40 protein-coding genes are annotated in these 49,580 nt (G+C 64.9%); 15 read left to right on the top strand and 25 right to left on the bottom strand.

Annotation, left to right across the window (positions count from 1 at the left end; translation table 11 throughout):
• The 5 genes from AAHM40_RS14005 to AAHM40_RS13985 form a co-directional block, all read left to right on the top strand.
• Nucleotides 1-245: hypothetical protein (locus AAHM40_RS14005; RefSeq protein ID WP_342245191.1), on the top strand; the 245-nt coding region annotated here is incomplete at its 5' end.
• Nucleotides 246-333: 88 nt separating this feature from the next.
• Entirely contained in the window at nucleotides 334-1,575 is a 1,242-nt protein-coding gene (mexE, locus tag AAHM40_RS14000; protein WP_342245190.1) for a multidrug efflux RND transporter periplasmic adaptor subunit MexE, read from the top strand.
• 11 nt (nucleotides 1,576-1,586) lie between these two features.
• Nucleotides 1,587-4,775, top strand: coding sequence for an efflux RND transporter permease subunit (locus AAHM40_RS13995; RefSeq protein WP_342245189.1), 3,189 nt, complete (start codon nucleotides 1,587-1,589; stop codon nucleotides 4,773-4,775).
• Nucleotides 4,772-6,166 carry a TolC family protein gene (locus AAHM40_RS13990; RefSeq protein WP_342245188.1) on the top strand — a complete coding sequence of 465 codons (1,395 nt, stop codon included), beginning with the start codon at nucleotides 4,772-4,774 and terminating at the stop codon, nucleotides 6,164-6,166. The genes AAHM40_RS13995 and AAHM40_RS13990 overlap by 4 nt, the downstream gene beginning before the upstream one ends.
• A 214-nt stretch (nucleotides 6,167-6,380) precedes the next feature.
• Nucleotides 6,381-6,572, top strand: coding sequence for a hypothetical protein (locus tag AAHM40_RS13985; RefSeq protein ID WP_028631250.1), 192 nt, complete (start codon nucleotides 6,381-6,383; stop codon nucleotides 6,570-6,572).
• Between the two features lie 50 nt (nucleotides 6,573-6,622).
• On the opposite strand, the gene AAHM40_RS13980 is transcribed toward AAHM40_RS13985, so the two are convergent.
• Nucleotides 6,623-6,985 (bottom strand): DUF3509 domain-containing protein, encoded by a 363-nt coding sequence (locus AAHM40_RS13980; protein ID WP_342245187.1) that lies wholly within the window; start codon nucleotides 6,983-6,985, stop codon nucleotides 6,623-6,625.
• A gap of 298 nt (nucleotides 6,986-7,283) precedes the next feature.
• Here AAHM40_RS13980 and AAHM40_RS13975 point away from each other — a divergent pair, with 298 nt between their 5' ends.
• The 6 genes from AAHM40_RS13975 (at nucleotide 7,284) to AAHM40_RS13950 (ending at nucleotide 13,575) form a co-directional block, all read left to right on the top strand.
• Nucleotides 7,284-7,625, top strand: coding sequence for an FKBP-type peptidyl-prolyl cis-trans isomerase (locus AAHM40_RS13975; RefSeq protein ID WP_342245186.1), 342 nt, complete (start codon nucleotides 7,284-7,286; stop codon nucleotides 7,623-7,625).
• Between the two features lie 276 nt (nucleotides 7,626-7,901).
• A complete protein-coding gene (locus tag AAHM40_RS13970; protein ID WP_342245185.1) occupies nucleotides 7,902-8,561 on the top strand; it encodes a glutathione S-transferase family protein in 660 nt (219 codons plus the stop codon).
• A gap of 70 nt (nucleotides 8,562-8,631) precedes the next feature.
• Nucleotides 8,632-9,336, top strand: a complete 705-nt coding sequence (locus AAHM40_RS13965) for a glutathione S-transferase N-terminal domain-containing protein (protein ID WP_342245184.1) — start codon at nucleotides 8,632-8,634, stop codon at nucleotides 9,334-9,336.
• Nucleotides 9,337-9,595: 259 nt separating this feature from the next.
• The gene (locus AAHM40_RS13960) at nucleotides 9,596-11,023 is read left to right on the top strand and encodes a mechanosensitive ion channel family protein (protein ID WP_342245183.1); all 1,428 of its coding nucleotides are present in this window, start codon (nucleotides 9,596-9,598) and stop codon (nucleotides 11,021-11,023) included.
• A 179-nt stretch (nucleotides 11,024-11,202) separates the two neighbouring features.
• Nucleotides 11,203-12,780 (top strand): malate:quinone oxidoreductase, encoded by a 1,578-nt coding sequence (locus tag AAHM40_RS13955; protein WP_342245182.1) that lies wholly within the window; start codon nucleotides 11,203-11,205, stop codon nucleotides 12,778-12,780.
• Nucleotides 12,781-13,071: 291 nt separating this feature from the next.
• Nucleotides 13,072-13,575: a sterol desaturase family protein gene (locus tag AAHM40_RS13950; RefSeq protein ID WP_342245181.1), complete on the top strand. Its 504-nt coding sequence runs from the start codon at nucleotides 13,072-13,074 to the stop codon at nucleotides 13,573-13,575.
• 37 nt (nucleotides 13,576-13,612) lie between these two features.
• On the opposite strand, the gene AAHM40_RS13945 is transcribed toward AAHM40_RS13950, so the two are convergent.
• From AAHM40_RS13945 to AAHM40_RS13880, 14 genes are all read right to left on the bottom strand, one after another.
• Complete coding sequence (locus tag AAHM40_RS13945) at nucleotides 13,613-14,542, bottom strand: LysR family transcriptional regulator (protein WP_342245180.1); 930 nt, start codon at nucleotides 14,540-14,542, stop codon at nucleotides 13,613-13,615.
• Between the two features lie 137 nt (nucleotides 14,543-14,679).
• Nucleotides 14,680-15,696 (bottom strand): branched-chain amino acid ABC transporter permease, encoded by a 1,017-nt coding sequence (locus tag AAHM40_RS13940; protein ID WP_342245179.1) that lies wholly within the window; start codon nucleotides 15,694-15,696, stop codon nucleotides 14,680-14,682.
• Entirely contained in the window at nucleotides 15,696-16,559 is an 864-nt protein-coding gene (locus tag AAHM40_RS13935) for a branched-chain amino acid ABC transporter permease (RefSeq protein WP_342245178.1), read from the bottom strand. Before AAHM40_RS13935 ends, AAHM40_RS13940 begins: the two co-directional genes overlap by 1 nt.
• Nucleotides 16,559-17,263 carry an ABC transporter ATP-binding protein gene (locus tag AAHM40_RS13930; protein WP_342245177.1) on the bottom strand — a complete coding sequence of 235 codons (705 nt, stop codon included), beginning with the start codon at nucleotides 17,261-17,263 and terminating at the stop codon, nucleotides 16,559-16,561. The genes AAHM40_RS13935 and AAHM40_RS13930 overlap by 1 nt, the downstream gene beginning before the upstream one ends.
• 4 nt (nucleotides 17,264-17,267) lie before the next feature.
• Nucleotides 17,268-17,990 (bottom strand): ABC transporter ATP-binding protein, encoded by a 723-nt coding sequence (locus AAHM40_RS13925; RefSeq protein WP_342245176.1) that lies wholly within the window; start codon nucleotides 17,988-17,990, stop codon nucleotides 17,268-17,270.
• Between the two features lie 110 nt (nucleotides 17,991-18,100).
• Entirely contained in the window at nucleotides 18,101-19,405 is a 1,305-nt protein-coding gene (locus AAHM40_RS13920; RefSeq protein WP_342245175.1) for an ABC transporter substrate-binding protein, read from the bottom strand.
• 82 nt (nucleotides 19,406-19,487) lie between these two features.
• On the bottom strand, nucleotides 19,488-20,837 hold the full coding sequence (locus AAHM40_RS13915; protein WP_342245174.1) for an outer membrane beta-barrel protein: 1,350 nt from the start codon (nucleotides 20,835-20,837) through the stop codon (nucleotides 19,488-19,490).
• 522 nt (nucleotides 20,838-21,359) lie between these two features.
• Complete coding sequence (locus AAHM40_RS13910) at nucleotides 21,360-21,584, bottom strand: DUF3820 family protein (protein WP_342245173.1); 225 nt, start codon at nucleotides 21,582-21,584, stop codon at nucleotides 21,360-21,362.
• A 49-nt stretch (nucleotides 21,585-21,633) separates the two neighbouring features.
• Nucleotides 21,634-21,960, bottom strand: a complete 327-nt coding sequence (locus AAHM40_RS13905) for a DUF190 domain-containing protein (protein ID WP_342245172.1) — start codon at nucleotides 21,958-21,960, stop codon at nucleotides 21,634-21,636.
• A gap of 16 nt (nucleotides 21,961-21,976) precedes the next feature.
• Nucleotides 21,977-22,720: an SDR family oxidoreductase gene (locus tag AAHM40_RS13900; RefSeq protein WP_280283181.1), complete on the bottom strand. Its 744-nt coding sequence runs from the start codon at nucleotides 22,718-22,720 to the stop codon at nucleotides 21,977-21,979.
• Between the two features lie 125 nt (nucleotides 22,721-22,845).
• Nucleotides 22,846-24,345 (bottom strand): efflux transporter outer membrane subunit, encoded by a 1,500-nt coding sequence (locus AAHM40_RS13895; protein WP_342245171.1) that lies wholly within the window; start codon nucleotides 24,343-24,345, stop codon nucleotides 22,846-22,848.
• The gene (locus tag AAHM40_RS13890; protein ID WP_342245170.1) at nucleotides 24,342-27,449 is read right to left on the bottom strand and encodes a multidrug efflux RND transporter permease subunit; all 3,108 of its coding nucleotides are present in this window, start codon (nucleotides 27,447-27,449) and stop codon (nucleotides 24,342-24,344) included. Before AAHM40_RS13890 ends, AAHM40_RS13895 begins: the two co-directional genes overlap by 4 nt.
• 142 nt (nucleotides 27,450-27,591) lie before the next feature.
• Nucleotides 27,592-30,684 carry an MdtB/MuxB family multidrug efflux RND transporter permease subunit gene (locus AAHM40_RS13885; protein ID WP_342245169.1) on the bottom strand — a complete coding sequence of 1,031 codons (3,093 nt, stop codon included), beginning with the start codon at nucleotides 30,682-30,684 and terminating at the stop codon, nucleotides 27,592-27,594.
• On the bottom strand, nucleotides 30,681-31,949 hold the full coding sequence (locus tag AAHM40_RS13880; RefSeq protein WP_342245168.1) for an MdtA/MuxA family multidrug efflux RND transporter periplasmic adaptor subunit: 1,269 nt from the start codon (nucleotides 31,947-31,949) through the stop codon (nucleotides 30,681-30,683). Before AAHM40_RS13880 ends, AAHM40_RS13885 begins: the two co-directional genes overlap by 4 nt.
• 171 nt (nucleotides 31,950-32,120) lie before the next feature.
• Between AAHM40_RS13880 and AAHM40_RS13875 the strand changes: the two genes are divergently transcribed.
• Together AAHM40_RS13875 and AAHM40_RS13870 are read left to right on the top strand one after the other, a co-directional pair.
• Nucleotides 32,121-33,554 (top strand): TldD/PmbA family protein, encoded by a 1,434-nt coding sequence (locus tag AAHM40_RS13875; protein WP_342245167.1) that lies wholly within the window; start codon nucleotides 32,121-32,123, stop codon nucleotides 33,552-33,554.
• Nucleotides 33,554-34,882 (top strand): TldD/PmbA family protein, encoded by a 1,329-nt coding sequence (locus tag AAHM40_RS13870; protein WP_342245166.1) that lies wholly within the window; start codon nucleotides 33,554-33,556, stop codon nucleotides 34,880-34,882. The genes AAHM40_RS13875 and AAHM40_RS13870 overlap by 1 nt, the downstream gene beginning before the upstream one ends.
• A gap of 196 nt (nucleotides 34,883-35,078) precedes the next feature.
• Here the strand turns inward: AAHM40_RS13870 and tpx are convergent, their stop codons facing one another.
• The 5 genes from tpx to AAHM40_RS13845 form a co-directional block, all read right to left on the bottom strand.
• Complete coding sequence (tpx, locus tag AAHM40_RS13865; RefSeq protein ID WP_342245165.1) at nucleotides 35,079-35,576, bottom strand: thiol peroxidase; 498 nt, start codon at nucleotides 35,574-35,576, stop codon at nucleotides 35,079-35,081.
• Nucleotides 35,577-35,657: 81 nt separating this feature from the next.
• Nucleotides 35,658-37,022 carry an alanine/glycine:cation symporter family protein gene (locus AAHM40_RS13860; RefSeq protein ID WP_342245164.1) on the bottom strand — a complete coding sequence of 455 codons (1,365 nt, stop codon included), beginning with the start codon at nucleotides 37,020-37,022 and terminating at the stop codon, nucleotides 35,658-35,660.
• A gap of 231 nt (nucleotides 37,023-37,253) precedes the next feature.
• A complete protein-coding gene (locus tag AAHM40_RS13855; protein ID WP_446731571.1) occupies nucleotides 37,254-40,901 on the bottom strand; it encodes a translocation/assembly module TamB domain-containing protein in 3,648 nt (1,215 codons plus the stop codon).
• Complete coding sequence (locus AAHM40_RS13850) at nucleotides 40,898-42,628, bottom strand: autotransporter assembly complex protein TamA (RefSeq protein WP_342245163.1); 1,731 nt, start codon at nucleotides 42,626-42,628, stop codon at nucleotides 40,898-40,900. Before AAHM40_RS13850 ends, AAHM40_RS13855 begins: the two co-directional genes overlap by 4 nt.
• Nucleotides 42,629-42,676: 48 nt before the next feature.
• On the bottom strand, nucleotides 42,677-43,330 hold the full coding sequence (locus AAHM40_RS13845) for a GNAT family N-acetyltransferase (protein ID WP_342245162.1): 654 nt from the start codon (nucleotides 43,328-43,330) through the stop codon (nucleotides 42,677-42,679).
• A gap of 133 nt (nucleotides 43,331-43,463) precedes the next feature.
• On the opposite strand from AAHM40_RS13845, the gene xthA reads away from it, so the two are divergent.
• Entirely contained in the window at nucleotides 43,464-44,276 is an 813-nt protein-coding gene (xthA, locus tag AAHM40_RS13840) for an exodeoxyribonuclease III (protein WP_342245161.1), read from the top strand.
• A 105-nt stretch (nucleotides 44,277-44,381) separates the two neighbouring features.
• Here xthA and AAHM40_RS13835 read toward each other — a convergent pair whose 3' ends face one another.
• From AAHM40_RS13835 to AAHM40_RS13815, 5 genes are all read right to left on the bottom strand, one after another.
• Complete coding sequence (locus AAHM40_RS13835; protein WP_342245160.1) at nucleotides 44,382-44,819, bottom strand: GlcG/HbpS family heme-binding protein; 438 nt, start codon at nucleotides 44,817-44,819, stop codon at nucleotides 44,382-44,384.
• 12 nt (nucleotides 44,820-44,831) lie between these two features.
• Nucleotides 44,832-46,193 (bottom strand): metal-dependent hydrolase family protein, encoded by a 1,362-nt coding sequence (locus tag AAHM40_RS13830; protein ID WP_342245159.1) that lies wholly within the window; start codon nucleotides 46,191-46,193, stop codon nucleotides 44,832-44,834.
• Between the two features lie 107 nt (nucleotides 46,194-46,300).
• A complete protein-coding gene (locus tag AAHM40_RS13825) occupies nucleotides 46,301-47,224 on the bottom strand; it encodes a LysR family transcriptional regulator (RefSeq protein ID WP_342245158.1) in 924 nt (307 codons plus the stop codon).
• Nucleotides 47,200-47,580 (bottom strand): Rieske (2Fe-2S) protein, encoded by a 381-nt coding sequence (locus AAHM40_RS13820; protein ID WP_342245157.1) that lies wholly within the window; start codon nucleotides 47,578-47,580, stop codon nucleotides 47,200-47,202. Before AAHM40_RS13820 ends, AAHM40_RS13825 begins: the two co-directional genes overlap by 25 nt.
• Before the next feature lie 111 nt (nucleotides 47,581-47,691).
• On the bottom strand, nucleotides 47,692-48,753 hold the full coding sequence (locus tag AAHM40_RS13815; RefSeq protein WP_342245156.1) for an aromatic ring-hydroxylating dioxygenase subunit alpha: 1,062 nt from the start codon (nucleotides 48,751-48,753) through the stop codon (nucleotides 47,692-47,694).
• Between the two features lie 180 nt (nucleotides 48,754-48,933).
• Here AAHM40_RS13815 and AAHM40_RS13810 point away from each other — a divergent pair, with 180 nt between their 5' ends.
• Nucleotides 48,934-49,542, top strand: a complete 609-nt coding sequence (locus AAHM40_RS13810; protein WP_342245155.1) for a TetR/AcrR family transcriptional regulator — start codon at nucleotides 48,934-48,936, stop codon at nucleotides 49,540-49,542.
• Nucleotides 49,543-49,580 lie beyond the last annotated feature (38 nt).

The following is a 49,580-nucleotide window of genomic DNA, read 5'->3' as shown; positions in this document are numbered from 1 at the left end:
CAGCGAATGGCGGCGTTTCGCTGGCAAGCCAGCTCCTACAAGGCACTTGGCCGGATGGGAAATCTCTCGCAAAAGCTAACGCAGACACAGCGAATTCATTCGCCAAGCAGGCCGAAGGTCTGCCCATCAGTCGCTCAGGGGATGCTCCGCCTCCCTTGGCGATTGAAATCGCCCCTACGATTCCTGATCCACCTCCGGACCATCAACATCTCCATAACCCCACCCTGATCAATCACTTCCAGTAATAGTCACCTTCAGGGTGTTCGATTCGTCTGGTCGAATCTCCGCACGCAGACTCCGCCCATTCATAAAACCAATTGGCGGAGCTGTCCCATGGAAGCAATACAGAAGAACCTCTGGCGTTACCCTCTTACCCTCGCGGCGGCGGTGGTACTGGTAGCCTGCGGCAAGGCACCGGAAGCCACACTCAACCAAGCGGCCCCCAAGGTCAGCGTCGCCGAAGTGATCGAACAGCCCCTCAACGAATGGGACGAATTCACCGGCCGCCTGGAAGCTCCGGAGTCCGTGGAAATCCGCCCGCGCGTCTCCGGCTACATCGACCGGGTGGCTTTCGATGAAGGCAGCCTGGTGAAGAAAGGCGACCTGCTGTTCCAGATCGACCCGCGTCCCTTCGAGGCCGAGGTCAAGCGCCTGGAAGCCCAGCTGCAGCAAGCCCGCGCCAACCAGAACCGTGCCGCCAACGAAGCCCGCCGTGGCGAGCGCCTGCGCCAGAGCAATGCCATTTCCGCCGAACTGGCCGACGCTCGCGCCAGCGCTGCCACCGAAGCCCAGGCCGCGGTCGCCGCCACCCAGGCCGAACTGGACAACGCCAAGCTCAACCTCAGCTTCACCCGCGTGACCGCGCCCATCGACGGTCGCGTCAGCCGTGCCGAAATCACCGAAGGCAACCTGGTCAACGCCAGCCAATCGCTGTTGACCTCGGTGGTCTCCACCGACAAGGTCTACGCCTACTTCGACGCCGACGAACGCGCCTTCCTCAAGTACGTGGAACTGGCCCGCAAGACCGGCTCCGACACCCGCGCCGCCAGCCCGGTGTACATGGGCCTGTCCAGCGAAACCGGCAACCCGCACCTGGGCCAGCTGGACTTCCTCGACAACCAGGTCAACCCGCGCACCGGCACCATCCGTGGCCGCGCCGTGTTCGACAACAAGGACGGCAAGTTCACCCCCGGCCTCTACGCCCGCATCAAGCTGGTGGGCAGCGAGACCTACCCGGCAGCGCTGATCAAGGACGAAGCCATCGGCACCGACCTGGGCAAGAAGTTCGTCCTGGTGCTGGGTGAAGACAACAAGGTGAATTACCGCGCCATCGAACTGGGGCCAAAGCTGGAAGGCCTGCGCATCGTGCGCAACGGCCTGGTCAAGGGCGAAACGATCGTGGTCAACGGCCTGCAGCGCGCCATGCCCGGCGCGCCAGTGGAACCGCAAGCCGTGCCCATGGCCGACGAATCCACCCTCGACCAGTTGGCCCGCCTGCGCCAATCCGTGGAAGGCCGCGACGCCCCACGGGTAGCCGAGCAGAACGCCAAACCTTCCGTCGGCCCGCGCGGCTGAGGTAGCACGCCATGAATTTCTCCCAGTTCTTCATCCTGCGGCCGATCTTCGCCGCCGTGCTGTCGCTGCTGATCCTGATCGGCGGCGCCATCTCGCTGTTCCAGCTGCCCATCAGCGAATACCCGGAAGTGGTACCGCCGACGGTGGTGGTGCGCGCCAACTTCCCCGGCGCCAACCCCAAGGTGATCGGTGAAACCGTCGCCTCGCCGCTGGAGCAAGCCATCGTCGGCGTGGAAGGCATGCTCTACATGTCCTCCCAGGCGACCAACGACGGCAAGCTGACCCTGACCATCACCTTTGCCCTGGGCACCGACCTGGATAACGCCCAGGTGCAGGTGCAGAACCGCGTGACACGCACCATGCCCACCCTGCCAACCGAGGTGCAGCGGCTCGGCGTGACCGTGGACAAGGCCTCTCCGGACCTGACCATGGTGGTGCACCTGACCTCACCGGATAACCGCTACGACATGCTCTACCTGTCCAACTACGCGGCGCTCAATGTCAAGGACGAGCTGGCGCGGCTGGATGGCGTGGGCGACGTGCAGCTGTTCGGCATGGGCAACTACTCCCTGCGTGTCTGGCTCGACCCGAACAAGGTGGCTTCGCGCAACCTGACCGCCACCGATGTGGTCAACGCCATTCGCGAGCAGAACCGCCAGGTCGCCGCAGGCGCCCTCGGCGCGCCACCGTCCGATGCCGGCAACAGCTTCCAGCTGTCGATCAACACCCAGGGCCGCCTGGTCACCGAGGAAGAGTTCGAGAACATCATCATCCGGGCCGGTGACGACGGCGAGATCACGCGTCTGAAGGACATCGCCCGCGTCGAGCTGGGCTCCAACCAGTACGCCCTGCGCTCGCTGCTGAACAATCAGCCAGCCGTGGCGATTCCGGTGTTCCAGCGTCCCGGCTCCAACGCCATCGAAATCTCCGACGCCGTTCGTGAGCGCATGGCCGAACTGAAGCAGAGTTTCCCCCAGGGCATGGACTACGAAATCGTCTATGACCCGACCATCTTCGTGCGCGGCTCCATCGAGGCGGTGGTTCACACCCTGCTCGAAGCCATCGTGCTCGTCGTACTGGTGGTGATCCTGTTCCTGCAGACCTGGCGCGCCTCGATCATCCCGCTGGCCGCCGTGCCGGTGTCGCTGATCGGCACCTTCGCGGTGATGCACCTGTTCGGCTTCTCGCTCAACGCCCTGTCGCTGTTCGGCCTGGTGCTGGCCATCGGCATCGTGGTCGACGACGCCATCGTCGTCGTGGAAAACGTCGAGCGGAACATCGGACTCGGCAAGTCACCGGTGGAAGCCACCCGCCAGGCCATGAAGGAAGTGACCGGCCCGATCATCGCCACTGCACTCGTGCTGTGCGCCGTGTTCGTGCCCACTGCCTTCATCTCCGGCCTCACCGGGCAGTTCTACCAGCAGTTCGCCCTGACCATCGCCATTTCCACGGTGATCTCGGCCTTCAACTCGCTGACCCTGTCCCCGGCCCTGGCCGCCGTGCTGCTGAAAGACCACCACGCACCGAAGGACCGCTTCTCCCGCGTGCTCGATACGCTGTTCGGCCGCTGGTTGTTCAACCCGTTCAACCGCATGTTCGAACGCGCTGGCGGCGGCTACGTCCGTACCGTGCGCCGCGTCCTGCGGGGCAGCAGCATCGCCATGTTCATCTATGCCGGCCTGCTGGGACTCGGCTACCTGGGCTTCTCCAGCACCCCGGCCGGCTTCGTGCCGCAACAGGACAAGCAGTACCTGGTCGCCTTCGCGCAACTGCCGGATGCCGCCACCCTGGATCGCACCGAAGCGGTGATCAAGCGCATGTCCGAGATCGCCTCCAAGCACCCGGGCGTGGAAAACACCGTGGCCTTCCCGGGCCTGTCCATCAACGGTTTCACCAACAGCCCGAACAGCGGCATCGTGTTCACCCCGCTCAAGCCCTTCGATGAGCGCAAGGACCCCTCCATGTCGGCTGGCGCCATCGCCGCCGAGCTGAACAAGCAGTTCGCGGATATCCAGGACGCCTACATCGCCATCTTCCCGCCGCCCCCGGTACAGGGTCTGGGCACCATCGGCGGCTTCCGCCTGCAGGTGGAGGACCGTGGCAACCTGGGCTACGAGGAGCTGTACAAGCAGACCCAGAACATCATCGCCAAGGCACGCCAACTGCCGGAACTGAACCCGATGTCGGTGTTCACCAGCTACCAGGTCAACGTGCCCCAGGTGGATGCCGCCATCGACCGCGAGAAAGCCAAGACCCACGGCGTGGCCATCAGCGACATCTTCGACACCATGCAGGTGTACCTGGGTTCGCTGTACGCCAACGACTTCAACCGCTTCGGCCGTACCTACCAGGTCAACGTCCAGGCCGACCAGCAGTTCCGCCTGGAGCCCGAGCAGATCGGCCAGCTGAAGGTGCGCAACAACCGTGGCGAGATGATCCCGCTGTCCACCTTCGTCAAGGTGGAGAACAGCGCAGGGCCTGATCGCGTGATGCACTACAACGGCTTCATCACCGCCGAGATCAACGGCGCAGCCGCGCCCGGCTACAGCTCCGGCCAGGCCGAGGCGGCGATCGCCAAGCTGCTGGACGAAGAGCTGCCCAACGGCATGACCTACGAGTGGACGGACCTGACCTACCAGCAGATCCTCGCCGGCAACACCGCGATCTTCATCTTCCCGCTCTGCGTGCTGCTGGCCTTCCTGGTGCTGGCCGCCCAGTACGAGAGCTGGAGCCTGCCGCTGGCGGTGATCCTGATCGTGCCGACCGTGCTGTTCTCCGCCATCACCGGGGTGATCCTGGCCGGTAGCGACAACAACATCTTCACGCAGATCGGCTTGATCGTTCTGGTGGGCCTGGCGTGCAAGAACGCCATCCTCATCGTCGAGTTCGCCAAGGAGAAACAGGAAGAAGGCCTGGACCGCGTCGCTGCCGTCCTGGAAGCCTGCCGCCTGCGTCTGCGCCCGATCCTGATGACCTCCATCGCCTTCATCATGGGCGTGGTGCCCCTGGTGCTGTCTTCCGGTGCCGGCGCCGAAATGCGCCATGCCATGGGCGTCGCGGTGTTCAGCGGGATGATCGGCGTGACCTTCTTCGGCCTGCTGCTGACCCCGGTGTTCTATGTCCTGATCCGCGGATTCGTCGAAAAGCGCGAAGCGCGCAAGGCCGCCCGCGCCCCGCAACTGAAGGAAGCACACGCATGATGCACAAGGCTTTCGCCCCCGCCCTGCTGGCACTGGCCCTTTCCGCCTGTGCCGTGGGCCCGGACTACAAGGCCCCCGACACCGAGCCCGCGCGGCTCGCCTCGGCGGATGCCGTGAAGGCCGATCGCGGTCGTTTCGAGAGCGTCTGGTGGCAGCAGTTCGACGACCCGACCCTGAACCAACTGGTGCAGCAGTCGCTCAAGGAAAACCGTGAACTGCGCGTGGCTTTCGCCCGCCTGAAAGCCGCCCGCGCCATCCGCGACGACGTCGGCAACGACCAGTTGCCGGTGGTCACCGCCGGCGCCAGCGCCGAGATCGGCAAGGGCCAGCAGCCCGGCGTCACCGAGGAGCGGGTCAATGCCGAACGCTACGACCTGGGCCTGGACATGGCCTGGGAGCTCGACCTGTTCGGCCGCATCCAGCGCCAGATCGAAGCCAGCGATGCCGAGATAGGCGTGGCCGAGGCCGACCTGCAACAGCTGCAGGTCAGCCTGATCGCCGAACTGGTGGACGCCTACGGCAACCTGCGCGGTGCCCAGCTGCGCGAACGCATCGCCCGCGAGAACCTGGAGAATCAGCGCGAATCCCGTGGCCTCACCGAGCAACTGCGCGACGCCGGTGTCGGCAGCGAGCTCGACGTGCTGCGCGCCGACGGCCGCCTGGCCGCCACCGAAGCCAGCCTGCCGCAGCTCCAGGCCGAGGAAGTGCGCGCCCGCAACCGCATCGCCACCCTCCTTGGCCAACGGCCGGAACAGCTTGCCGTTGACCTCTCGGCCAAGCCGCTGCCGGTGATCGGCAAGGCCCTGCCCATCGGCGACCCGGCCGAACTGCTGCGCCGCCGCCCCGACGTGCGCTCCGCCGAGCGTCAGTTGGCTGCCGCCACCGCCGGTGTGGGCGTGGCCACGGCTGACCTGTTCCCGCGCGTGAGCCTGTCGGGCTTCCTCGGCTTCACCGCCGGACGCGGCTCGCAGATCGGCTCCTCCGCCGCGCGGGCCTGGGCGGTGGCACCGACCATCTCCTGGGCCGCCTTCGACCTCGGCAGCGTCCGGGCGCAGATCCGCGCCTCCGAGGCCGATGCCGAGGGCGCCCTGGCCAACTATGAGCAGCAGGTCCTGCTGGCCCTGGAAGAGTCCGAGAACGCCTTCAGCGACTACGGCAAGCGCCAGCAGCGCCTGGTTTCCCTGGTGCGCCAGTCGGAAGCCACCCGCGCCGCCGCCGAACAGGCCGCAACCCGCTATCGCGAAGGCACTGTGGACTTCCTCGTGTTGCTGGACGCCGAACGCGAGCGCCTGGCCGCCGAAGACGCCCAGGCCCAGGCCGAAGTCGAGGTCTATCGCGGCATCGTCGCCATCTACAAGGCCCTTGGCGGCGGCTGGCAGCCCCAGGCGTGACCCTCTCCTCCCTTGCCCGGCCTGCCCCGGCCGGCAGTTTTCCCCGCGGGTCAGAGCTCCTCGCCGCGGGGCTTTTATTCAGGTCCGCAGGGCTCCATGGATGCTTGGCAAGAGCCGACGACCAGGAAGCCTGCTGACCGCGTCAAGGATGGCAGTACCGCATTCGGAGAAAGCTCTGGATACCCCAACCCTTGATCTCAACAGGAGACATTCCATGAAAAAGCTCATCACTTCCGCAACCTTGCTGGCCGTCGCCCTTTCCGCTGGTTCGGCCATGGCATCCGGCGGCGGCGACCGCACCATCTCCCGCTACGAGAAGCGCCTTGCGCAGATCGAGAAACAGCAACACGAGGCAAACGAAGCGGTCGCCCAGAAGGAACTCGCCGAAAAAGCAAAGCGTGGCTAAGCCACAAAAAAGGAGCGGGTCGCACCGCTCCTTTCATCCGCCGGAGTTGTTTAGGCTACGGGGGTTCGACGAGCCTGTTGCCTGGGCTCCAGCTTGCGCCGCGCCACCAGCGTCTTGGCCGCCGTCATGTGAATGGGCCCGCCCTGATAGGTAGGCAGATCGAGCGACACCCAGTCGATGCCCTTGTCGTGCCAGTGCACCTCGCCCGCGTCCAGCTTCATGTCCCGCTGCAGTTCCCGGATCACCTGGCGCACGCGCGCGTCGCTGTAGAAGGCTTCATTGTCGACGGCCTTGCAGAGCGATTCGCCGTCCTGTCCGGTCAGCGTGAGCAACAAGGACCCGTCTGGCCGGGGCTTCACAACTACATGGTGCTGCGGAAAGGCATCATAAAAGGCAGTGAATGGCAGCTTCATTCGGAAACTCCTGTCGGGTGTTGGGTTTTCGGACCTTGTCCCCTGCAGTCGTCGTGCCCGTTTGCTGCTTCAGGTAATGTCCTTGCGAATCAGGCATATGGAACGCACGCGCCCGACCGTCTGCGGGTGACTTGCACGATTCTCCGTCCAACTCTCATGCAAATTGCACGAAGCCCCCATGAAGCCGGGCTTTTCTGTCGTCGACGAATCACGCCGTGGCTTGACCGGCGCACCCGATCCTGCGAAAAGGCTGCGCGCAAATGGCCGGACCCGACCGACGAACCAAGGAGCACATCCCATGAGTGACGAACTGCAGATAACCGATATCCAGCTGGGCAACGGCAAGGAAGTGGTCAAGGGCGCCCTGATCACTACCCAGTACCGCGGCACCCTGGAAGACGGCACCGAGTTCGATTCGTCCTACAGCCGCGGCAAGCCCTTCCAGTGCGTGATCGGTACCGGGCGTGTCATCAAGGGCTGGGACATCGGCCTGATGGGCATGAAGGTCGGTGGCAAGCGCAAGCTGTTCGTTCCGGCGCACCTGGCCTATGGCGAGCGCGAAGTCGGCGCCCATATCAAGCCGAACTCCAACCTGCTGTTCGAGATCGAATTGCTGGAAGTGCTGACGCGGGACGATTGATTCGCCCCGGGCCTGCACAGCGACAGGCCGCAGGCTTGTGGCCTGGGCCGCCGCTGGAACCACGCAATAGAGGAGAGATAACACCCGGCAATCGTGTCACCGGCGACAGGCAAGATACCGGACGACTCTTTCATCAAGCTGACAGCGCTCCCTCGGTACCATAGGTGCCTACCCTTTGCAGGGACAACGTTGTCTTTCTACAACAGCCGGAACCTGTCGATTTCCTCGAATGGCAATCGACCAGCTAGCGAATCCCAACTTCAACAGGAGTCGCCCATGTCCCTGCAACTGTTCGCCCATCCCTTCTCGTCCTACTGCCAGAAGGTCCTGATTGCGCTCTACGAGAACGACACTCCCTTCCGCATGCGCTTGATGTCACCGGATGACGCGACTACCGCCGACGAATTCCAACGCCTCTGGCCGCTCCGGCGGTTTCCGTTGCTGCTGGACGGCGAGCGGCCGGTGATGGAGTCGAGCATCATCATCGAGTACCTGCAGCAGCATCATGGCGGGTCGGTGACGCTGATCCCCGCGGGGCCGGAAGCCGCGCTTGAGGTGCGGATGCTGGATCGCTTCTTCGACCTGTATGTGATGACGCCGATGCAGAAGCCGGTGTTCGATAGCCTGCGCCCGGCAGAGCAGCGCGACGCGCTTGGCGTAGCGGAAGCGAAGGGTCTGCTGGAGCGCAGTTACGCCTGGCTGGAAGAGAAGCTTGCAGGGCGAACCTGGGCGGCAGGCGAAACGTTCAGCCTCGCCGACTGCGCAGCGGCGCCGGCGCTGTTCTATGCAGACTGGGTACACCCCATTGCTGGGTCGTTCGGCAACGTCCGGGCCTATCGGCAGCGCTTGCTGACTCGCCCCTCGTTCGCCCGCGTGGTGGACGAAGCGCGCATGTATCGACCGCTGTTCCCGCTGGGGGCGCCGGATCGCGATTGAGCCTTCCACTCTTCGGCAATCGACAGGTAAGGTTGCCCATTCGCCCTTAAATCTCGAACAGGAAGTCCCCATGCGTGAATTGTCGGCTTTCCCCATCGCTCGCAAGTGGCCCGCGACCCAGCCGGACCGGCTGCAGCTTTACTCCCTGCCGACGCCCAATGGCGTCAAGGTCTCCATCATGCTGGAGGAGACCGGCCTACCCTACGAGCCGCACCTGGTGAGTTTCGAGCGCAATGACCAGATGTCGCCGGAGTTCCTCTCCCTCAATCCGAACAACAAGATTCCCGCCATCATCGACCCCAACGGCCCGGATGGCCGTCCGCTGCCGCTGTTCGAGTCTGGCGCCATCCTCATCTACCTGGCCGACAAGACCGGCCAGTTGATTCCAGAGGACGCTGCCGGGCGTTATGAATGCATCCAATGGCTGATGTTCCAGATGGGTGGCATCGGCCCGATGTTCGGCCAGGTGGGTTTCTTCAACAAGTTCGCCGGCAAGGACTACGAGGACAAGCGCCCCCTCGACCGCTATGTGCAAGAGTCGGCGCGGTTGCTGGCGGTGCTCGACCAGCGCCTCGAAGGCCGGGACTGGATCATGGGCGGTCAGTACAGCATTGCGGATATCGCCACCTTCCCCTGGGTGCGCAACCTGATCGGCTTCTACGAGGCAGGCGAACTGGTGCAGTTCGAGCGGTTTGCCAACGTCAAGCGCGTGCTCGATGCCTTCCTCGCGCGACCGGCAGTGGTGCGCGGCCTGGGCATTCCGAAGCGGGATTGAACGGGCACATTGCTTTCGCGAATGAATTCGCTATGCCTGCGTGAGCGGTTGCGAGAGATTTACCATCGGGCCAAGAGCCTTGTAGGAGCTGGCTTGCCAGCGAAACGCCGCCATTCGCTAGCACGCCAGCTCCTACAAGGGATTCCAGGACCTTCAACGCATAACGCAGACACAGCTAATTCAATCGTCCCCACAGGATAATTCAGCCTGATGGCGAGCTCTGCTAACGTGATGCGCACTCACTCGCGGAAGGGAATTCATGCTCGCATTCATTCAGAACCACCCGCTGGTTTTCGGCGTCGCCCTGTTGCTGCTCGACCTGCTGGTCTGGCGCATCATTCCCATCGAGCAACGCACCTGGCGGGTGCTCTGCCGCTCCGTGCTCTTCCTGCTGTTCAGCGCCCTGATCATCGATGCCGGGTTGAACCCACTGCAGCCGCCGCCCTGGACGGACACCACACTCAACCTGATGGCCACTGCCCTGGAAATCGTCTGGTGGCTGTACGGCGCCCGCACCCTGACCGTGGTGCTGGGCCTGCTGATGCCGCGCATCGGCCATGCCGGGCGCCTGCTGCAGGACTTGCTGGGCGCGGTGATCTTCCTCGTGGCGGTGGTGGCGGCGGCGGCCTATGTGATGCAGTTGCCGGTGAAAGGCCTGCTGGCCACCTCCGGGGTCATGGCCATCGTCATCGGCCTGGCCCTGCAGAGCACCCTGAGCGATGTGTTCTCCGGCATCGTCCTGAACACCACCAAGCCTTACCAGCTGGATGACTGGATTTCCATCGACGGTACCGAAGGCAAAGTGGTGGAAATCGACTGGCGCGCCACCCACCTGCTCACCAGCCAGGGCAGCACGGTGGTGATTCCGAACTCGGTTGCGGCCAAGACCAAAGTCCACAACTTCAGCCGCCCCTATGAGCTGACGGGCGTGTCCATAAGCCTCAGGGTCCCCACCCAGGTGCGACCTCGCCGGGTGCTGGATGCCCTGGAAAAAACGGTGCAGGGCATCAGTGCGCTGCTCACCAACCCCAAGCCCAAGGTAGCGATCAAGAGCTCGGACCTGGAGTCCGTGGAGTACGAAGCCAGCGGCTTCATCCGCACCGGCGAGAACAAGACCGAAGTCCGTAACCTGATGTACGACCTGGCGCACCGCCATCTCGAAGCCACCGGCATAACCTTCAGCAGCGATAGCGTGCCCCAGCCCTGGTCGCGGCCGCGCCTTCTGCTGGAAGACGTGAAGATTTTCCGCGCCTTGAGCAGCGAGGAGAAGGACGAACTCAGCCAGGTCATGGCGCCCCTGGCCTTCTCCGCCGGCCAGGTGGTGCTGGATGTCGGCGAGGTTTCCGATGGCCTGCTGGTGATAGGCACCGGCGTCATCTCGGCGGCGGTGCCGGACGGGGCTGGCATGATCGAGGCCGGTCGCATGGGGCCAGGCGAAATCCTCGGTGAAGAAGGCATCGCCAACGATGCACCGTCCCAGGCGCGATTCACCGCGCTCACCTCCTGCATGCTCTACCGCATCGAGCGGGACGCAATCCGTAGCTGCCTGGAGGAACGCATCGAAATCCGCGCTGCCCTCACCCGCCTACGCGCCTTCCGCGAGCAGGCCAGTCGCAACCTGCTGCTGCAGAAACCCCAGGCAATCAGGAAAGGCGGCTTTCTCAGTTGGCTGCATAAGAAGGGCTGAGGGCGGAAAATCGCCCTTTCGGCACCCTCACCGATCGGTAAAGGGCGGATTCCCGCCACGTTCGCGTGCTTCCAGGCCCTTGCATCCCGCCAAGTGAAACGATTCAGGGCTATTCCCCGTTTCCGGCACGACACTTGCCTGCGCACCGCCCCTTTCGAGAAACAGAAAGGGACAGTCCCATGAAAAAACTCCTCCTAGGACTCCTGTGCATCACGGTGCTCGGCTGTGCCAAGCAACCCGAGCCGGAGAAGTCCGTCGACGTGCTGCTGATCGGCGCCGGCATCATGAGTGCCAGCCTCGGCACCTATCTCCACGAACTGGAGCCGGGCTGGACCATCGATATCTACGAGCGCCTGGACCAGGTCGCGGCGGAAAGCTCCAACCCCTGGAACAACGCGGGCACCGGCCACTCCGCCTTCTGCGAGCTGAACTACACGCCGGAAACCGCAGACGGCGGCATCGACATCAGCAAGGCCGTGGCGATCAACGAATCCTTCGAGATTTCCAAACAGTTCTGGGCCTACCAGGTCGAGCGCAACGTGCTGAGCAACCCGAAGTCCTTCATTAACGGCGTGCCGCACATGAGCTTCGTCTGGGGTGATGACAACATCGCCTTCCTCAAGAAGCGCCACGCCGCCCTGCAGCACAGCTCGCTGTTCCGTGGCATGGAGTACTCCGAGGACTTCGATCAGATCAAACAGTGGGTACCCCTGGCGATGGAAGGCCGCCCGGCCGAGCAGAAGGTCGCCGCCACCCGCATGGCCATCGGCACCGACGTGAACTTCGGCGAGATCACCCGCCAGCTGATCGGCTCCCTGACCCAAAGCGACAAGGTCAAGCTGAACCTCAAGCACGAAGTGCGCGACATCAAGCGCAACGATGACGGCACCTGGACCGTTACCGTGGCCGACCTCGGCAACAACGAGGCACAAACCAGCGTCAAGGCCAGATTCGTCTTCATCGGCGCCGGCGGTGGCGCCCTCAAGCTGCTGCAGAAGTCCGGCATCCCGGAAGCCGAAGGCTATGCCGGCTTCCCGGTGGGCGGCCAGTTCCTGGTCACCCGAAACCCCGAGGTCGTCGCCCAGCACCAGGCCAAGCTCTATGGCAAGGCCTCGGTCGGCTCGCCGCCCATGTCCGTGCCGCACCTGGACACCCGCGTGATCGATGGCCAGAAAGTGCTGCTGTTCGGGCCCTTCGCCACCTTCTCCACCAAGTTCCTGAAGAACGGCTCGCTGCTGGACATGTTCAGCGCCCTGACCACCGACAACATCGGTCCGATGACCAATGCCGGCCTGGACAACCTACCGCTCAGCACCTACCTCATGGGCCAGCTGATGCTCAGTCAGGCCGACCGCATGCACGAGCTGCGTGAATACTTCCCGCAGGCGAAGGACGAAGACTGGGAACTGCTGACCGCCGGCCAGCGCGTGCAGGTGATCAAGAAGGACGCCGAGAAAGGCGGCATCCTGCAGTTCGGTACCGAAGTCGTAAGCTCCGCCGACGGCAGCATCGCCGCCCTGCTGGGCGCTTCGCCGGGTGCCTCCACAGCCGCGCCGATCATGCTCACCGTGCTGGAGAAGACCTTCAAGGACAAGGTGCAGACGCCGGAATGGCAGGCTCGCCTGAAGGAAATCATTCCCTCCTACGGCCGCAAACTGAACAACGACCTGGAGCTGACCAACCAGATCCGCGCCTGGAGCAGTGAGCGCCTGCAGCTGGACTACGTGCCGGTACTGCCCGAGGTGGCTGCGCAGTAAACGAATTGTAGGTTGGAGCGAGTTCGACGAAGCCCGACAACACTGGCCACGGCACCCGGAAATGCTGGGCTTCGCAGGCTCAGCACCCACCTAGGAGGCTGCACCTGAGCGTGGCTGTCGGGACGCGCTCATTTGTTCGGAGCTACCGTGTCGACGCGGGTCCTGCTTGCCCTGCGTCGACACTAATCGAAAGTCAGGCTGTTCCCTTCCTTAACCAGCGCGAACCTTGGTTCCGTCGCCCGGAGAGCTGTCGTGCTCCGGGTCCCATGGGACAACAACAAGGAGAAGAAAATGCCCTGGTACCTCGAAGCGCTGATCAGCATCCCCGCAGGCCTGCTGCTCGGCAATTTCACCGAATGGTGGTTCCACCGCTTCGTGCTGCACGGCATGGGCCGCAAGCGCGGTACTTTCTGGAGCTTCCATTTTCACGAACACCACCGCAATGCCCGCCAGCACGACTTCTATGACCCCTGCTACCGCCGCCCTCCGCTGGGCTGGCATGCGCAGGGTAAGGAAGCCTGGGCGTTGATCGTTGCCAGCGTCCTGGCGGCACCCCTGATCCTCTGGGCGCCCTGGCTGTGCCTGACGCTCTGGTACTGCGCCGGCAACTACTACTTCACCCACAAGAAGGCCCACGACAACCCCGACTGGGCTCGCCGGCACCTGCCCTGGCACTACGACCACCACATGGGCCCCAACCCGCAGGCCAACTGGTGCGTAACCAAACCCTGGTTTGATTGGGTGTTCGGCACTCGCGAATACTTCGTGGGGACCGAACGAGAGGCGCGCGCCTGACCGGAGTCGAGGACAGGCGCCTGCCATGCCTATGGTTTTATGCCTTGATCAAACCCTGCTCCAACAGTGCCCGGTCCCACGCCGGTTCATCGCTGATGCGTTCCACCAGGAACTCGATCAGGGTGCGCACCTTCAGCGCCCTGCGTTGGGTGGCCGGGTAGACGGCGGAAAAGTTGAAGGCGGTCAGCGAATAGTCGGTGAGCACTGGCACCAGCCGCCCGGCCAACAGGTCATCGCTGGCCACCAGGGTGGGCAGGCACACCACGCAGGTACCGGTGACGGCGTAGTCGCGCAGCAGGTGGACCGAGTTGGAGCGCACCTGGCCGGTGAGGTTGAGTTCCACTTGTTCATCGCCGTTGAATACCCACTTGTTGCGCGACGGATAGCCCTCATAGAGCGCGACCTTGTGTGCCTGGAGGTCTGCTGGCACGGTGGGCGCACCGTGGCGCTCCAGGTAGTCGGGGGAGGCGCAGAACAGCCGGCGAACAGAGAACAGCTTGCGTTCGATCAGGCTCTCGGCCAACGGTGGGAACATCTGGAAGGCCACGTCGAAGCCTTCCTCGATCGGGTCCACCACCCGGTCGTTGACGATCACGTCGACCCCGATGTCCGGGTAGAACTCGGTGAATTCCGCCAGCAGGCTGCCGAAGTGGCCGATGGCGAAGCCCGGCAGCATCTGGATGCGCAGCTTGCCGGTGGGTTTGGCACGCAGGTCGCGCATCTGCTCGGTGAGGCTGTTGAAGGTCGCCACCATGTCGGCGCATTCCTTGTAGTAGGTCTCACCGACTTCCGACAAACGCACATGGCGGGTGCTGCGGTGGAACAGCGGCGCGCTGATGTACTCCTCCAACTGCTGGATGCGATGGCTGATGACCGAGCGGGTCACGCCCAGTTGCTGGGCGGCCTTGGCGAAGTTGCCGGTTTCCGCGACGCGGACGAAGGCTTCGATGCTGAGCAGGCGGTCCATATATGTTTCCGGTTCTGGCGATGACTTAACTGTAGGGGCGAATTCATTCGCCAAGGGCAGCGAAGCTGCCCCCATGGAATCTCAGGGCAGACCTTCGGCCTGCTTGGCGAATGATTTCGCCCCTACAACAAGAGCGATCACCCCCCAGCCAACCGCCGCTGCATCGGAAACAGCTGCCAACCCAGCCGCTCACTCACCAGCCCCCAGACGCCCTGGGGCGCTTTCAGCATCATCACCACCGCGACGCCACCAAGGATGATCATGTACAGCGCGCCGAACTCAGCGAAGCAACTGCGCAGCGCGAAGTAGATCAGGGTGCCGATCAGCGGCCCTTCCAGGGTGCCGATGCCGCCGATGATGACGATGAAGATCACCGCCGCCGTCCAGTCCTGAACGCTGAAGGCGGCATCCGGCGAGATGCGCAGCTTCTGCAGAAAGATCAGCGCACCGACGACGCCCGTGCAGCCGGCAGCCAGCACGTAGACCAGCAGCTTAGTGCGGAACACGTTGATGCCCAGGCTTCCCGAGGCCGGCTCGGAGTCCCGGATGGCTGTCAGCGCCAGGCCCTGGCGCGAGCGCAGCAGCAGGTAGACCACCAGCACCGCCGCCACGGCAATGCCCAGGGCACTGAAGTACAGCAGCATCTCGCGGCTGTCACGGCTGTTGCCGATCTGCCGCACGATGGAAGCCGGCAGGCTCTGCCCGGAGCCTCCGCCCAGGCTGCCCACCTGGGCCAGGCCGAGCCGAAACACCTCGGCCACCACCCAGGTGCCGATGGCGAAATAGGCACCGCGCAGGCGGAACAGCACCAGCGCCGTTGGCACTGCGAGCAACGCCACCACCAGGCCGGAGAGCAACACCGCGGCCAGCGGTGGCACACCCAGCTGCGACGCCAGCACGAACAGCAGGTAGCCGCCCAGGCCGACGAAGGCCTGCTGGCCCACCGAAACCATGCCGGCGTAGCCCGCCAGCAGGTTCCACATCTGCGCCAGGGCCAGGTAGTAGGCGAACTCCACCACCAGCCGCAGCACCGCCCGGTCGGCCCAGAACGGCAGGGACGCCAGCACCAGCACCAGCACGCCCAGCAGCGCCAGGCCCACCTGGCTGCTGCGGGTGGCGCGTTGGACGAGGTAGGCATTGTTCATCGCATTCATCAGTCGACACTCCGGGGAAACAGGCCACGCGGGCGGAAAACCAGAATCAGCAGGAACACCAGGTGACCGGCAAGGATCTGCCAACCCGGATCGATACGTGCCCCCACCGCCTGGGCAACGCCGAGGATCACGCCGCCGGCCAGGGTGCCCCAGAGGCTGCCGAGGCCGCCGATGATCACCGCCTCGAAGCCGTAGAGCAGGCGCGCCGGACCAACGCTGGGGTCGAAGCTGGTGCGTACCGCGAGGAACACGCCGGCGATGGACACCACCGCCATCGCCAACGCCATGGCCAGGCCGAAGATGTGGCGATTGTCGATGCCCATCAGTTGGGCCGTGTGCTGGTCATCCGAGGTGGCGCGGAAGGCACGACCCAGGCTGGTCTTGTAGAACAGCAACTGCAAACCGCCGATCACCAGCAGCGCGCTGCCGAACACCATCAGCGGCATCACGCCAAGGCTGAGGCTGCCCACGGCCACGCTGGCCACTTCCAGATCGCCCTGGGAGAGCTTCTGGCTGTCAGCGCTGAAGAATTCCAGCAGCACGTTCTGCAGGATGATCGACAGCCCGAAGGTCACCAGCAAAGGCGGCAGGATGTCGTTGCCGAGGGTGCGATTGAGCAGTTGCCGTTGCAGGCCATATCCGACCACGAACATCACCGGCACCACCAGCACCAGGCTCGCCAGCGGCGACAGGCCGAGCGCCTCGACCACCACCAGTGCCAGGTAGGAGGCCAGCACGATGAAGTCGCCATGGGCGATGTTGACCAGGCGCATGATGCCGAACATCAGCGACAGGCCGACCGCGAACATGGCATAGAGGCCGCCCAGCAGCACGCCCTGCACCAGGGTATTGAGCCATTCCATCATCGTGCCTCCGCCAGGCCGAAATAGGCCGCCTTGATCTGTTCCTTGCTCACCTCACCCGGCTTGCCGGAAAGGGAGATGCGCCCTTCCTGAAAGCAGTAGAAGCGGTCGGCGACGCTGAGGGCCTGGTTAATGTCCTGCTCCACCAGGATCACCGCTGTGCCATCGGCCTTGATCGACGGCAGCGCGGCGTAGATGTCCTTGATGGTGGTCGGCGCGAGACCGAGGCTGATCTCGTCGCAAAGCAACAGTCCTGGGCTGGACATCAGCGCGCGGCCGATGGCGACCATCTGCTGCTGGCCACCGGAGAGCGCGGTGCCGGGGCGTTTGCGCAGGTTGGCCAGCACCGGGAACAGGCTGTAGATCCGCTCCAGGTTCCAGGCGCCCTGGCGCTTGCTGTAACCACCGATCAGCAGGTTCTCCTCGACGCTGAGCGAGGGGAACAGCTTGCGGCCTTCCGGCACCAGGGCAATGCCCCGCTCCAGCACCCGGTTGGCCGGCAGGCTGCCGATGTACTCACCTTTGAAGCGAATGGCACCGGGGTCGTTGCGGATCAACCCGGCGAGCGAACGCATGAAGGTGGATTTGCCGGCACCATTGGAGCCGATGATGGCCAGGGTTTCCCCTTCGGCCAGGTCCAGGTCGATGCCGAACAACGCCTGGAAGTCGCCGTAGCCGGCGCGCAGTTTGCGGATCGTCAGCATGACTTCAGCTCCCGATGCCCATGTAGATTTCCTGCACCTTGGGGTTGGCCATCACCGCCGCGGGCTCGCCTTCGTCCAGCTTGCGGCCGAAGTTGATCACCGCCAGACGACCGACCACGGCCAGCAGCGCGTGGACGATGTGCTCGATCCAGATGATGGCGGTGCCGGAACGGTGGATGCCCTGGATGGTGCCAACCAGTTCCAGGCACTCCGGTTCGGTGAGGCCGCCGGCGATCTCGTCGAGCAGCAGCAGTTGCGGACGAGTGGCCAGGGCGCGGGCCATTTCCAGGCGCTTGCGTTCCAGAAGGGTCAGGGACCCGGCCAGGGCGTTGGCCTTCTTCATCAGGCCGGTGAGTTCGAGAATGTGCGCGCACCAGGCGTAGCTGTCCTTCTCCGTCTGGCCGGCGCCGAAGGTGGCACCCACCAGCAGGTTCTCGAACACCGTCATCTTCACGAAGGGATGCGGGATCTGGTGGGAGCGGCCGATGCCGCGCTGGCAGCGCTTGAACACCGGCTCGCGGGTGACGTCATCACCCTGGAAGTGGATGCGCCCGCTGTCAGGCGCCACGCCCCCGGCGATCAGGTTGAACAGCGTGCTCTTGCCAGCGCCGTTGGGCCCGATGATGCCCAGCGCCTCACCCGGCGCCAGAGCCAGGCTGAAGTCGTCGGTCACCTTCACGGAGCCGTAGCTCTTGTGCACCTGCTCCAGTACGAGGAGTTGTTGCATGTCGTGATACCTGTTTGCGGCCATGCTGGCCGGACTTCCCGGATTTCATCCGGGCTACTAACCGCCCCCTCTCCCCTCGGGGAGAGGGCTGGGGGAGAACTGCACCGAAATCAGTACGTGATCGCCTGCATCTCACCGCCCAGGGGAATCTGCGGCGCGGTCTGGTTGCTGGTGATCACCAGGTCGTAGGTGAAGGGCCCGCCCAGGCGCCACTGGCCGGATACCAGCGGGGTCTTGGCGACGTTCTTCACCGGCCCGTTCTTCCAGCTCACCGGACCGACCACGGTGTTCAGCTCGGTCTTGCGCAGTGCATCGCGAGTAGCCTCGGGATTGCCCACTTCCTCGGTGCGCTGGAGGATGTCCACCGCCAGCTCGAACAGCGCATGCACGAAGCCCAGTGGCTGGGTCCACTGTTTGCCGGTGGCCTGGGTGTAGCGCTCGGCCAGTTGCCCGGCGGTCAGTCCGTTGAGGGATGAACTGAACGGGTGGCTCGGGCTCCACCAGATCTCCGTGGAGAGGTTGTGCCCAGCCTTGCCCAGGGTTTCCACCGCCGAGGGGAACAGCAGCGCCTTGCCCACCGACATGGCCTTGGGCTGGAAGCCCTGCTGCCGCGCCTGGGTCCAGAAAGTGGTGAGGTCCGGCGGGATGACCACGCCTGTGACGATCTCCGCCTCGGCCTTCTTGAACGCGGAAATCTGCGCGGAGAAGTCGTCGGTCAGGCTCTGGAAGCGGCCCGGGTCCACCAGCTGGAAACCCTTCTGCGAGAGCACCGGCGGGAAGCCCAGTTTGCTGTCGCCCCAGGCATTGCCGTCGCCGTCGTTGGGGAAAAGCCCGCCGATCACCTTGTTGCTGCCCATGCCGCCCCACATGGCGGTGTAGGTGGCGATCACGTCTTCCAGGCCCCAGAAGAAGTGGTAGGTCCACTCAAAGCCTTCGTCCGGCTTGCCGCCACGGGTGAAGAACCAGGGCTGCCAGGGCGCGACGGTCGAGATGCAGGGGATCTCGTTGATCTCGCACTGATCCGACACCGGGTTGGTGGTCTCGGGCGTGGACGACACCAGCATCAGGTCGACGCCGTCGGACAGGATCAGTTCGTTGGCCACTTCGGCGGCGCGGTTGGGGTTGGACTGGCTGTCTTTGACGATCACCTCCAGACGGCAGCGCTGGCCGCCCACGGTGATGCTGTTTTTCAGCACCGAAGCGAGGCTTTCGATGATGTAGGCATCCGCTGCGGCGAAAGGCGCCAGCGGCCCGGTCTGGGGGCTGACATAGCCGATACGTATGACCTTCTCGGCCGCGAACAAGGGGCCGGAAGAAAAGCCTGCGAGCAGCGAGCCGCCAGCCACGACGCCGCTGGCCCGCAGGAAATCACGCCGGGACAGCCCGGCACCGAGGAGTTTCTTGTTGTTATCCATGGCAGATACCTCGACAGGAAGATGAGGCCCGGCGCGGGAGCGCAAAGGGGCCCGGCCGGGATGGCAGTAGGTTGGCGCCGGATCAGAAGAAGACAGTGACGTCGAAGGAGCCGATCAGTTGGCTGTCTTCGCGGCCGCCGCCAAAGGCATCGCGACCATTGCCACTGTGAATGTCGTAGCGCAGCTCGGGGCGCAGGCGGACGTTGGGCACCGGCGTCCAGGCCAGGTTGGTGGTGAAGCCGTAGAAACTGCCCCAGCTCGGATCGGGGATGCCGGTTTGCGGGTCGATGTTGGCCATCACCACATGCACCGGCGCGTCGGTGTAGAACCACTCGGCGCGGCTGTTCCACATCAGGTTGTCGCCCAGGCGGTGGTACCAGTTGACGTCGGTGCCGTACCAATGGGCGTTGCCCTTGTTGGCGAAGCCGGCGAACGCCGCGTCTTCCTGCTGGCCGTAGTTGAACTCGACGGCAACCCGGTTGCGCTCGTCCAGCACATGGGAAACCGTCAGGTAGGAGGCGTAGCGGGTCAGGTCCTGGTCATCCGTGCCAGCGGGAATCGGCGAGCCGCAGGCGCAGTCGGCGAAGCTGTCGCCAGCGCCGTTGCCGTAGATGTTTTCCCAGTCGACCCAGGTGCGGAAGTCCGCCGAGCGCCATCGCAGGTTGGCGATGACATCCGGGTCGCCGTTGGGGTCCTGCATGTTGTTCCAGCCCTGCACCACGCCCAGCTCGAAGCCGAGCATGCTGCCGCCGTCCTCCTGCGGCAGCTTGAAGGAATAGAGCGCGCCGGTGTGCTTGGCCGGGCCGTGCATGAAGGAGTACGTGTGGCTGTAAAAGTCGGTGGGTGCGGGGCTCGGCAGAGCGAAGCCGATCTCGTTTTCCAGCGGCGTGTGGAAGACCCCGAGCATCAGGTTGGAGCCGCCGAGCACCGGGAAATAGAAGTCCAGGTAGGCCTGGGCAATGTTGAAGTTCTCGTCGTTGGCGTCCGCGTCGCGGTTGACGCCGAAGTCCTCGTCGAAGCCGTAGGTCTTGAAGAAGCGCGCATCCTTGCCGTACAGCGCGGTGACGTTGAAGCCCCAGTCGGCTTCCTGCGGCATCGGGCCAGGGAACGGGCCGACACGACCGACCACATTGCCCTTGGGGGTTTTCTCGATGGCCAGGGCGAACTGGTTGAGGTTGAAGCCTTCATCGTTGTTGAAGAAGGCCTGTTTGCTCACGTCGTCGCTGCCGTTGTCGTTGTAGATCCAGCCGGCCTGGGCCCAGCCATGGACCTTGATGCCATGGTCCTTTTCCAGGCCATCACCGAAGGCGCTGCGGAACAGCGAACCGGACGGACCCGGCTCGGCGGCCTGGATGTGAACGGGGAACAGCGCTGCGGCCGCCAGGACCGGGGCGAACAGGGTGGACGCGGAAAGATGCTTGCGAGGGATCATGGCAGCTACCTTGTTGTTATTAGTCAGCCTGATGCGGACACACCCCCGCTGGCAGTGCGGGCCTGGCTGTCCGGTTGGGTCGCAAGCTACAAGCGCCCTCCTCCCCCAACAATTCCGGTTTCGGCGATTTGAGTGTTTGCGAATCGAGAACAATGCCGGGCGAGAGGCAAGGTAGAGCGGTTGGTGCGGGGATGGGGCGTGGCGGGGGTGGGCGGTTATCGGACGGGAATCGTGGGATTTCGCAGGGATCGCGAACCCTGTGGGGGACGATTCAACCGCAGGGGCGAATTCATTTAGCTGTTGCTAGATGACAACCGGTGAGCGTGGGTGCGGGTAGGAGCCAGCTTGCTGGCGAAAATGTCCGCATTCGCTAGCAAGCTAGCGCCTACAAGGGATTCCAGGACCATCAACACTAAAGGCAGACATAGCCAATTCATTCGCCAAGCAGGCCGAAGGCCTGCCCTTCGACATCGCTGGGGCGGCTGCGCCACCCTTGGCCAATGAATTCGCCCCTACACGGATTCAGAAGCGCTGTTGTTTCTTGCGCAGCGGCTCCAGCAACGGCTTCAAGCCGTTGTGGTCGATCTCCTGCATCAGCATCAGCAGCCGCCCGATCTCACCCTTGGGGAAGCCCTCGCGGGCGAACCAGTTGAGATAGTGCCCGGGCAGATCGGCGATCAGGCGGCCCTTGTACTTGCCATAGGGCATTTCGCGGGTGACCAGGAGCAACAGGTCTTCGGGCTTCATCGGGCGGCCTTGCAGGAGAAGAAAGCGGCGATTGTCGCAGAGCCCGGGCTCAGGCATCCACCGGCGCGCCCAGCAGGCCGAACTCGGCCGGCACCTTGACGTAGAACAGCGTCACGCCCTCCTCCTCCAACCGCTGCAGCAAGGCGTCGCATTCGGCATCGCTGAGTGCCATGACGATCAGCATCGGCTGGTCGGCCATCTCGAAGAAGTGCTGGGAATGGAGGTGTCTGGTATGGCCAAACCCTTCGATACCGGAGACCAGGGTGGCACCGCGAAGGCCCATGTCCATGGCCAGGCCAACGACCCAGTCGGCCAGCATCTTGCCTTGGTGACGACGGTTCTGCTGGGTGTAGAGCGTGAGCTGGTAACCCTTCATCTCAACCTCCATCCGATCACACGATGCCGCCATTGACCCTGAGCGTCTGGCCATTGACCCAGGCGCCTTCCGGTCCGACCAGGAAAGCCACCAGGTTGGCGATGTCCTCTGGGTTGCCAAGGCGCTCCAACGGGGCCTGCTTGGTCAGGCGCTCCACCAATTCCGGGGGTTTGCCGTCAAGGAACAGGTTGGTCGCCGTCGGCCCCGGTGCCACGCAGTTGACCGAAATATTTCGTCCGCGCAGCTCACGGGCGAAGATCGTGCTCATGGTTTCCACCGCGGCCTTTGAAGCAGCGTAGATGGCGTAGCCCGGCAGGCTCAGGCTCACTACGCTGCTGGACAGGTTGACGATTCGCCCACCACTGTTCAGGCGCGTCGCCGCCAGCTTGAGGGTGTTGAACGTGCCGCGGGTATTGATGGCGAACAGACGGTCGTAGAGCGCCATGTCGGTATCGGCCAGGGATACCAGCCCCGGCTGGATGACACCGGCATTGTTGATCAGGATGTCGATCCCGCCGAATTCCATCTCCGTCTGGTCGAAGAGCACCGCCACCGCCACCGGGTCGCTGATGTCGGCCAGTATCGGATAGGCCTGGCCACCGGCCAGCCTGATGTCTTGCACCACTTGCTCCGCAGCTTCCGGCCGCGAGGCGTAATTGACCACTACCTGGATGCCTTCGGCGGCAAGGCGCCGCGCTATGGCGGCACCGATGCCCCGAGAAGCCCCTGTGACAATGGCGGTTCTGGCAGGTTGAGGCATGTAGTTCTCCTCGCCAGGCTCTCGAGGCCGTGGCTGGTGCCGCGTGCAGGGCCTTTCCAGTGGTATAGCTGGAGTTGGAGCCGCCTGCGGAACCGGCTATCAGCGAGGTACGAAGGTTGTAGTGGTCAGGGCGTCGCTTCGGAGTCCGAGTCCACCTGCTCCAGCTGCCCCTGCTCCCAGCCGCCACCCAGGGCGGCGATGAGCTGGACGCTGGTGGTCAGGCGGGTGCCCATCAGGGTCAGCACGGTGCGTTCGTTGCTCAGCGCGGTGGCCTGGCTGGTGACGACGCTGTTGTAGTCCACGGTGCCGGCCTTGTACTGGTTGGTGATCAGGCGCAGGGCTTCGCGGGCGGCGTCGAGGGCTTCCTGCTGCACCCCACTCTCCTCTTCCAGCACGTCGAGCTGGACCATGTAGTCCTCGGCTTCGCGGAAGCTGTCGAGCACGGTCTGCCGATAGACGGCCACGGTCTGGTCGTAGCTGGCTTCGGCCTGGGCCACCTGGGAGCGGATCAGGCCGCCGTCGAACAGGGTCATGGCGAACTCGGGGCCGATGGACCAGAAGCGGTTCGGCGTGGTGATCCAGTCCTGCAGGCTTCCGCTGCGATAGCCACCGGCGGCGCTCAGGCTGAGGCTGGGGAAGTAGGCCGACTTGGCCACGCCGATCTGAGCGTTCGCGGACATCACGTTACGCTCGGCCGAGGCCACGTCCGGGCGGCGTTCCAGCAACTGCGAGGGCAACAGGGTCGGCACGGTCGGCAGCGCCGGCACGCTGTCCACCTCGGCCAGGCTGAACTCGGCGGGCGGTAGCCCCACCAGCACGGCGATGGCGTTTTCCAGTTGCGCGCGCTGGTATTTGAGGTCAATGGCCTGAGCCTGGGTGCTCTTCAGTTGGGTGGTGGCTTGGGCTACATCGGCGCGGGTGACGATGCCGGCCTTGTACTGGTTCTGGGTCAGGGTCAGGGCACGCTGGTAGCCGGCGACGGTGGCATCCAGCAGGCGTTTCTGGGCGTCCAGCACACGCAGTTGCAGGTAGTTCTGCGCCAGCTCCGATTGCAGGCTGAGGCGTGCGGCGGCCAGGTCGGCGGCGCTGGCCTGCATGCTCGCAGTGTCGGACTCCAGTTGGCGGCGCAGCTTGCCCCAGAGGTCGATCTCCCAGTTCACGCCAAGGCTGGCGTCATAGCTCTTGGAAACGCCACCTCCACCGGAACTGGTGACCGTGGAGCCGTCGGACAGGCGCACCGTGCTGTCGCCGCCACCCTGGCCCGAGCGGGTCTTGCCAGCATTGCCGGTGACCGACGGGAAGAAGGACGCACGGGCACCACGGGCCAACGCCTGCGCCTGGCGGTACTGGGCGACGGACTGGGCCAGGGTCTGGTTGGAGGTTTCCAGGCGCTGCTGCAGGTCGTTGAGGGTGGCATCGCCGTACAACTCCCACCAGCGGCCACGGTGCTCCAGGTCAGCCGGGGTGGCCAGGGACCAGCCCTCGGCATGCTTGAACTGCACGGGCACGCTCTGCTCGGGACGCTTGTAGTCCGGGCCGATGGCGCAACCGCCGAGCAGCAGGCCGGCAAGGGCCAGGGCCAGGGCACGACGCAGGGGTTTCAGGGAAGTGGCGGCGGTGTTCATAGGGGTGTTTCCAGAGCGGCGTCAGTGCGCACGCCACGCCAGCGGTTGAAGCGATGGCGCAGACGGTCGAGGTAGAGGTAGACCACGGGGGTCGTATAGAGGGTCAGCAACTGGCTCAACACCAGGCCGCCGATGATGGTCACGCCCAGCGGCTGGCGCATCTCCGCGCCCTCGGTGCCGCCGATCAGCAGCGGGACGGCGCCGAGGATGGCAGCGATGGTGGTCATCAGGATCGGCCGCAGGCGCAGCAGGCAGGCCTGGCGGATGGATTCGTCCGGGGACATGCCCTCCTGGCGTTCGAGCTGCAGGGCGAGGTCGATCATCATGATGGCGTTCTTCTTCACCACGCCTATCAGCAGGAACAGACCGAGCAGCGAGATCAGGCTGAACTCCCCGCCCGTGAGCAGGATCGTCAGCAGCGCGCCGACGCCGGCCGACGGCAGCGTGGAGAGAATGGTCAGCGGGTGGATGTAGCTTTCGTAGAGGATGCCCAGCACCAGGTACACCAGCACCAGGGCGGCGAGGATCATCCACGGCTGGTTCTGCTGGGTGGTCTGGAAGGCGTCGGCGCTGCCGCCCATGCGCGCGATCACCGAACTGGGCAAGCCGATGGCGGCCACGGCCTTCTCGATGGCGACCGTGGCCTGGTCGAGGGCGACGCCAGGCGCCAGGTCGAAGGCAATGCTCTCCGAGGCGAACTGGCCCTCGTGGTTGACGCGGTCTTCTTCCAGGCTGCGCTCGTAGCGGGCGAAGCTGGACAGCGGAACGCGCTGGCCGTCGGCGGTGATCAGTTGGACCTGCTTGAGGGTTTCCGGGTCCTGGGCGTACTTCGGGTTGACCTCCATCACCACCTGGTACTGGTTGAGGCTGTCGTAGATGGTGGAGATCTGCCGCTGGCTGTAGGCGTTGTTCAGCGCCGAGCTGACCATGGCCATGTCGATGCCAAGACGCTTGGCGGTGTCGCGGTCCACTTGCAGGGTCACCTGCTGGGCACCCTCCCCTTCGTTGGCGTCGATGGCCGTGAGTTCCGGCAACGCCTTGAGTGCAGCAGTGACCTTCGGCCCCCAGGTGCGCAGGTCGGACAGTTCACCACTCTGTAACACGTACTCGTACTGCGAACTGCGCTGCTCGCGGCCGCCACCGAATTGCAGGTCCTGGTCGGCCATCAACATCAGCCGACCGCCGGGCACCTTGGGCAGGTTGGCGCGCAGGCGTTCGATGACTTGCTGCGCCGACACCTTGCGTTCGGCAATGGGCCTTAGGCGCACGATCATGAAGGCGTTGTTGATGCCGCCACTGCCGCCGATGAAGCCGGCCACACTCTCCACGGCCGGGTCTTCCAGCACGGCGCGACGGAAGATTTCCATCTTCGGCTGCATCACGGTGAAGGACAGGCCGTCGTCGCCACGGATGAAGCCAATCAGTTGGCCGGTGTCCTGCTGCGGCAGGAAGGTCTTGGGCACGAGCACATAGAGGGCGATGTTGCAGCCGATGGTCAGCAGCAGACTGACCAGGGTCAGGCGCGGGTGACGCAGGGCAATGCCCAGGGTGCGGTCGTAGGCGTCGACCATGCGCGTATGCAACGCCTCGCTCCAGCGTTGCAGACGGCTGTCCTGGTCCGGCACGTGGGGTTTCAGCCAGCGCGCGCAGAGCATCGGTGTCAGGGTCAAGGACACCAGCAGCGAAACCAGGATGGCTACTGCCAGGGTCAGCGAGAACTCGCGGAACAACCGGTCGATGATCCCGCCCATGAAGAGAATGGAGACGAACACCGCCACCAGCGAGAGGTTCATCGACAGCAGGGTGAAGCCCACTTCACGGGTACCCTGCAGCGCCGCCTTGAAGGGGGCCATGCCGTTGTTGATGTGCCGCGAGATGTTTTCCAGCACCACGATGGCGTCGTCCACCACCAGCCCGGCGGCGAGGATCAGCGCCATCAGCGATAGTACGTTGAGCGAAAAGCCCATCAGGTACATCACCGCGAAGGTACCCACCAGCGAGACCGGCACCGCCAGTGCCGGAATCAGCGAGGCGCGCAGGTTACCCAGGAACAGGTAGACGACGAGGATCACCAGGGCCACGGCGATCAGCAGGGTGCGCTCGGCTTCGTGCAGGGTGGCGCGAATTACCGGCGAACGGTCCATGGCCAGGTCCAGCTTGACGCTGGCCGGCAGCACCGCCTGTAGCGCCGGCAACTGCTGCTTGATGCTTTCGATGGTCTCGATGATGTTGGCGCCGGCCTGGCGGTTGATGACCAGCAGCACAGCCGAGTCGTCATTGAAGAAGCCACTGTTGTAGCGGTCTTCCACCGCATCGCGGACCGTGGCCACGTCGCCCAGGCGCAGGGCGGCGCCATCCTGGTAGCGGAGGATGAGCGGCGCGTAGTCGGCGGCTTTCTCCAACTGATCGTTGGCGCCCACCTGCCAGTGGCGGCCGGCGTCTTCCACCGCGCCCTTGGGACGACGCTGGTTGGCGGCGGCGATGGTGCTGCGCACATCGTCCAGGGCGATGCCGTACTGGGTCAGCAGCTGCGGCTCCAGTTCCACCCGCACGGCCGGCAGGGAGCTGCCGCCGATCTGCACCTCGCCCACACCCTTAACCTGGGACAGGCTCTGGGCCAGGATGGTGGAGGCCATGTCGTAGAGCTGACCTTTCTCCAGCACGTCGGAGGTCAGCGACAGCACCATGATCGGCGCCTGGGAGGGGTTGACCTTCTTGTAGGTGGGCATGCTGCGCATGCCGCTGGGCAGCAGGTTGCGTGAGGCGTTGATGGCCGCCTGCACATCACGGGCGGCGCCGTTGATGTCCCGGTCCAGCTCGAACTGCACGATGATCCGCGTCGAGCCCTGGCTGGTGCGGCTGGTCATCTGGTTGATGCCGGCGATGGTGCCCAGCGAACGCTCCAGCGGCGTGGTGACGCTGGACGCCATGATTTCCGGGCTGGCGCCGGGCAGGCTGGCCTGCACGGTGATCACCGGAAAATCCATCTGCGGCAACGGCGACACCGGCAGCAGGCCGAAACTGACGCTGCCCAGCAGCAGGATCGCCAGGCTCAGCAACATGGTGGCGACCGGGCGATGGATGAAGGGGGCGGAGAGGTTCATATCCCTTCTCCCCCTGGGAGAAGGTGGCCCGAAGGGTCGGATGAGGGTTGGTGGGAGTGGTCAAAGTCCAAGCCGGGTCGGACAACCCTCACCCCGGCCCTCTCCCAGAGGGAGAGGGAGTTAAATGTGCCTCCTCCAACCTTCATACCGTTACCCCCGCCGCGCTGCGGCCGGTGAAGCGGCGGGCCAGGCGGTCGAAGGCCAGGTAGATCACCGGGGTGGTGAACAGGGTCAGCACCTGGGAGAGCAGCAGGCCGCCAACCATCACCAGGCCGAGCGGCTGACGCAGTTCGGCGCCGGAGCCCGTGGCGAGCATCAGCGGGATGGCGCCGAACAGGGCCGCCAGGGTGGTCATCAGGATCGGCCGGAAGCGCAGCAGCGCCGCCTGGTAGATCGCAGCCTCCGGCGACATGCCCTGATGCCGCTCCGCCTCCAGGGCGAAGTCGATCATCATGATGGCGTTTTTCTTCACGATGCCGATCAGCAGGATGATGCCGATGATCGCGATCAGGCCCAGGTCATTGCCGGTCAGCAACAGTGCCAGCAAGGCGCCGACGCCCGCCGACGGCAACGTGGAGAGAATGGTCACCGGGTGGATGTAGCTCTCGTAGAGCACCCCCAGCACGATGTACATGGTCACCACGGCGGCGAGGATCAGCAGCAGCGTGCTGGACAGCGACGCCTGGAAGGCCGCCGCCGCGCCCTGGAAGCGGGTCTGGATGCCCTCGGGCATGCCGATTTCCTGCTGCACCCGCTCGATCACCGCCACCGCCTCGCCCAGGGCGACGCCGGGGGCCAGGTTGAAGGACAGGGTCACCGCCGGGAACTGGCCGATATGGTTGATCGCCAGTTGCGCCTGGCGCTCTTCCACCCTCGCCAGGGCGGAGAGCGGCACCTGTGTGCCGGCGCTGGTGGCGACGTGGATCTGTTGCAGTGCCTGCGGACCGATCACCTCGCCTGCGGCGGACTCAAGCACCACGCGGTACTGGCTGGCCTGGGTGAAGATGGTGGAGATCTGCCGCTGGCCGAACGCGTCATAGAGCGCGTCGGTGATGGCGGAGATTTCCACGCCCAGGCGCCCGGCCATGTCACGGTCGATGTTCAGATAGACCTGCAGGCCCTTGTCCTGCAAGTCGCTGGCCACGTCGGACAGCTCCGGTTGCTGGCGCAGCGCATCCACCAGCTTGCCGGTCCACTCGTTGAGCAGGTCGGCGTCGGGGGATTCCATGCTGAACTGGAACTGGGTACGGCTGACCCGGTCCTCGATGGTCAGGTCCTGCACCGGCTGCAGGTAAAGGCGAATGTCGCTCTGTTTGTCCAGTTCCGGTTGCAGCCGCTGGATCACCTCACTGGCGGTCACGTCACGCTCGCCGTGGGGCTTGAGGTTGATCAGCATGCGGCCGCTGTTGAGGGTGACGTTGTCGCCATCGACGCCAATGTAGGAGGTCAGGCTGGCTACCGCGGGGTCCTTGAGGATCAGCGCGGCGACCTTCTGCTGGCGCTCACTCATGGAGCGGAACGAGACCGATTGCGGCGCTTCGGTGATGCCCTGGATCACGCCAGTGTCCTGCACCGGGAAGAAGCCCTTGGGCACGGCAAGGTAGAGCACCACGGTCAGCGCCAGGGTGCCGACAGCCACCAGCAGGGTCAGGCCCTGGTGCTTGAGCACCCAGGTCAGGCCCCGGCCGTAATAGTCGATCATGCCGTCGATGAAGTCGCCGCTGGCCTTGTAGAAGCCCCCCGCCTCTTCCTTGGGTTCACGCTTGAGCAGGCGCGCGCACATCATCGGCGTCAGGGTCAGGGAGACCACCAGCGAGATCAGGATCGCCACCGCCAGGGTGATGGCGAACTCGCGGAACAGCCGGCCCACCACATCCGCCATGAACAGCAGCGGGATCAGCACCGCGATCAGCGAGAACGTCAGGGAAATCAGGGTGAAGCCGATCTGCCTGGCGCCCTTGAGCGCGGCATTGAGCGGCGTCTCGCCCTCTTCCAGGTGGCGGGCGATGTTCTCCAGCATGACGATGGCATCGTCCACCACGAATCCGGTGGCGATGGTCAGGGCCATCAGCGTCAGGTTGTTGATGGAGAAGCCGGCCAGGTACATCACCGCAAAGGTGCCCACCAGGGACAGCGGCACGGCGATGGACGGAATGAGGGTGGCACTCATGCGACGCAGGAACAGGAAGGTCACCATCACCACCAGGGCGATGGCGAGGAACAGTTCATGCTGCACGTCGGTGATGGCCGCGCGGATGGTCTGGGTGCGGTCGGTGAGCACCACGACACTGATGCCCGCCGGCAGGTTGGCATTGATCGCCGGCAGCAACGCCTGGATGCGGTCCACCACGTCGATGACGTTGGCGCCCGGCTGGCGCTGGATGTTCAGCAGCACCGCTTCATTCTGGTTGGCCCAGGCAGCGAGGCGCTCGTTCTCGGCGCCGTCGACGATCTCGGCCACGTCCTTCAGGCGCAGGGCCGCGCCGTTGTTGTAGGCGAGGATGAGATTGGCGTATTCCTCGGCGGACTTCAGCTGGTCGTTGGCGTCCAGCATGGACACACGGGTCGGGCCGTCGAAGTTGCCCTTGGGCTGGTTGACGTTGGAGGCGCCGACAAGGCTGCGTACATCCGACAGGTTCAGGCCATTGGCCGCCAGGGCTTCAGGGTTGACGCGAATTCGCACGGCCTGGCGCTGGCCCCCGGCGATGCTGACCATGCCGACGCCGTTGATCTGTGCCAGCTTCTGCGCCATGCGCGTGTCCACCAGCGTATGCAGCTTGGGTAGCGGCAGGGTCTTCGAGCTGATGGCCAGGGTGAGCACCGGGGTATCCGCCGGGTTGACCTTGTTGTAGACCGGCGGCGCCGGCAGGTCGCTGGGCAGCAGGTTGGTGGCCGCATTGATGGCCGCTTGCACCTCCTGCTCGGCGACGTCCAGCTTTACTTCCAGGCTGAAGCGCAGGGTGATGACCGACGCCCCGCCGGAGCTGGTGGAGGACATCTGGGTCAGCCCGGGCATCTGCCCGAACTGGCGTTCCAGCGGCGCGGTGACCGCACTGGTCATCACGTCCGGGCTGGCACCCGGATAGAGCGTGAGGACACGGATGGTCGGGTAGTCCACTTCCGGCAGCGCGGAAACCGGCAGCAGGCGGTAGGCGATCAGGCCGGCGAGCAGGATCGCCAGCATGCTCAGGGTGGTGGCGACCGGCCGCAGGATGAACAGGCGAGAGAGGTTCATACGCCGCCTTTCGCGTCCTGGCCTTCAGGCTTGGCGCCCTGGAGTTGCTCGGAGGGCTGAACGGGAACCTCCTCCGCGTCATGCACCACTTCTACGTCGCTGCCGTCGCGCAGGCGGTCGGTGCCTTCCAGCACCACGCGCTCACCCGGTTGCAGGCCGCTCTTGACCACCGTGCGTTCGCCGTCGTCCGGGCCGATTTCCAGCTTGCGGACCTTGACCTTCTTCTCGCCGTCCATCACGTAGGCAAAGGTGCCCTGGCTGCCGAATTGCACGGCAGCCGAGGGGATGAGCACCGCCTGCTGCAACAACTCGGCACGCAGGCGAATGTTGACGAACTGGTTGGGGAAGAGGGCTTCGTCCTCGTTGGCGAAGCGGGCCTTGAGCTTGAGGGTGCCGGTGGTGGTGTCGATCTGGTTGTCCAGGCTCTGCAGCACGCCTTCGGCCTGCTTGACCTTGTCACCACGATCCCAGGCTTCGACCACCAGGGATCGGCCAGCGCGGAACGGGCCGACCACGGCCGGCAGTTGCCCCTCGGGCAGGGTGAAGGCGACGCTGATGGGTTTGGTCTGGGTGATGACCACCAGCGGCGTGGTATCGCCGCTGGTAACCAGGTTGCCGATGTCCACCTGGCGCAGGCCAAGGCGGCCAGCGATGGGCGCGCGCACCTGGGTGAAGCCAAGGTTGAGCTTGGCCTCTGCCACCGCGGCCTCGTTGGTCTTGATGGTGCCGCGATACTGCGCCACCAGGGCTTCCTGTGTATCCAGGGTCTGCTTGGCGATGCTGTCTTCGGCGTAGAGACCCTTGTAGCGGGCCAGGTCGATCTCGGCGTTCTTCATTTGCGCGCGGTTCTGCGCCAGGGTGCCTTCGGCTTGTTGCAAGGCGACCTGGTACGGACGCGGATCGATCACCGCCAGCAGGTCGCCGGCCTTGACTTGCTGGCCTTCCTCGAACGGCAGCTTGACCAGCTCGCCGTCGACACGGCCACGCACGTTTACCGTGTTCAGCGCAGTCACCGTGCCCAACGCCTTGAGGTAAACCGGGAAGTCGCCCTGGGTGATGGTCGCCACGCGCACCGGTACCGGCCCTGAGAAGGCACCAAAGCCCGGACGGCCCGGCCCTCCCCGGCCGCCCTCGCCGCTGGGCTTGGCGGCGGTTTCCGGCCAGAGCCACCAGATCAGCACCAGAAGCGCGAGCAACGCGAAGGCGATGGTCAGCCAGTGACGAAGGGAACGGGATTTCGGGGTCTTGTCAGTAATCGGGGACATGATTCAGGTCGAAGTCTGCGAGAGCGTGAACGATAAGCAGTTGAAAGCAGAAGGCAAAGTCTATTTACCGGCTATTTACCTAGTGCTTACGCCACTTACTATGCTTACTGACCTGCCGCCGTAACGCGATGGCAGCGCCAGAATCGACTTCACCGGGCCAGGGAGTGTTCCGTGTTCGAAAATCTCAGGCAGCGTTTCGCCGCCCTTACCACCCGCGCCGAGTTCCATTCCCTGCGCATTGTCCGGCAGACCGCCGAACAGGCCATGCTGCGCCGTGGCGTTGCCGAGCCACCGTCACTGAGCCATGACCTGGGCGCCATGCTCAGCGTGCGTCTGGCTGGCGTAGAGGCTTATGCGGCCACCGCCGACCTCAGTCCCGCCGGCCTGCAACGGGCACTGGACAAGGCCGAGGCGCTCGCCAGGCGAATTGCCCGCTACGCCCTGGTCGACCAGAGCCGTCTGGAGCCGCCACAAGCCAGTGCCCGTTATCAGTCCCCAGGACTGGACCAGCCCTTCCCAAGCCTCGCCGAACGCTTCGAGCTGCTCGCCGAGGAGTCCGCGCGCATTCCCGGCGACCCGCGACTGGTCAACTGGAACCTCTATCTGGACAGCCAGCGGCACGAGCAGCTCTACCTCAACAGCGCCGGCGCCGAGCAATGGCAGGACCTGCGCTTCACCTACCCCGGCATCAGCGTTACCGCCTTCGATGGCAGCGACAGCCAGACGCGCAGCTTCGGCGGCTATGGCAGCGGCCAGCAAGGCGGTGGCGAAGTGCTTCAGCGCCTGGGCTTCGGTGGCGCCGCGGCACGGGTAGCGGACGAAGCCCTGCAACTCCTGCTGGCACCCAACACCCCCGGCGCAATCACCGACCTGCTGCTGATGCCGGACCAGATGATGCTGCAGATCCACGAATCCATCGGCCACCCGTTGGAACTGGACCGCATCCTCGGTGACGAGCGCAACTATGCCGGCACCAGCTTCATCAGCCTGGACGATTTCGGCCGCTACCAGTACGGCTCGGCGTTGCTGAACATCAGTTTCGACCCTGGCATCCCCGAAGAGTTGGCCAGCTACAGCTTTGATGACGACGGCCAGCCGGCCCGCAAGGAAATGCTCATCAAGGACGGACGCCTGCTGCGTCCCCTGGGCGGTGCGCTTTCCCAGCAACGCAGCGGCCTGCCCGGGGTCGCCAACAGCCGGGCGAGCAACTGGAACCGTGCCCCCATCGATCGCATGGCGAATCTCAACCTGGAGCCTGGAGACCAGAGCCTGGCGCAACTGATCGGCGGCATCGAACGCGGCGTGCTGATGAGCACCAACCGCTCCTGGTCCATCGACGATGCCCGCAACAAGTTCCAGTTCGGCTGCGAATGGGGCCGCCTGATCGAGAATGGCGAGCTCAAGGGTGTGGTGAAGAATCCCAATTACCGTGGTGTATCGGCGCACTTCTGGCGCAGCCTCGCCGCAGTGGGTGACGCCGGCACCTTCGAGGTTCATGGCACGCCCTATTGCGGCAAGGGCGAACCCAACCAGGTGGTGCGCGTGGGCCATGCCGCGCCCGCATGCGTCTTCAGACAGGTGGAAGTCTTTGGAGGAGCCCAGTGATGGTCGACGCAGAATCCCGCTTTACCGCCCTGGCCGAAAGCCTGCGCGACAGCCTGCAGGCCGGCGAGGACTTCAGCCTCTGGTACAGCGCCGAGGAGTCCGAGTTCATTCGCTTCAACAAGGCCCGGGTACGCCAGGCCGGCCACGTGACCCAGGCCATCGGGCGCGTGCGGCTGATCCGTGACGACCGCAGCGCGGAGATCGCCGTCACCCTCAGCGGTGGCCTGGAAAGCGACCGCCAGCACCTGGCCGAGGGGCTGGTGCAACTGCGACTGGTCATTGGGCAGTTGCCACCGGACCCATACCTGCAACTGGAACGCTCCGCCTGGCATCGGCGTGCAACAGACGAAACCGCCCTCCCCGACTGCGCCAGCGTGCTGGCCGAGATCGACGCCGTCGCCAACGGCCTCGACCTGGTGGGCATCTACGCCTCCGGCCCGCTGTACCGTGGCTTGGCCAACAGTTTTGGCGCCTTCGGCTGGCACGCTGCGCACTGTTTCAATTTCGACTGGAGCCTGTTCCACGCCAACCATCAGGCCGTGAAAGCCGATTACGCCGGCTCGCACTGGGACGGCGCCGAATTCGCCAGCCGCTTCGCCCATGCACGCCAGCAACTGGAGCACCTGGGCAAGCCGGTTCGCCACCTGCAACCCGGCGACTACCGCGCCTACCTGGCCCCGGCGGCACTCGACGAAGTACTGGGCATGCTGTCCTGGACCGGCTTCTCCGCCCGCGCCCTGGCCAACAAGGAAAGCCCCCTGCAACGCCTGCAGGATGGCAGCGCCCGCTTCAGCCCGCTGCTGAACCTGGACGAGCAGGTAGCCGGCGCCCTCGCCCCGGCTTTCGGCCCGGAAGGTGCGCCACGCAGCGACGTGGCCCTGATCCGCAACGGGATGATGACCGGGCAACTGATCTACCCCCGCAGCGCCCGCGAATACGGCCTGGCAGCGAACTGCGCCGACGCCAATGAAGCCACCCAGTCGCTGGTGATGGGCGCCGGCAACATGCCCCTGGACAGCGTACTGGAACGCCTGGGCACAGGCCTTTACATCGGCAATCTCTGGTACCTGAACTGGTCGGACCTGCCCGCCGCACGCATGACCGGCATGACCCGCTTCGCCACCTTCTGGGTGGAAGACGGCGAGATCCAGGCACCCGTGGACACCATGCGCTTCGACGACAGCCTCTACAGCGTCCTCGGCGACCAGCTCGAAGCCCTGACCCAGGAGCGCCAGCTGCGGCTGTCGAGCAGCACCTATGGCGAGCGCCAGACCTGGTCGGCGCTGCTGCCCGGCGTGCTGAGCGGAAGGTTGAAGCTGACGTTATAGGTTGAGACCGGCACGGACTCGCGTAGGGTGGACCACGCCTCACCGGTCCACCATCGGTGCCCGGCCTGGCCTCGATGGTGGATAGAAAAGCGCTATCCACCCTACCGATCGGTAGCCCGGATGAAATCCGGGGGCGACGCCGGCCAGAAAATGAAGAAGGGAGGCCATTGGCCTCCCTTCTTCATTTCATCGTGCCTTACAGGACAGCGATGGCCGCTGCGTAGTTCGGCTCGTCAGCGATCTCGCCGACCAGCTCGCTGTGCAGCACCTTGTCGTTCTCATCCAGTACCACGACCGCACGGGCGGCGATGCCGGCCAGCGGGCCGTTGGCGATGGCCACGCCGTAGTCCTTGAGGAAATTGGCGCCGCGCATGGTGGATAGGTTGATCACGTTGTCCAGGCCTTCGGCACCGCAGAAACGCTTCTGGGCGAACGGCAGGTCAGCGGAGATGCACAGCACCACCGTGTTGGCCAGCTTGCTGGCCTCGACGTTGAACTTGCGCACGGAGGTGGCGCAGGTCGGGGTGTCGACGCTCGGGAAAATGTTCAGCACCTTGCGCTTGCCGCTCAGGCTGGCCAGGGTCACGTCGGACAGGTCGCTGCCGACCAGGCTGAAGGTCGGGGCTTGCTGGCCCTGTTGCGGCAGCTGGCCGTCGACGTTGATCGGATTGCCCTTGAGGGTTACTTGAGCCATTGCATGGATCCTTGTTTGAGGTGTGGTTGTACGAAGACGCCAAGTTAAGCACGGCACGCGGCAAAAGTCCTGACCCTAAAGTCAGGAAACGCTCACCACCAGACGATCCCTGGCGAAGTACTCACGGGTCAGCTTCACCACGACGGGGCTCAGCAGGAGCAGCGAGAGCAGGTTCGGCAGAGCCATCAGGCCGTTCAGCGTATCGGCCACCAGCCATGCGAAATCCAGCTGCGCCACGGCGCCGAAGGGAATCGCCAGCACCCAGAGGATGCGGAACGGCAGGATCGCCTTGGTGCCGACCAGGAACTCCCAGCAACGCTCGCCGTAGTAACTCCAGCCCAGGATGGTGGTATAGGCGAAGATCACCAGGGCGATGCTCAGGATGATTGCGCCGAAGCCGGGCAGCGCCGATTCGAAGGCCGCCGCGGACAAGGCCGCACCGCTCTGCCCACTGGTCCAGACGCCGGAGCAGATGATCACCAGGCCAGTCATGGTGCAGATAATCAGGGTGTCGATGAAGGTACCGAGCATGCCGATCAGGCCGGAACGCACCGGGCTGTTGGTGGTGCCGGCGGCCTGGGCGATACCGGCGGTGCCGAGGCCCGCCTCGTTGGAGAAGATACCTCGGGCGACACCGAAGCGAATGGCCGCCATCACCGCCGCGCCGGCAAAGCCACCGGTGGCTGCGGCCGGGCTGAAGGCATGGGTGAAGATCAGCGAGAAGGCGCCGGGAATGGCGTCGACATTGATCGCCAGCACCACCAGCGAAGCGATGATGTAGGTGACGCACATGAAGGGCACCAGCGCCTCGGCCACCTTACCGATGCGGCGGATGCCGCCCAGGATCACCAGGCCGGTGATTACCATGGTGGCAACGCCGGTCGCCCAGAGCGGGATGTCGAAGGTGGTTTCCAGGGCATGGGCCATGCTGTTGACCTGCACCATGTTACCGATGCCGAAACCGGCCAGGCCGCCGAAGATCGCGAAGGCGGTGCCCAGCCAGAGCCACTTCTTTCCCAGGCCATTCTTGATGGCATACATCGGGCCGCCGACATGCTCGTTGCGCTCGTCCTTCTCGCGGTAGTGCACCGCCAGCACGACTTCCGAATATTTGGTGGCCATGCCGACCAGCGCAGTGCACCACATCCAGAACAGCGCACCCGGCCCACCGAGGAAGATGGCGGTAGCGACACCGGCGATGTTACCGGTACCGACCGTGGCGGCCAGGCAGGTCATCAGCGCCTGGAACGGACTGATCTCACCGCTTTCGTCGTCACTCTTGACACGTCCCCGCCACAACAGGCGGAAACCGGTACCGATACGCAACAACGGCATGAAACGCAGGAAAACCATGAGGAACAGGCCGGTACCGAGGATGGCCACCAGCATGGGTGGGCCCCAGACGAGGCCGTTGATCTGATTCACCAGATATTGGATGGATTCCATAGAGGGCTCCTTTCTTCTTGTTCGAAGGAGCGGCTGTAGCCGACTCCAGGTTCGGAATCCCGTTGCCGGTAGGCATCGGGATCATTCCATGACGCAGTGGCAACGGGTGACGTCGCCAACCGGAACATAGGGACTGCGGGACGGGCACTGGAAAGGTCCGAGGCATGCCGCGGCGCGGATGCTAGCACGATCCCAGGCCATTTCCGCCAGACAGAAAAGCAGTCTCCTACCTCAGAAATCCCGCTTGTAGAACAGATCAAGCGAACTGGCCAGACCACTGGCGGCTTCCAGGTAGAGCTGCTTGGTCAGCTCGTAGCGCAGCGCCACGACGCTGGTGGAATCCACCACGCCGAGGCCGTAGCGGATGCTCAGGCGATCGGTGATCTGCCCCAGGGCGCCGTCGTCATCGAGCTGCAGATCCTTGAGGCCGAGGCGCTGAGCCAGCTCGCTGGTCAGCGGCGCGCTACCGGACAGACCCATGGCCAGAGCGGCTCGGCCCACTGCGTTACCGTCGCCCTCGCTGCTGTTCAATGGCCGGCCAAGAATCAGGTAGGACAGCGCCTGTTCCTGACTCATGGCTGGATTGGAGAAGACTTCGGTGCTGGGCTCGTCGGCACGGCCATTCAGGCGCAAGCCGGCGGTGACGTCACCCACCGTGCGGACGGCTTCAACGTCCAGATAGGGCTGGTCCAGCGGACCGGCGAACAGCAGGCGCGCGCGGCGCAGGTCAAGGCGTTGGCCATAGGCACGATAACGACCGTTCTTCAGTACCAGCTCCCCGTTTCCAGTGAGGTTGTCGCCGACCTTGAGATGGCCCTGGAGGTCCGCGGTCAGGCCGAAGCCGGAGAACTGCAGGCGATCCTGGCCGACTTCCACGTCCACGTTCATGGCCATTTCCAGCGGCTGCTGCTCAGCGTCTTGCTCGCCCACCAGGCGCGCATCCGGTGAGACCTTGACTGCCTGGGGCGGCAGCTCGCGTACCTTGATCTTGCCGCGCGGCACCAGCACCTTGCCGGTCAGCGCCAGACGGCCACTGGCGAGCCCGATGCGAAGGTCGGGTTCCACGTCCAGGTTCGCGTACGGTTCCACCACCAGCGGCAGGCGCGAACCACGTAGCGCCAGGTCGAGGTCCAGGCCACGGGCCCAGGCCAGGTTGCCCGACAGGCTGCCCTGCCCCTGGTCGCCGCTGCGCCACTGCCCGCTCAACTCGAGGCTTTCGCCAGCGATACGCGCATCGAGGCCGAGGGACTCGAAGCTCATGGGCAGGTCGCCACCGCCGATGCGGCCATCGGCCAGACGCAAGTTGCCCAGTACATAGGGCGCCTGCAGGGTGCCGCTCAGGCTGCCGGCCCCTTGCAAGCGGCCTTCCAGCGTTTCCACCTTGGGCACGAACGGGCGCAGCACGGCGAGGTCCAGCCCATCCAGACGGAACTGACCGGACAACGGTTTGTTCGCCGGGCGCGGATCGATCTGTGCGTCCAGTTGCAATTCACCGAGGCCCTGGCCCTGGAAACTCAGCTGGCTGTCGATGCGTTGCGGGCGCAGGGTGCTGTCCAACAGCAGGCGCTGGTAGGGGAAGTCGACCCAGCGATCCTCCTCCTTCAGTCGCAGCACCCCGCTGCCGGCGTCCAGGGTAATGCGACCGCTGGGGCCGCTGGCCGGTAAGTCGAGCTTGAGATCGGCATTCAGCTCGCCCTGCCAGGCGAAGTCGTCGGGCAGCCAGCGCGCCAGGCTGGCCAGGGGGAAGTCGCGCAGGCGGTAGTCCAGCTTCGGCTCAGGCATCAGGCGCTGCTCGCCGCCGCATAGGCTCGCCGGCCCGGAGCGCCAGCAATGCGCGCCGAAGATCAGCTTGCCGTCGGCCAGCCGTTCCAGCCGCGCCGGTGCTTCCAGGCGCCAGTCCTGACCGCCGGCCTGGACCTCGCCCTGCGCCAGCCGCCCGCGCCAGTTGCCGCCCTCCAGCTTGCCGTCCAGGGCCAGCAACAGGTCGAGCATGGCCCCCTTGAGGTTGAGTTCCAGTTGCTGACGAACACGATCACCTGAGCCTTCCGCTGTCAGGGTCCCGAATTCGTTGTCGCCAGACGCCAAGCCGTCCGCCTGCAGTTGCACACGGCCACGCTGGGCAGCGTCCAACTGGGCATCCAGCTTGAGTCTGTCGAGGCGGTTGTCGCCCTGCCCCACGCGTTCGCCGGTCAGCGCCAGCTTGCCTTGCGGTGCCTGCAGCGTGCCGGCCAGGTCGAGGCGGCCCTGGACCTTACCGAACAGCTTCGGCCAGAGCTGGCCCAGGCGATTCAGGACCAGGTCGAGGCGGCCGCTGAGCTTCTGGTCCAACTGGCCCCGGCCTTCGATCCTGTTGTCGCCCAGGCGCACCTGCAGCGCATGGAGCTGCCATCGTTCGCCCGCTCCTTCTGCCTTGGCCTGGAGCAGTGCAGGCTGGCCCCGCAGCTGGCCCTTGAGATCGAGATTGGCATTCAGGTCCAGGCGTTGGTCACGCCAGGCGCCCCTGGATTGCAGATTACCGGCCAGCTTGCCCGGCAACTCGGCCAGCCAGTAGGAAGGGTCGAGCTCGCTCAAGGCCAACTGGCTGTCCCAGCCGAAGCCACTGGCGAAATCGATTTTCACCCGACCCTGGGCCCGGCCCTGCCCGGCCTTGAGTTGCAGATCGGCCAGAGTGACGCTGGCCAGGTCACCCGCCACCGGGCTGCCGACGCTGAAGTGACCGGCCGGCCCCTTGAGGCGGGCGTCGAACTTGCCGTCATAGCGACTGCCGGCGTAACGCACCTCGGCGTCCAACTGGTGCAATTCCACGGGTGGCGGCTGTTCCTGGGGGAACAGACGTTGCCAGGGGAAGTCGCGCCATTGCAGGCGGCTGTCGATGGCGAGCTCCCGCTGCCAGTCGACCCGTCCCTGCAACGCCAGGGTCTGCTGCGGCTCGCCCGTGAGCAGAAGCTGCCGGATATCCGCACCCCGGGCATCGACCCGGCCATCCAGGCCCAGTGCCACGGCGCCGCCTTCCCCCGGCAGGCTGGTCTTCCCCAGTACGGCATAGCCGTCCTTGAGGTCGCCTTTTGCGGTCAGCTCCACCTGATTGAGGACCAGGGTATCCGGCAAGCCGGCGCTGGCCTTGAAGCCATCGGCCCGCAACGTAGCGCTAGCCGGCAGGTTGTCTGCCAGCGGGCGGAGCTCGCCGTCCAGGCGCCCATTGAGGTAACCGCTGCTGTCGGCGTGGAGCGTGAGCACGCCCTGCAGATCGCCCTTCGCCTTCAGCGCCAGCCTCCAGGGCCCCTCGCCCGGCGCGGGCAACTGCAGGCTGCCCTGCACTGTCATTGGCCAATCGCCTTCGGGGCGCAGGGAACCTTGCAGTTCAAGCGAAAGTTCGTCGCGCCGCAGGCTGAGGCGCTCCAGCTGCAGGCCATCCGCCCGCCAGCGCGCCACCAGGTCCAGTTGCTGGAACTGATCGCTGCCATCGAGGACGAAGCGACCGACGCGCACTTGCCCGACCTCCAGCGCCAGCGGCAGGCGCAACTCCGGCAGGCTGATCGGGCCGGTCGCTTCGTCGGATTTCGACGGCGGCAGATCGAGCTGGATGCTCTCGATGGCCAGTTCGTTGATACAGAGGGTGCGACGCATCAGGCAGGCGGGCGACCAATCCAGCCGTGGCGCATCCAGCTTCAGGACGGTGCCATCCTGCTGCCAGGACAGGCGCGTCGCGCTCCACCGCCCCCCGAGCGTGCCACTGAAGCCGTCCACCTCGAGCCCAGGTACGTGGCCCAGCAACCAGCGCCCACCGACCTCCGTGAACAGCAGCACGGCCGGAATCGCCACGATGCCCGCCAGGACGGCAGCCAGCCCTGCGAGGCCAAATTTCAGCGCGCGCCTCACAGTTCCGGCCCCATGGAGAAGTGGATGCGATAGCCCCCCGGGTCATCCAGCGCCTTCGCCACGTCCAGGCGAATCGGCCCCACCGGCGAGACCCAGCGCACGCCCAGGCCAGCGCCCGTCTTCATGGCCGCGTTGAGAGAGTCCATGGCGTTGCCGCGGTCGACGAAGGCTGCCAAACGCCATTTTTCTGTGAGGGGGTACTGGTATTCGGCACTCCCCACCAGCAGGTAGCGGCCGCCCACCTTCTTGCCATTGCTGTCTTCCGGAGAGAGGGTCTGGTAGTCGTAACCCCTCACGCTCTGGTCACCACCGGCGAAGAAGCGCAGGGACGGCGGAATGGCATCGAAGTCGGTCGTGGCAATCCCGCCGGCCTGCACACGGCCCAGCACGCGATGGCCGCCAGGCAGCGTGTAGAGTCCCTTGGCCATGGCGCTGGCGTAGGTGAAATCGGTGTCGGAGAGGATGCCCTCCTTGGCGCCACGCACATCGAACTGCAGCGAATAGCCGCGATTGGGATCGAGTTTGTTGTCGCTGCGGGTCACGCCGTAACTGATCCCGGGAATCAGGAAGCTGCTGCGACCATCGTCGCTGCCGTCACCGAAGTCGAAGGTCTCCTGCTCCCAGCGCAACGACACCACCCGCTGCCAGTCGCTGGGCAGCTTGGACTGCCACTGGCCACCGAGGGTAAAACGGCGGCTATCGACATCCACCAGGTTCTCCCGCTGCAAACCGGTGGAAAATCGCAGGGTGTCGGTAAGGGGCGGGTCCAGGGGTATCTCGTACCAGGTGCCGACGTTCTGTCGTACCGGGGAAACTTCGGTCTCCGCACCCAAACGATGGCCCTGGGGGTTGATCCAGTGGCGAGTCCAGTTGGCTCGGGCGCGAGGTCCCACGTCGGTGGAAATGCCGACCCCCAGCCCCACGGTGCGCGGCTTCACGGCCGCCAGCTTGACCTTGACCGGTATCAGCCGGCCGGCACCCTTCACCGGGCTGGCATCCACCCGCACTTCATCGAAGTAGCCGCTGGCCTGGAGGTTTTGGCTGAGCTTGGCGACCTGGTCGGAGTCGTAGGGCGTGTTGACCGGAAACGGCACCAGTCGCGCCAGCAGGTCTGGGTCGAAAGGTGTGTCGCCGTCGAAACTGACCGCGCCCAGGCTGTAACGTGGGCCGCTTTCATAGACCAGCTCGATATCGGCGACGCCAGCGCGCGGGTCGATGTCCAGCCGCTGCCGGGTGAAGCGTCCGTCGAAGAAGCCGTAGCGCAGGGCCTGGTTCTGGATCAGCTTCTTGGCATCCTCATAGGCGCCGTGATTGAGCTGGGCGCCCTGCTTCAGCGCCTTGCTTTCGGGGACGCGAAAGGCCACGAGAGCGCTGGCCTCGCCATCAATCCTCACCACGACGTTGCGCAGGCGTACCGGCTCGCCGGGCACCACCAGCACATGCAGAGCAGGGTCCTTGCCACCGTCGACACGGCTGCCGATCTCGGCCTGGTAATAGCCAAGCGCCTGGGCGGCCTGGTGCGCCTGCTCCTCGGCGGAACGCCGGAAACGTCGCAGGGCCTCTTCATTGCGATCGCCAAGGGCGCCGATGTAAGCCTCGATATTGGCCTTCAGCGCTGCATTGGCAGGTTCGACCTTCACGTCCAGCGTGGCCTTGGCCAGCGCCAGACTACTTGTGCAAAGCAGGCCTAGCAGCAGCGGCCCGCGCAATCCTTGGCGGTAATTCATGCGCGGCATGCTAGCACGGCGTTCCGGCCTTTCCGTGCTTAAGCTCTGTCAGACGTTGGCGCGCATCAAAGGTCGTGGATTGGGGTGGAAGAACACATGCTCGACCACCGGCCCAAGGGCCACCTCCCCCACCTCTTCGTAGCCCTGGCGCTTGTAGAACTCCAGGTAGCGAACATTGCCGGTATCCAGGACCACGCCCTGGGAGCCGTCGTCATCGGCGCACCAGTTGTGCAGCGCTTCCAGCAACTGCTCCCCCAGGTGACGCCCCTGGAACTCCGGGTGGATACCCAACAGCGGCAGCACGTGGTACGGCCCCGGCGGCAGGCAAGCGAGCACAGCGTCGTGGTAGTCGAGGTAGCGGCGCGTGCAGCGGAAGCCGGTGGTGAGCAGCATGCGCAAGCGCCAGCCCCAGCTTTCGGTGATATCCAGACGGCGCTGAGGCGGTGCGATCAGGGCGACCCCCACCAGGCGCTCTTCGATCAACAAGCCAATGGCTGGCAGGTCTTCCAGGAAATGCTGCTGGACCAGTTCCCGCACCGTGGCGCGTACTCGCTGCTCATAGCCCGGGCGCTCCGCCTCGAACAGATAAGCGAAGGTGGGTTCATGACGATAGGCGTGGTACAGCAAGGAGCGAGCCTCGCGGGCATAGCCACCGTCCAGCATGCGCACTTGGACCGGCGCAGTAGGGATGTAACCGGGCATTCACGGCACCTCATTTGTTATGGGTTCTATCGGGCCATGAGGGAAATTAGCACCAGTTCCCCAGCCCGGCCATGCGACTGGCCGGGGTCGTTGCCTTGGGCTAGCATCGCCTTTTTGCCAGGATGCCTTCGCGATGAAGATCGTTTCTTTCAATATCAATGGCCTGCGGGCACGTCCTCACCAGCTTGAAGCGCTGATCGCCAAGCACCAGCCCGACGTGATCGGCCTGCAGGAAACCAAGGTCTCCGACGAGCAGTTCCCGGAAGCCGAAATCCGCCAGCTCGGCTACCACGTGCATTACTACGGGCAGAAAGGCCACTACGGCGTTGCTCTGCTCTCCCGCCAGGAACCGCTTTCGCTGTCCAAGGGCTTCCCCGGCGACGCCGAGGACGCCCAGCGTCGCTTCATCTATGGCACCTTCGCCGATGCCCAGGGCAACCCGGTGACCGTGATGAACGGCTACTTCCCCCAGGGCGAAAGCCGCGATCACCCGGTCAAGTTCCCGGCCAAGGAGCGCTTCTACGCCGACCTGCAGGTACTGCTGGAGCAGCAGTTTCAGCCGAGCCAGTCGCTGGTGGTGATGGGCGACATCAACATCTCGCCGGAAGACTGTGACATCGGCATCGGCGAAGAAAACCGCAAGCGCTGGCTGAAGACCGGCAAGTGCAGCTTCCTGCCGGAAGAGCGCGAGTGGCTGGCGCGCCTGAAGAGCTGGGGCCTGGTGGACAGCTTCCGGCAGCTCAACCCCGAGGTTAATGACCGCTTCAGCTGGTTCGACTACCGCAGCCGCGGCTTCGAAGACACCCCCAAGCGCGGCCTGCGCATCGACGTGATCCTCGCCAGCCAACCGCTGCAGGCACGCCTGAAAGATGCCGGTATCGACTACGACCTGCGCGGCATGGAAAAGCCGTCGGACCATGCGCCGATCTGGCTGGAACTGGCGTGAATCCGCAGGCTGTCGCCGCAAGGCGCCAGCCTCGAATTCGAGCACTTGGCGCTGAGTTGGCGCTGAAATCCCTTTGCCATGGATACGCCTTCGTTGCGGCCGGGGTCAGGATTCGCCGGTATCCGGCAGCAGGTTCGCCGCCAGCACACTGGCGATGGCGCAGCGTTCGTCGTTGTCGGAGGTATCGCCACTGATGCCGATGGCGCCCAGCAACTCCCCCCGCTGATTGCGGATGAGCACCCCACCCGGCACCGGCAGCATGTTGCCGCCGGACAGGTCGCTCAAGGCGTTGAAGAAGGCCGGCAGGGCTGCCGCGCGCCGTGCCAGTTCACGGCCACCGAAGCCCATGCCGAGCACGGAAGCCGCCTTGCCGTTGGCGATCTGCGGGCGCAGCAGGCTCGCGCGCTCGTCGCGCTTGAGCGCCAACAGGTGGCCGCCGGCGTCCAGCACCGCCACGCACAGCGGCTGCAAGCGCAGGCGACGGCCCTCCACCAAGGCGGCGTCGACCATGATGGAGGCGGTTTCCAGGGTCATTCGGTCCATTGCAATCTCTCCTCAGACCAGTTGGCGGGCCGGGCGCTTGCCCATCTCAATGGCACGCTGGCGGGTATGCAACTCGGACCATTTCAGCGTGTTGAAATCGCTGACCTTGAAGGGGTCGTAACCCGGCACCTGCGCGTCGACGCGCCGCCCGCCGAGGTACACGCCGCGGATGCGTTCGCGCTCCTGGAGGATCGACACATTGGCCAGCGGCGAGCCGTCCACCAGGATGAAGTCGGCGCGACGCCCCACCTCGAGGGCGCCGACCGGTTGCGTGGCGGGCATCATCCGCGCCGACACCGAGGTCGCTGCGCGCAGCGCCTGCGCCGGCGTGAAGCCAAGCCAGTCGACGAGGATCTCGAGTTCCCGCGCATGCCATTCGCCGTAAGGAGTGATGGCAAAGCCGCTGTCGCTACCGGTCATGAAGGGCACGCCGGCCTCTCGGGCACGGCGCAGGTTGCGGCAGCCGACATCGATCACCCGCCGCTGCATCGCCGCATAGCCGCAGCGGGTAGACGGTTCGTAGTCCTCGGCGAACTCCACATTATTGGCCAGCATGGTGAAGGTCGGTGCCAGGTGGCTACCCGACTCAAGCATCGCCTCGATGCAGGCATCGTCCATGAAGAAACCGTGGAAAATCACGTCAACCCCGGCCTTCGCCGCGTAGAGCACCGCCTCGCGGCCATAGGCATGCACCGCCGCCTTTTTCCCGAGGCGGTGGATCTCCTCGACCATCCCGTGCGTCTCGTCCTGGGTGAAGGCGGCAATGTGCTCACCGTTGGGGCGCAAGTGAGTCCCGTCCATGGCGATCTTGATCACGTCGACGCCATCCTTGGCCTGCCGGCGGATCTCGCCGACCTGCTCCTCGCGGGTGGCGCAGAGGCGTCCGGTGAAGTAGTCGGGGGTGCCGACCCAGCTGGGAAACCAGTCGTTGAGGCTCTGCCGGTTGGCAATCACATTGCTGCTGGCGGCAATACGCGGACCGCTGAACAGGCCACCGTTGATGGCATTGCGCACGGCGATACTGCACTGGCCGGCGTCGCCCGGCACCACCACCGAGGTGTAACCGGCGGCAAGCACGTGCTGGGTGAAGAACAACCCCCGCAGCGCACGGAATTCCGGCGAGACGTGCAGATCGATGTCTTCCTCGCTCTTGGCATTGCCGAACACCAGATGGGTATGGACGTCCACTAGGCCGGGCATGACGAAGTACTCGCCGGTGTCGATCACTTGCTCGCCGGGCAAGGGCTGCGGCACGCCATCGCGGGGACCAACATAGGTGAACAGACCGTCTTCGATAGTCAGCGCCTGATCGTGGCGGACAAGGTCTTCCAGACCGGTGAAGAGCGTCTTGCAGTGAACGTGGAGTCTGGGCATGGCGGTCGGGTCTCTTGTTGTCGTGCCGTCACGCTACCCAGCGCCCCAAGCGCGAGGAAGTGAAAGATAGTGGTCGCAGGCCATGACGAAAATTGATAGCGCGGGAGTCAGGCGGCCGCCTCCAGCAGCAGCTGACGCAACCAGGCCAACGCCGGATCGCCATCCTGATAGGCGTGCCACTGCATCACCTGGGCGGTGGGCGGGAACACGAGCGGCGGCGCCAGCAACCTCAGCGGGAAGCGGCTCGCGTAAAGCGTTGCCAATCGACTGTGCAGGGTAGCCAGGCAAGGCCCGCCAACTACGAACTCAGGGACCAGTCCAAACTGTTCCACGGCTACCGTCACCCGTCGTTCCAGGCCCTGGCTGGCGAGGAACTCCGCCTCCATGCTGCCCAGGGCGCTTGCCCCCGTCTCGCGCACCACGTGGGGCGAAACCAGGTAGCGTTCCAGGGTCAGCCCTCTCGCCACATCGGGATTGTCGCGACAGGCGATAACACTGAATCCATCCTCGAACACCGGCTGCTCAGGATGCCGTGTGGAGCGGTGTGCATGAGGCAGGATCACCAGGTCGCAATGGCGATGCTCCAGGGCCTCGTCCACCAGGCTACCCGGCTCGGCGCCACGCTGCGGTAGCAGGGTGAGCAGTTGCAGGTCGACCTGCGGCGCTAGGTCCGCCAGGCGGCGTCGGAACGTCGGCATGAGCACGGCGATCACATAGTCCGAAGCCATGATGCGAAAGCGCCGCCGGGTTTCCCGTGGCTCGAAACCGGCATTGGCGAAAGCAATTCCCCGTGCGCCCTCCAGAACGCCCTGGATGCGCGGATGCAATCGCTGCATCAGCGCCGTCGGCAGCATCCGACCACCGACCAGGACAAACAGCGAATCTGCGAAATGCTCCCGCAGTCTGCCAAGGGCGGCGCTCACCGCCGATTGCGTCAGGTGCAGGCGGGTAGCGGCGCGGGTAACGTGCTGCTCGACGACGAGCGCATCGAGCACCACCAGCAGGTTCAGGTCGAGACCGTGGAAACGCATGGAGGCGCTCCTTCCCGGGCCGCACTGCGGGTCTCGTCCAGCCACAGGCCGCCATCGGCCTCCCGCACATCCAGTGCCTGCAACGACTGCCCCAGGCAGGGGCCGAGTACGCAAAAGCCGTTGTCGGGCCGGAACAGCGCGCCATGGGCGAAGCAGACGATGTACTGGCCGTCGCCGGACATGAAGCGATCCTTGCGGTACTGCATGGCGACAGCCAGGTGCGGGCACAGGTTGCGGTAAACCCGCACCTGCCCCCGCCAGCGCAGGGCGAGCACGCTGTCGCGCCCCTCGCTCCAGGGATCGAAGCCCCGCGCAATGCCCTCTTCCAAGTGACCCTCGTGGCAGAGAAATGTCATGTCCTGAAGCACGGCCCGTCTCTGAGTCTCAAGTGAGGGCGCAGGCTGCCACGGCCCTCGCCGGCCCAACCAATCGCGATTGGAGATGCGAGGTATCGCCAGAAGGGATACTCAGCCCTGCACCACGCTCATGCTGATCTGAGCCGCCTGCTCGTCGGCGATCAGCTTGTCCAGCACACGGCGCGCGCGCACCGCCGCGGCATCACCGGGCAGCAGGATCGGCTTGAGGGACCAGAAATCGGCGTCGCCGATCATCCGCTGCTGGGCTTCAAGCATGGGCAGGTCCTCGGTGCTGAACGGCAGGTTGAGGGCGGAAACCTGTTGCTCGGCGATCTGCTCCCCCAGCTCGCCCATCTCCCGAGGGATGGGGAAGGAGAACCAGTAGTGAGTGGTGGTCTCGGTTTCCGGAGTGAACAGGTGCGGCAACGGCGTTTCCCGGCCCTCGGCACGCGGGCGGCCGGTGGGTACCGCCCCGGCGATCAGGAGCATGTTGGCCGGCGCGTCCCAGCGCACATCGATCCAGCGATCCACCGACGTGCCGTGGGGGATACCCATGGCCGCGTACAGGAAGTCCGGCATGATCTCGGCGACGGTCTGGCGGTAAGACCAGACGGTATCGCCCTGCTGCTCGACGCGAGTAATGGCGCGGCTGACATCGCTGCTGCCCAAGGTGCCCGGATGCAGGTACTGGATATGCGACAGATCGAGAATGTTGTCCGACTCCAGCACGTAGTTCGCGCGCGCGTGCAAATAGCGCTTGGCGACGTAGGCGCGCGACGGGTCCATGCAGCCGAAGTCCGGGATCAGCGCTTCATCCGCTGCAACGGCGTCGCCCATCCAGATCCAGATGACGCTGTACTTCTCCGCCACCGGATAGGAGCGGACCTTCGCCGCGCGCGGAATCGCGCCTTCGCCGTGGGGATTGCGGATGCAGGCGCCGCTGCCGTCGAACTCCAGGCCGTGATAGGCGCATTGCACGTGGGAGCCGCACAACTTGCCCATGGACAGCGGGGCGAAGCGATGCGGGCAGCGGTTGTGGATGGCCTGCACCTTGCCCGCCTTATCGCGGAAGAAGAGCACGGATTCGTTCAGGAGGGTCCGGGCGAAGAGTTCGCCAGGTTTGACCTCATCATCCCAGGCAGCGACATACCAGGCGTTGTTCAGGAAGTTCATCTTGTTCTTGTCCTCATGGGCGTTTCGACAGGGTTGTCTGCATCGATAACCCGTCCCCCTGATATGCTCACGCCTTTGCGCCGTGGCTGCGGCGAACAGACTCGAGGGACGACTGATCGAAGATCATGTAAGCATCGCTCACATTAGTCATCCCCCCCACTCCGGTCAATGGCTTTATCCATGAACGAAACACGTGCTTATCACCACGGAAACCTGCGTCAATCGCTGATCGACGCCGCCCTCGACGCGGTTGAACAGAACGGCTACCAGGGGTTGTCGCTACGCGATCTGGCACAGGTGTTGGAAGTTTCCAGGGGCGCGCCCTACCGGCACTTTGCCGACCGTGATGCGCTGTTGCGCGCTTGCGCGAGCGAAGGGTTCCGCCGCTTGCTGGAAGCCCACCGCGAGGTGGCAGCGGGTACGGGCACGGCGCAGGACAAAGCGCGGGCGGCCTGCCGCGCCTTCCTCGCCTTCGCCGAGGCGCAGCCGGGGCTGTTCCTGCTGATGTACGACTCGGGTCTGTTGCAGCAGGCCGAGGACGAAGACGAGCTGGGCAGCCTGCTCCAAAGTGTCTATATGGGGATCGCGGCGTCGCTGCGCGAAGCACTGGAGGAGACGGACGACGACCGCCTGCAGGCGCGCCTGATCGCCATGTGGTCGACCCTCTACGGCTACGCGCGCCTGCGCCAGAGCAACATGCTCAAGCCCTACATGCTGGGCTCGCTGACCCGCGAGCAGACCGAAGCGGCGGTGATCGCCTCCGCCATCGGCCCGTTACCGAATCCGTAGGGTGAATGTCGCTTTTCACATCCACCCGCGAGCCCGGG

The organism is Pseudomonas sp. OTU5201 (genome assembly GCF_038440135.1).
Lineage (GTDB): Bacteria > Pseudomonadota > Gammaproteobacteria > Pseudomonadales > Pseudomonadaceae > Metapseudomonas > Metapseudomonas resinovorans.
This window is presented reverse-complemented; position numbering and strand designations above follow the sequence as displayed.

Bases quoted from the DNA above. Each gene is read 5' to 3' on its own strand.
- mexE (WP_342245190.1), top strand. From the start codon at position 334: ATGGAAGCAATACAGAAGAACCTCTGGCGTTACCCTCTTACCCTCGCG.
- AAHM40_RS13995 (WP_342245189.1), top strand. From the start codon at position 1,587: ATGAATTTCTCCCAGTTCTTCATCCTGCGGCCGATCTTCGCCGCCGTG.
- AAHM40_RS13990 (WP_342245188.1), top strand. From the start codon at position 4,772: ATGATGCACAAGGCTTTCGCCCCCGCCCTGCTGGCACTGGCCCTTTCC.
- AAHM40_RS13985 (WP_028631250.1), top strand. From the start codon at position 6,381: ATGAAAAAGCTCATCACTTCCGCAACCTTGCTGGCCGTCGCCCTTTCC.
- AAHM40_RS13980 (WP_342245187.1), bottom strand. From the start codon at position 6,985: ATGAAGCTGCCATTCACTGCCTTTTATGATGCCTTTCCGCAGCACCAT.
- AAHM40_RS13975 (WP_342245186.1), top strand. From the start codon at position 7,284: ATGAGTGACGAACTGCAGATAACCGATATCCAGCTGGGCAACGGCAAG.
- AAHM40_RS13970 (WP_342245185.1), top strand. From the start codon at position 7,902: ATGTCCCTGCAACTGTTCGCCCATCCCTTCTCGTCCTACTGCCAGAAG.
- AAHM40_RS13965 (WP_342245184.1), top strand. From the start codon at position 8,632: ATGCGTGAATTGTCGGCTTTCCCCATCGCTCGCAAGTGGCCCGCGACC.
- AAHM40_RS13960 (WP_342245183.1), top strand. From the start codon at position 9,596: ATGCTCGCATTCATTCAGAACCACCCGCTGGTTTTCGGCGTCGCCCTG.
- AAHM40_RS13955 (WP_342245182.1), top strand. From the start codon at position 11,203: ATGAAAAAACTCCTCCTAGGACTCCTGTGCATCACGGTGCTCGGCTGT.
- AAHM40_RS13950 (WP_342245181.1), top strand. From the start codon at position 13,072: ATGCCCTGGTACCTCGAAGCGCTGATCAGCATCCCCGCAGGCCTGCTG.
- AAHM40_RS13945 (WP_342245180.1), bottom strand. From the start codon at position 14,542: ATGGACCGCCTGCTCAGCATCGAAGCCTTCGTCCGCGTCGCGGAAACC.
- AAHM40_RS13940 (WP_342245179.1), bottom strand. From the start codon at position 15,696: ATGAATGCGATGAACAATGCCTACCTCGTCCAACGCGCCACCCGCAGC.
- AAHM40_RS13935 (WP_342245178.1), bottom strand. From the start codon at position 16,559: ATGGAATGGCTCAATACCCTGGTGCAGGGCGTGCTGCTGGGCGGCCTC.
- AAHM40_RS13930 (WP_342245177.1), bottom strand. From the start codon at position 17,263: ATGCTGACGATCCGCAAACTGCGCGCCGGCTACGGCGACTTCCAGGCG.
- AAHM40_RS13925 (WP_342245176.1), bottom strand. From the start codon at position 17,990: ATGCAACAACTCCTCGTACTGGAGCAGGTGCACAAGAGCTACGGCTCC.
- AAHM40_RS13920 (WP_342245175.1), bottom strand. From the start codon at position 19,405: ATGGATAACAACAAGAAACTCCTCGGTGCCGGGCTGTCCCGGCGTGAT.
- AAHM40_RS13915 (WP_342245174.1), bottom strand. From the start codon at position 20,837: ATGATCCCTCGCAAGCATCTTTCCGCGTCCACCCTGTTCGCCCCGGTC.
- AAHM40_RS13910 (WP_342245173.1), bottom strand. From the start codon at position 21,584: ATGAAGCCCGAAGACCTGTTGCTCCTGGTCACCCGCGAAATGCCCTAT.
- AAHM40_RS13905 (WP_342245172.1), bottom strand. From the start codon at position 21,960: ATGAAGGGTTACCAGCTCACGCTCTACACCCAGCAGAACCGTCGTCAC.
- AAHM40_RS13900 (WP_280283181.1), bottom strand. From the start codon at position 22,720: ATGCCTCAACCTGCCAGAACCGCCATTGTCACAGGGGCTTCTCGGGGC.
- AAHM40_RS13895 (WP_342245171.1), bottom strand. From the start codon at position 24,345: ATGAACACCGCCGCCACTTCCCTGAAACCCCTGCGTCGTGCCCTGGCC.
- AAHM40_RS13890 (WP_342245170.1), bottom strand. From the start codon at position 27,449: ATGAACCTCTCCGCCCCCTTCATCCATCGCCCGGTCGCCACCATGTTG.
- AAHM40_RS13885 (WP_342245169.1), bottom strand. From the start codon at position 30,684: ATGAACCTCTCTCGCCTGTTCATCCTGCGGCCGGTCGCCACCACCCTG.
- AAHM40_RS13880 (WP_342245168.1), bottom strand. From the start codon at position 31,949: ATGTCCCCGATTACTGACAAGACCCCGAAATCCCGTTCCCTTCGTCAC.
- AAHM40_RS13870 (WP_342245166.1), top strand. From the start codon at position 33,554: ATGGTCGACGCAGAATCCCGCTTTACCGCCCTGGCCGAAAGCCTGCGC.
- tpx (WP_342245165.1), bottom strand. From the start codon at position 35,576: ATGGCTCAAGTAACCCTCAAGGGCAATCCGATCAACGTCGACGGCCAG.
- AAHM40_RS13860 (WP_342245164.1), bottom strand. From the start codon at position 37,022: ATGGAATCCATCCAATATCTGGTGAATCAGATCAACGGCCTCGTCTGG.
- AAHM40_RS13850 (WP_342245163.1), bottom strand. From the start codon at position 42,628: ATGAATTACCGCCAAGGATTGCGCGGGCCGCTGCTGCTAGGCCTGCTT.
- AAHM40_RS13845 (WP_342245162.1), bottom strand. From the start codon at position 43,330: ATGCCCGGTTACATCCCTACTGCGCCGGTCCAAGTGCGCATGCTGGAC.
- xthA (WP_342245161.1), top strand. From the start codon at position 43,464: ATGAAGATCGTTTCTTTCAATATCAATGGCCTGCGGGCACGTCCTCAC.
- AAHM40_RS13835 (WP_342245160.1), bottom strand. From the start codon at position 44,819: ATGGACCGAATGACCCTGGAAACCGCCTCCATCATGGTCGACGCCGCC.
- AAHM40_RS13830 (WP_342245159.1), bottom strand. From the start codon at position 46,193: ATGCCCAGACTCCACGTTCACTGCAAGACGCTCTTCACCGGTCTGGAA.
- AAHM40_RS13825 (WP_342245158.1), bottom strand. From the start codon at position 47,224: ATGCGTTTCCACGGTCTCGACCTGAACCTGCTGGTGGTGCTCGATGCG.
- AAHM40_RS13820 (WP_342245157.1), bottom strand. From the start codon at position 47,580: ATGACATTTCTCTGCCACGAGGGTCACTTGGAAGAGGGCATTGCGCGG.
- AAHM40_RS13815 (WP_342245156.1), bottom strand. From the start codon at position 48,753: ATGAACTTCCTGAACAACGCCTGGTATGTCGCTGCCTGGGATGATGAG.
- AAHM40_RS13810 (WP_342245155.1), top strand. From the start codon at position 48,934: ATGAACGAAACACGTGCTTATCACCACGGAAACCTGCGTCAATCGCTG.